The following is a 57,671-nucleotide window of genomic DNA, read 5'->3' on the forward strand; positions in this document are numbered from 1 at the left end:
ATTATCATCATTTCTTCCAAAAGAGAAATTAGATGAGTTGGTTCAAAACACAAAACAAGTTGCAGCAAAAGTCATAGAATTGAAAGGTGCAACAGTTCACGCACCAGGAAATGCAATCTCTGCAATGATTGAATCAGTGGTAAGAGATAGAAAACAAGTAATTCCAGTTGCAACATATCTTGACGGCGAATATGGTCATTCAGATGTAACAATCGGAGTTCCGGCAATTATTGGAAAGAAAGGAGTAGAAAAGATCATTGAGCTAGACCTAAATAATGAAGAAAGACAAGCATTTGATCGAGCCGTTAAGAATGTCAAAGACGCAATCTCGGGTATTGAGATCTAAGCATTTTTTTATCATAACAGAGAAAAAACATTATTGGAACTTCAAGAAATTTTAGAGTCATTAAAGGCAGGTAAGACCTCAGTTAGTAATGCAAAAAAGCTCCTTTCACTATACACAATTGAAGAAGTCGAAGAGTTTGCAAAAATCGATATTAACCGAAGAAAAAGAAGAGGTATTCCAGAAGTAATTTTTGCTGAAACAAAACAATTAGAGGAGACTAAAAAAATTATTGAAAAAACTCTAGAGAAAACAAATGTAGTAATCGTGTCAAGACTTAAGAAAAACGACTATCCAAAGATCATAGAGTTTGCAAAGAAATTAAAAGTCAAAATAGAGATTGGGAAAAATTCATCGTCGTTATTGCTATTCAAAAACCCAATTAAATTTCACGGGGGAAAAGTTGGAATTTTAACTGCAGGTACATCCGATATTGGAGTTGCAGAAGAATCAAGATTAATGTGCCAAGCAATGAATTGTAAATGTATTACAAGTTATGATGTAGGAGTTGCAGGCATACAAAGAATTTTTCCAGTTTTGAAAAAAATGATAAAAGAAGATGTAGATTGCATAATAGTTGCTGCAGGAATGGAAGGGGCTTTAGCTACTCTTGTATCCACTATGGTAGATATTCCAATAATAGGAATTCCAACATCTGTAGGATATGGATATGGCGGAAAAGGCATAGCAGCACTTGCTTCAATGCTTCAAAGTTGTTCGTTAGGATTATCAGTTGTAAATATCGATAATGGAATTGCAGCTGGAGGAATAGCTGCAAACATTGCAAATAGAGCATCTAAAAAACATCCGATTCATAATTTAAAAAAATAAGAGCATTTATTCTCGTAAATGATATATAAGATACTTTAACAAAGTCTGATAATTGGCTGGGAAACGTATTGTACTTACTGCGGATCGTAGTTTGATGACAAATTATAGAGGGAATTTTCTTTATGGATTTATTGCGTGTGGACCATATGAGGTCCTTCCAGAATGGGTTTTTGATAAAGTATTTTGTCCTTCTGTAGAAACAGATCCAGTTACAGGTGAAGTTAAGGTTGCTCAAGTAGGATTAAGAAGAATTGAGAGTTCATTAATTCAAGGAGGATACAAAAGAGAGGATGTATTTCTTGCACATCCTGAAATGTTACAGAAATCAATTGGTCCAGATACTAAAGTTGTCGGAATTAATGTAATGGACCCATTAGGAATGGCGCCAGTTACAACAACAATGTCTCCTGAAAAATTGTCATATGTTGCAATGAAATTCAAGAAAATGTGTGCAAGCATAATTCAACTCAAAAAGAAATATGATTTCAAAGTAGTAGTTGGAGGCAATGGCGCATGGGAGCTAGCTAAATCTGATAGGATGAAAATACATGGAATTGATACAGTTGTTGTTGGTGAGGCCGACGAGTTAGCTGTTGATTTGTTCCAAGATCTAGAAAAAAATGATGCTCCAGAAATGATGCATTGTTTTGTGAGAAATCTTGAGAACATACCAATAATTGAAGGTCCAACAATTAATTCACTAATTGAAGCAATGAGAGGCTGTGGTAGAGGTTGCGATTTTTGTGATGTAAACAAAAGATCAAAGAAGGATCTTCCACTAGAGAGATTACAACATGAAGCAAAAATTAATTTAGATTACGGATTTGATTCAATTTGGTTACATTCAGATGAAATGTTACTTTATGGATGTGACAATAGAGACTTTGTTCCAAACAGAGATGCAATAGTAGATTTATGGAAAGGACTCAAAGGTCTAGGAGCTAATTTTATTGGAACAACGCACATGACATTTTCAGCAGTAGCTGCTGATCCTACGTTGATGCAACAAATTTCACATATCAATGAGCAAGATAAGACAGGAAGATGGCTAGCAACTAATTTAGGAATTGAAACAGTTGCGCCGGCAATGGTAAAAAAACACCTAGGTGTAAAAACAAAACCATTTGCACCTGAAGAATGGGGAAGTGTCGTAAGAGAAGGTGCAAAGATTCTAAATGAGAATCACTGGTTCCCTGCTGCAACAATCATTATTGGTTGGCCAGATGAAACGCCAGATGATATTCAATATACTATTGATATGATGAGCGATTTCAGAGAGATGGATTTCAGAGGTCTAGTTGCACCATTACTTTATCAAGACTTTAGCGAGAAAAACTCAATGCACTTTGGAAACCTAAATGAGGCACAATTTACATTATTTTGGAAATGTTGGGAGAACAATTTACGCGTGATCAATGACATCATTCCAATTATTCTCAGAAACAAAACATATGGACCACCAATGAAAGTATTCATGTATGGAATTCTTAAAGCAGGTACTTGGGCAATTATGAGATACCTACGAGGACTATGTAAGGATCTCTTCAATGGAAGAACACCTGATGAGATTATTGATAAATATGCAAGAAGTAGATCAGTATCTGCACCAAAAATTCAAACAAAGAAATTATAGATTATTATCATAACAATAATAATATAAAAAAAATAATCATTATTTAGCAATAATCTTAATTTAATTAGACATAACATAAAATCACGCCTACAAATAGTGTGTGAGGTAAGAGATTCTATTTTTGCAGGGTTTCAATAGCTTTGTCTGCTATTGTATTTCGTTTTGGTGTTAGAGAAATAAAATAAACTTTATCAGCTCTCTCAATAGTTTCGACTTTTTTGTATGATTTTGATTTTACATCAAATTCATAGATTCCAGGGTCAAGTGAACCCTTTGCATAAAGCATAAGATATGTTTCTCCCGTTGATGGACTAAGTGGAATGAAAGACAACACATAGCCTTTGTAAGAGTTTATTGGCATAGTATTTTTCATCGGAGGAGCAGCTGATGTCATATACATTAGAAGATCGTCAACTGTATCAAATTCTTCATATTCTGTATGCATAAAATAGGTTAATTGGTTTCAATATAATAACCTATTAAGAAATTTGGATTATTTTCTGGACTTGATATGATTATGAACTTTGATTCCAATTAATGCAGGTGCTGCAATGTACATTCCCAAATTAAGAGCAATTACAGAGATTCCCAATCCTAACACTTCAACTTCTGAACCTTCATCAGCTAAAGCCATTATAGATAATGTTGAAATCATTGGAGTGATAAATGCTCTAACTGCCTCTTGGAACAATGGGTTTTCTCTTTCCATATCAGCTATTGATGGGGCAAATGAGTAGTATATTGAATTAAATCCACTCATGAATGCTGCACCAGAAGCAGTGCTAAGTACAGTGTTATCTCTAACCTCTCTGAGGAATTGTACTTGTGGTGCTAACTCAGTTCCATATGCTGCTGTTGCAATTAAACATCCACCTGTATCAGGTTTTTCAGTTTGAATCACTTGGCAAACACCATTTACTAATTCAGTACCAGCGCCACATATTGGTTCTTGAATAACTGGTGGTTCTTTATCAATACATTTACCATTTATCAAGTCTTGATCAGGAGTACATGTTACTGGTGCTGGTGGTTCTTTATCAATACATTTACCATTTATCAATTCTTGGTTAGAAGGACATGTTACGGGTACTGGTGGTTCAGTTACTACTGGTGGTTTTGGTTTAGAGATAACTGCTTCTCCACCAACATAATTTATTGTAGTTTCAGCCTCATTTGAGCCAAAATGTAATTCAAGTGTATAATCACCATTTATTTTCCATAGTGGTCCACCTGCAATGAATGTGCGCTCAAAAGTACCATCAGACTTTGGGGTAAATTGTCCAATTGTTACAAGATTATTCTCAGGGGATTTTAAAATGAAAGTAATTGCTTTTCCAGAATCAGTTGATGAATCATAATCTCGGATTTTTCCAGTAACAACTACAGTGCTACCATTTGCATATATTTTTGTATCAGTAGTTACTGAAAGCGGTGGAATATTATGACTGTCTGCAAATGCAACACCGCTCATGCCATAAGATAAAATTGTTGTAGATAATAATATGAATGCAAGTAACCCCATTAATCTCATTTTCAATTTGAATCAGGTTTGTGAGTATTTATATTTTCAATGAAATAAAAATTGACCAGATTATACTCTAATTATGCCTTTTTTGATCAGATATTGAATTGATTGAATAAAATCTTCATCAGATATTTTATCATCACCCCACCATTTGGCATTATTTTTTACCCAATCAGGAATCATCATCTTATCTCCAATATTATTTACATTTGAGGTAGATAATGAAATAATTCCTTGTTCAACTAAATATTCCAAGTCATTGATAAATTGTGAATCAGATATCGATGATAAAGACCATGACTTGGCATTATTTTTTATCCAACTAGGCATGTCAGGAGATGTTACAGTAAAAGAAGTGATTCCAACATCAGTTCCTGCATGTGAAAGCTTTATTGTGTATATTCCTGGAAGTGAGTTTTCATTTATTGTAAAGACTGTTTTGTATGCACCACTATTTGTTAAAGAAGCTCCAAAATTCTGAGTTTTACCATTGGGATCTGCTAATGTAATGACTAAAGGCATTCCTCTTTTGTAATTTTGGATACTACCAGAGAGAATTATGCTCTCTGTATTACCAGGTGAGGGTTTAGAGATATTATTTGTACTTAAATCTGGTTTAGAAGTATTAGTTGTACTTAAGTTGGGTTGAGTTGAAAAAGATGAAGTTAGTTTGTTTTTAGACATCGTAAAGATATTTGGATTGCCGGATTTATCACGAGAGTCATAATATTTTGCATCAAGGCTACCACCTGCAGTGGAGATTAATTTAGTGCCGGATTTATCACACATTTGAGATGGCATTTTAAATACACCTGTAAAGATTCCGGTGCTAGGACCAGTTTCTACCAGTGTGAAACCAGTATCAGCCAAACCTCCATATTCAATTCCATTAATTGTACAACGCTTATATCTAATATCCTTGATTAAAATTTCCAATAAAATATTTCCATCTTTGCCAACTGTATCTACGCTAGGGGAATTTGGATTATCGACAGTATAGTAAATGTCAATTATATCACTTTTTAGATTTAGATCAGGATCGTTTAGGGTAAATGTTACTGGCTGACCAAAACGATATGATGAAGAAGTCGTAGATACAACACCAGAATTTGTGAGAATGTCAGATTTTGAGGAAGTTATAGTGAAAACACCTACTTTATCTAAATCAGAATAAGAGAGTGCAATTCCTTTTTCGTCAATTAATCTGTTAGTGACAATAATTTTTATCTCATCTCCAATGGTCTTTATTGTTTTGATAAAATTAGGATCTAGTATGTTCAGTTGATTTGTAACTGCGTATTCAAAAGTACCATCAAAAGTAGAAGAATTATCCAAAGTCTCCTCTAGCTCAAAACGATAAATAGAATGGTTTATGCTTTTATCATTTTGCAATCCAAAAGAAAAGAAATCAAAAACAATAGGTTGTTTATTGATTTCATTAGAAACAGACAGCGCATCTGAAGAATTAAAATCAATTACAAGAAATACAGTCCCACTTTGATCAGAAATATTTGCTACATCAGATTTATCGATTTGGATAAACCCACGTGATGATGAGACATCTCCTGCATCAGCTATAGTTATTGTTGGACCTGTAAGAGATCCAAAATAAAGAGTGAAAGTGGTATTACTAAAGTTAGATATCTCTAAATCATTTTGAAAGGATCTCAAATCATAATTTATCCAATTTGTACCATATGTGTTAGGGTCAGAAACATCAAGCAAAACAGATGATAATGCAGATGCGGAGACTCCCAAGTTTATTGAAATCATTTCAAATGTGGTGTTATTTGGTATTCCAGATGTGTCAATAATCAATCGATCAGAATTAGAGTCAGGCACTGAAGAATTTACAGATTCAAAAATATTGAAAACATTAGAAGTTGGATAAAATAAGACGTTTTGAGCACGCTCCAAAGTAACTGGATTTCCAATAGTTATTGTTGGAATTATGGCTGTGCTTCTAAATACATCTAAGTGATCACGTGCACCAGTGTTTAGATTTTGATCAGGATCTATCAAAATTACAGGATACTTAGTACCAGGAGATAGAGTTTGAGAATTAGAACCAATTGTCAAAGTTGGTTTATTGATAGAAACAGACGCTGAAGAAGATCCACTTAAAACAGATAGAGATTTTTGATTATATTCAATTTGTCCTGTTTGTCCACGAGGTGCATTTACAAGTGTACCTATTACTGATTGATCACTAGAGTCAAAGCTTTCAAAGATTCCAGAATTTGGTCCTTTTTCAACTAATGTGACAATTTTAGAATATGTGTTTGAAACCCCATCAACGTCAACTGAAGAATAACGTTGCTCACTGTTAGTTTTTAGTTTCAAAACGTTTCCAAGTTTCAAAGAAAGTTCACCGTTATTATCAAACCCTAATCTTGAAAGATGCGGAAGTAAATTTACCAATCCTGCATTTCCGCTTGCAGCTTTATTTCCAGAACTATCAAATGCCTGGTAAAAAGTAGCTCTCGGAGATTCGATGTTAAATGTCCAAGAATCTTCATCGGTTGGATCCTGATTTAATTGAAAATCATTTACAGTTAGAAAGACTTCAGCATTGTTTGGATAAAGTGCCCTATCAATACTAAAAGAAATATTTGGAATTTCATCATATTTTAAATCAACTCGTTGTGGCGTACCAGATGGATTGTATTGAATAGTTACATCATTAAATGAAAATAATTGAATAAATGGCCATGTATCATTAACAATGCCTATTTGACCAGATAATCCTGCAGTATTAGGTATTGTAGGGTTGGGGGTTTTTGCTTTTCTAACAACATTGATGTTATCATTAAACACGCCATTACAACTATCATAGGGATATGCTACACCATCAGCATCATTAAGATCAACACCTATGACAGCACTAGCTTCTGCTGCGCTACAGATGGAGCCAAAGTCTAATCCTTGTTTTGTTATGCTATTAGGTAATGTAGAATCTGCAATCTTTGCTTTGTCTATATTTGCAAAATATGCATACCAGTTCCCATCAGTTGCCTGAACCATTCGTAGTATTTTGCCATTTATCGTAACGTCAGGTTCGCCCTTACCTTGATCCGTATCTCGTATATTGTTATCACGGATAACTACTTCAATTACCATAGAGCCTGAAAAATGATTGTTAAACTTGGAATTTTCTGCAGAAACAAACAAGTTAGCATTACCAGCAGCCTCTGCCTGAATAATTGGAATTAAAGAAATTATGAAAAATAGCATCAAAAATGCATGAATACTCTTTAACATATCGAATAATCTCATTCGTAACAGATAATCTTGTCGTATGATTTCTTTTTAGAACAGTTGTAATACATGATCAAACCAACAGTTAGAAGAAATGTTTGTTCAAAGATCACGAGTTTTAGGAATATCACTTATAGCCATATTTTCTGCATTTGTGGTAGAATTTGTCTTTGGATTATTATCAAATAGTTTAGGTCTTATCACAGACAGCATTCATGCGTTACTGGATAGTGTTGTAACAATCATACTTCTTTTAGCCGCAAGATTGGCAATCAAGCCACCAGATGAAGAGCATACATACGGACATGGGAAAGTTGAGTCATTAGGTGGCTTGATCGGAGGAATTGCAATTTTTATAATTGCAATATTTTTCATTTATGAATCAATCCATAGATTACAAAGTCCACCGCCAAACATTCTTCCAGGAATTTTTGCAATTATTGCAGGTGTGTACACTATTGGAATTGATATTTTTAGAATAATTTTATTGCGAAGGTCGATTAAAAAAATTGGAGGAAGTACTCTCAAAGCAGATTTTTACCATGCATTCATGGATTTGGGATCTACTCTTGTTGCAATTGGAGGAATCATTTTTGTAACATATGGATTTTATAATGGAGATTTTATTGCGGCATTAATCCTAGGAGTTCTCTTAGTAGCTCTAAGTATTAAATTAATTTACAAAACTGCACAAGATCTTACAGATATTATTTCTCCAGAAATTGTAAGAAATGTAAAGGAGATTATTAAAAATACAGAAGGAGTAATAGATGTACAAGCCATACTTATGCGAAGATCAGGAGATACGATATTTGCAGACATTACCATTTCACTTAGAGGGGATGCAAGTTTTGAAAATGCTCATAAAATTAGCAATGATGTTGAAAAAAATATCATAAATGAAATTCCAAATGCAGCAATTACGATTCATTTTGAACCAAATTGGGAGAATGTTCCATTAGATGCAAAAATTTTAGATATTGTAAAAAGTGTGGATGGGGTAAAAGGAGTACACAATGTCATAACACATAATTCTAAAGGTAAAATATTTGCCAACTTACATGTCATGGTAAATAGAGAAATTAACCTATATTCTGCGCATAAAATTTCTGAGATAGTAGAAGAAAAAATTCAAAAAAATGTTCCTAATATTGAGCATGTAACTATTCATTTAGAACCATTCCTAGATGTACCAGAAAATTTCAACATCAGAGATAGAGAGACTGAAAGAAAAATCAGAGGAATTTTAGAGAAATATGAACAAATCAAAAAGATTGGACGAATAGTTTCACTAAATTTTGAGAATATTTTGAAAATAGATATTGATTGCTCATTTGATAAAGAATTATCAATCGAGAAAGTACATGATTTGACATCAGAGATAGAGCATGTAATTAGAACAGAAATTCAAGATGCTGTAATTACAATACATCCAGAGCCAATTTAATTAAATTAGAATACTACTACTACTTGTAGCACACATAATCAACATGTCAATAGCAAATCTAGACATAATAAAACTACTAGACAATAGTGTATCATAAGAGAATTGTAGTCTGATCTAACTGTTGTGCAAAATAACATGAAATTTTGGAAAAAATTAGGTTTAAACTAAAGAAAGCAAAATTTAATCTGTGCAAAAACTAGGATTAGTCATTGTTGTTTTAGGATTATTCATAGTATCAGGATTAATAGTATCAATTTTTGAAAATCAAATTACACTAGAGGGAATAAAGCAAGAAAATGGAAGAGTAAGCACAACAGAAAAATTAATTATTTCAACTGATTTTGATATTGAAAAAACACCTATAGGAATTTTTGCAATTCAAATAATGGATTTTAAAAAAAACACATTTTCTTTTAAAGTGTTAGATCCATCAGATATTGAAATCATATCTCAACAGATAGATAGTGATACTATTGAGGAAGAATTTGATATTCGGGATACTGGAGTTTACAAATTACTAATTGAGAGTTCAAGTGATGACGGAATTTATGTAGCAGGTGCAATCGGACCACTTCCGGATCCCTACAAAAAATATATCATGTCTATTATATCTACATCTTTGATTATGATTGGCATGATAGGGTTAGTTGTAATTGGAATATATGGCATCAAGAATAGAAAAAAATCAGTTTAGATAGGTATCCATTTTTTCAAGACCATTAATTGTTGCATCAAAATTTTCACCATGTTCAACAATACTTTCAAGTTTATCAGAATTAGCAGTAAGTAAACATTTTCCGTTATCAGAGTTTTTTGAAACAAACCCATGAACAATTAGATAAGAAAGTCTTTCAAGAACCTCAGATTCAGATACAGAGGAATGTTGTGCCAAATAGGAGCATTCCTTTTCACCATCCTCCAAATCTGCTAAAATAGAGGATGTAACTGGATCAAACATACATTCTATAATTTTTTCGCGATCAAATGTTTCATCCATGTATATGAGATGTGGAATTGGAAGTTATAACTTTTTGAACATATTATTCCAATAAGATAATTAAGAAAATAGCATAAATTACATCATGCAGAAACTTTGTAGTCAAGATTCATCAGGTAAAGGTGAACACTGTTTTTGCATAGACATTGATGCTCAGAGAGGAGTTAAAAAATGCTGTAAATGCAATATATGGAATGTTCAAGGTAATGATTGGACTGAAGATGAAGATTTTAGATAATTTCCAATTAAAATTTGCATGAATTAGGCTGTAAGATAGAGGTCATAAAATTTTGTCATTTTAAAAATATCCAAATTTGGTACCTAGTATGGTTTTTATCGGGGTTTCTTAGAATTTTGGAATACTTGAGTACGCAAGAATATAGACATATTGTTAGGATTGTGGGAAACGACATTCCTGGAGAAAGAAAGATGATCGTGGGATTAACCCAGATCAAAGGAATAGGCAATAGTTTTGCAACTGCAATTTTAGATACTCTTAAAATTAATAGCAATGCTAACATCGGCGACCTTACCGAGTCTGATGTTCAAGCGATTGAAAAATTAATAACAGATCCAGTTGGCGGAAATTTTCCGGTATGGTTCCTCAATAGAAGAAAAGATATTGAGACAGGGGCAGATTTACATTTATTGACATCAGACATTCCATTTACATTAAGAAATGATATAGAAAGAGAAAGAATTACTGCAAGTTGGAGAGGTTATAGACATCTATCAGGTCTTAAAGTTAGAGGACAAAGAACAAGGACATCGGGTAGAAAAAGTGGTGCAGTTGGAGTTGCAAAAGGAGGATTGGCAGCACCAGCAAAGAAAGGTGGTGCAGGTGCACCAGCAGCAGAAGCTAAACCAGCAGCAGCTGCAACGGCAGAAGCTAAACCAGCAGCAGAAGCTAAACCAGCAGCAGCTGCAAAAGCTAAACCAGAGGAAAAAAAATAGGTGTATTAGATGGGAGATCCAAAATATCCACGTAAAGTTTGGAGAAAACCAAAAAGACCTTTTAATTATGAATTAAAAATGGAGGAGTTGAAAACTCTTGGTACATTTGGATTAAGAACTAAAAGAGAGTTATGGAAAGCACATACAGAATTATCACGTGTTAGACATCAAGCAAGATCATTACTTGCGTTAAGACAGGAAGTAAGAGAAGAAAAAGAACCAATTTTAATGAAATCACTTGCAAGAATAGGATTAGTAAGTAGTGATGCAACACTAGATGATGTACTAAATCTAAACGCAAACGATTTACTATCACGAAGATTACAGACTTTAGTTACAAAGAAATTTGGATTCAAATCACCATATCAAGCAAGGCAAGCAGTAATTCATGGCCATATTATGATTGGTGATAGAAAAGTAGACATTCCATCTTATACAGTCACAGTGGAAGAAGAAGATAGTGTCCATTTTACACCGGAATCTAAGATTCCAGAAATGTTAGAAAAGACAAAATCAAAAACTCCTTCTCCGGAGCCATCATCTGAAGAGACTGCAGAGGAATCTAAAGAGCAAAGTTCTTCTGCGGAACAATCAAAAGAGCAAAGTTCTTCTGCGGAACAATCAAAAGAGCAAAGTTCTTCTGCGGAACAATCAAAGTAATAGGTTATCAGTAAATACCCCCAATAATCATATAGAATTATCATGTGTTCAATAATAGGTTACTTTGGAAAAGAAAATGCAGCTCCAATAATAGTAAAGGGATTAAAAAGAATGGAATATCGTGGATACGATAGTGTAGGAGTTGCAACAGAATCAGACCATCAAATTGAACTAAAAAAAGGAATTGGGAAAGTAAGTGAAGTAAATTCAAAAATTCAATTAGATATACTTCCAGGAAAAGTAGGCATTGGTCATACCAGATGGGCAACTCATGGAAAAGTAACCGATGCCAATGCACATCCACATTCAAGTAATTCTGGAAGAATTGCAATAGTACATAATGGAATAATAGAGAATTTTGAAGAATTAAAAAAACAATTAGAAAGTGAAGGGTATTATTTCAAGAGCGATACAGATAGTGAAATTATTGCAAATCTAATTCAGAAATATTATGAGAAAACTCAGGATGTAAAAGAAACAATTTTGAAAACAGTTGCGAAAATTAAAGGACATTATGCATTTGTTGCAATGTTTGAAAATGGTCAACTTGCAGCAGCGAGATTTCATGAACCACTAATCATAGGAGTTGTTGGGCAAAATGATTTTTTTTTATCAAGCGATGTTTTGGGATTCATTGAGTATACTGATAATGTAATATATGTTGAAAATGGAAATTTTGTAATTTTAGATAAAGACAAATTTCAAATTATAGATTTTAATGGTGAACATGCAAAGTACGAAATAGTAAAAGTTTCTAAGGAATTTGGTGATGCATACAAAGGCGATTATGCACATTTTACATTAAAAGAGATTTATGAACAACATAAAACGGTTCTAAAAGCAGGAGAGAGAACTATCGATGCGATTGAAAAAGCTGCAGATCATATCAAACATGCAAAAAATATCTACATCACAGGAAGTGGTACAAGTTATAATTCAGCATTAATTGCAAAACAGATTTTATTAAAATACATTAAAATCAAGTCAGAACCGATCATGTCAAGCGAACTTCAATTTGCACCAAATAGTATCGAAGATAATTCCATCATGATTGCAATATCTCAAAGTGGTGAAAGTGCAGATGTTTTGGAAGCAGTCAAGATTGCAAAAAAAGCTAAATGTAAAACAATAGCAATTGTTAATTTGTTAACATCATCACTTGCACGTGAATCAGACATTGTAATAGGAATGAATTGTGGACCTGAAATAGGAGTTGCAGCAACAAAGAGTTTCACAACACAGCTTGTAATACTCTACAAAATTATTCAAAAATTAAGTGATAATAATAATAAGATAGATATTGATTTTGTGAAAATTTCTGAACTAATATCAGGAATATTAAAAAATCCTAAAAAAATTCAAAGAATTGCAAATGAAATAAAAGATATTTCAGATATCTATGTACTTGGAAGAGGAATGCATTATCCAATTGCAATAGAGGCAGCTTTGAAACTAAAAGAATTAACTTACATTCACGCAGAAGGAATTCCAGGAGGGGAGTTAAAGCATGGACCTCTTGCTTTAATGGATTCTAACGTATTTGTCATAATCATAAATCCAAATGATTCAACTTACTTGGATACACTAACAAGTGCAAGAGAGATCAAAGCACGAGGTGCAAAAATTATTGGTATATCCGATATAGAAAGTGATGTGTATGATTTTTGGATTGAACTTCCTAAATCAGATGAGGTAGGATATCCAATTTTAGAAATTATCCCTATTCAGCTATTAGCATATTACGCAGCGCTAGAAAAAAATACAGATCCTGATTATCCTAGAAATCTTGCAAAATCAGTTACAGTGAAGTAAATAATCTATGATATTCTTTTTCAGCTAGTTCTAAAAAATTTTTAGAATTATTTCCAGTTTTGAGCATCGATGCTATGATACTTCCACCAGCACCTACACCTTCTTTTGCAAACCCTTCTGAAAATGCTCTTAATCCAGGGTGTTTTGAATCTTTTAGGCCAGGATCTACAGAAATTATTGGTATATCAGCAATTTGTTTAACAACATCTACAAAATTTGCACTTTTATCATGTGTTATGTAAGAAGTTGTTCCAATCACAGTATTTTCTTCATTGAATCCAATTTTTGATGCAAATGCCAACACTGCAGACATCTGAGTTCCTCCAGCAAGCATTACTTTAGACATGTTTGAAACAGAGCTTAGCATTCCTGCTACAAAAGGAATCATAGGGTCACCAATTTTAGCAATTATACTATAAGGATGATCAGAATCAATTCTTTTAAGTGCAGAAGTAACAATTTGATTTTTCAATTCAACGGGATTGTTTGGGATGCTAGAACTTACTTTAGCATCAAACCCTAATGCACGTAATACAGCTAAAGCAGTAGTTGTTCCACCAGGAATACTTTCTCCTATTACCAGAAAATCAGTTAGAGAGGCCATGCTCCTTCCTACAATTCTACCATAGTCAACAGCATGTGATACTTGAGAATCAGTCATTGCGTCTTGGATTGAAATATTTTTTCCACTAGACATACATGTTTCAATAAAAGGTAATTTCGGTGAAACTTTACTTCCAGCATTTACGGTTAGATGAGGAATGCTTGCAGATTCTAAAGCTGTTTTTGTTAATAATGCAGGAGTTGGTTTTCCATCAGGAGTCATTGGGATTTTATCAATTGATTTACAATATCCATAGTGAAGATATTCAGCATCAGCTGGAGGAGTAAGTTTTATTGAATCTGTATCTGCACCTGCAAAAGTAATTCCTGGAATCTCACATGTTTCAGTATAAGATATGACAAGTGAAAAAAGAAATCTTCCTGAATTTACAGTTTGAATAAAATTTTGAGCCTGATCTATGTTACCAAATAATTCAAAATTTTCCAAAAAAAACTCACTGACCCATCATTTCAAGGAATTGTTGCTCTGGTCGTTTTTGCATAACAGGATTGGTGGTTTTTTCTTGGCCAAGAGAAGATATCTCTTTACTTCCATAATTATGTCCTGGATATAGGACTAGACTGTCATCTAATGAATAAAGTACGTCAAAGAGACTATGATAGAGTTCTTTTGCACTACCTCCAGGCAAATCAATTCGGCCACAATTTCCAACAAATAATGTATCACCTGAAAAAATCTTTCCATCTCCAACTAGACAGATACTGTCCTTAGAATGTCCAGGAGTATGAAATACTTTTAATTTTGACTTTCCAAATTCAATAAAATCTCCATCCTTTACTGCAATATCGTGTTTCAGTTCTGAATTTTCATGCTGGATTATAGGAGCTTTGGTAGATTCCACCATGGCTTCATTGCCCAATGTATGATCAAAATGATGATGAGTGTTTACAACATATTTAATTTTTAAATTATTTTTTTTAATGATCATCTCTAATTCGATCAAGTCCCACGAAGGATCAATGATGATTGCTTCGTTAGTACTCTCATCTTCAACAATATAGGAAAAATTTTGCATATTTCCAACTTGTATTTGATGGACTTTCATAGAATTCCCTCCTCTGCTTCTGGAGGAATTCCAATTTTTTCAGCAAACAGTTCCCCAGTCAAATCTTTTCTTTTAGGAATACCCTGTTTCATTTTATGAAATGTTACAGTCATATCACATTTTGAGTAAATATTTGCAGTCTCCCCTGTTTGTGGATCTAATCCAGATGGAACGTCAACTGCGAATTTGTAACAATTTGTTTGATTAATGTAATTTATTGCAGATGTATATGGTTCTCTAATATCTCCAGATATTCCGGTTCCAAATATTGCATCAACAATTATGTCAGGCTGAAAATCAAATTCAATAGAGTCACCATACAATAGTTTCACAGAAGGCATCTTCTGTAAGATAGACCAGTTCCAATTGCTTTCCTCAGTTTTGATCTTGTCAGGAGAACCAAGCAACATTACAGTAACTTTTGCTCCATAGCCAGACAGATGTCTAGCCATTACCAATCCATCACCTCCATTATTTCCCAAGCCTGCAAAGATTACAATATTTTTAGATTCGACACTGCCAAGTTTATCAACTAATCTTCTTACTGATGCAGCACCAGCATTTTCCATCATAAATTTTTTTAAAAATCCCATATCATGGCCTTTGTTTTCGATTTTATACATTTGATCAACAGTAATTTCCATAAAGATCCTAAAATCATATCCAAAATAAGAGCTTTGAAAATATGAAATATGTCTAAAATGGCACTAAATTAGCAGTTACAATTACTATTTTTATTCAATTTAAGATTACAAATTTTACAATCTAAGAGACAGGTATCCTCAGGACAATATCCACAAAATTGCTTCTTCATGCAGAATATAGAAAAAATAAAGAATTAAAGACATTGCCCAAATTTTGCTTTGAAAATGCAAATTATGCCTAAAATATGACTAAATTAATCGATTCTTTGAGATTCTGAAATCTTCCAGCAGTGATCATAAGTGAACAAATCAACACCACCAAGTCTATCAATCCATTTTGGAACAATTTCATCAGTACATTGTTGTGTTATAGAATCAGCATAGATTTGGAATACTAGCCAAGGATTTGAGAAACCGACTTCCTGTCCTATTGCCATAAAGGAGATTTCCTGGTTTGCTTTATCAGCACTTGTTTGAATATCTTCAAAGTATTCTTTTTGAATTTCTACATCTTCAGGGGTTCCTAGACGTGTAAGATGACCTCCAATAAATGTATCAAAATCATATTCTAGAACTTTGTCATGTGCTGCAAGAAATTCTGTTACATCTTGTGCCATTGCTAAATCCTTGAATGGAGTCCATCCAGGAAATATCACATCAACTAACATCAAAACTTTTTGATTTGGTGCATAGATGAAGATGTTTCCAGGTTCATGCATTGGCCCATAATATGCTAATTCTAATTTTTGATTTCCAACCTCTAGTGCGTATTTGTCTTCAAACGTTACAGTTGGTACTGGTCTGTTAGGATCATTTCTTTTTGATAGAGTATCAGTAATTTCTTGATGTGCAATGTATACTGCATCATCAGGGAACATACTGATTGAACCAACATGATCATTGTGAGTATGACTGTAAATTACATGGGTTACTGGTTCTTCAGTAACTTCTGCTATTGCTTTGAGATAGTTTTCTCCAATAGATGGAGGGGCGTCAACTACAATTACTCCTTGACCAGTTGTTAGAAACATTGCTTGATATGCGCCATCAGTTACCCAGTAAAGCCCGTCTTTAATTTCCTCAACCAAATATCCTTTAGAATAATCAATTTGAGGGCCCATTGAAGTTTCTGGAAGTGCTGCTGCAGTTCTCATTTTTTCAGGATGAACCGCAAACATGGATGCTATAACTTGCATGTTAGTAGAATCTTCTAGAATCGTTCCCCATCCACGTTCTACTAATGCGGATGCAGTAGATGGTGTAACACATGCAATTTTTCCTTTGTTGTTTTCTATCCAAACTTTGTCAATGCATATTTGATTATTTTCAACTGCAAATGCTTCTGTTGAAACTATACCCAATGACAAAACAAGAGGAATTAATACAAAAATTATCAGGTTCACGAGGAGTGACTATTTTAAATCAAATTTAAAGGATTGTGAAATTTGTATCTAAAAGTTCTACTTTGGGAATAGTTTCTATGATATTCCTAAGAGTTTAGCAAACGACTTTATCCTAGTTTTGAAACATCATCAAATATGACATTAAAGAACGTCAAATCATCGCTTAATAAAATTGCAAAAAGTTTAGGAGAGATTCAAGATTCAAGGGAATTTTTATTAAAAAATACAAGAGAGATAGTCATTTTATGTAGCAAATCAATCATTGCAGTACATAAAGGAGATTTAGTGAATGGAAAAAAGAATTTGAACAAAGCAGGGAAATTATTGAAGATGTATAAGAAAAAAGCAACTGGAGATCTGCGAAGGTATCTAATTACTCCAGAGCAAGAATTTGTAGAGGCTGCATGTCTTATTGCAATTGTAGAACAAAAAGAAATACCTTCAGATAAAATGTTATCAGTAATGCCAGAATCATATGTACTGGGATTATTAGATTGTGTAGGCGAATTAAAAAGACAAGTGTTTGATAAAATTAGAATTGGTGAAATAGATGAATCAATAAGGATTTTTGATACAATGGAAAATTTGTATCTTCAACTATACACATTTTCAATGTATGATAAAGTCGTTAAAGAAGCTCGAAGAAAGGTAGATGTTAATAGAATACTTGTAGATGATGTGAGATCGGTAATAACAGAAGAGAAGAGAAGAATGGAATTAATCAAAGTTTTAGAAAAATTACAAAAATAATCATCATCATCATCATTATAAAATGCGGGCGATGGGATTTGAACCCACGAACTCCTGAGAGACTAGCCCCTCAAGCTAGCGCCTTTGGCCAGGCTGGGCGACGCCCGCAATGAAAACTCTTTGCATGGTTTTTATAATCCTTGATTACTTTTTTGTTTGTGTTAATTCCTGTTAGATGTTTTACATGTGGGAATTTGGTTGCAGACAAATTTGACGATTATCAAAGTAAATTAAAGGCCGGAGAAGATGCAGTAAAGACTCTTGATTCCTTAGGAATCACAAGATATTGTTGCAGACGAATGCTTTTGACTACTGTTGAAACAATTCAACAAGTAATTCCATTCTACGAAGCAATTCAGAGAAGAAAACAAGAAGTTGAATTGGAACTAGAATAAATTGACCAAGATTTCTTCAATTGAAGGAAGGGTTATCTATAACAGTAGAGGAAGTAAAACAATCGAAGTAGACGTTAAATCTGATGGTAATTTTTTAGGAAGGGTTTGTGCTCCATCTGGAGCAAGTGTTGGAAAATATGAAGCAGTCAGTTTTCCAAATGGAAAACCTGAATCAAGTCTTAAAATTTTAAGAGAAAATGCTCAGAAATTCATAGGCATCGAATCTTCAGATCTCAAAGCAATTCAGGAGGTATTGAAAAATTTGGACAACTCTACAAATTACTCAGTCATTGGTGGCGCACTTGCTTTTGCAATAACAATTGCATCAATGGAATCAGCATCAAAAGCATTAGGAGAACCATTGTTTAAGACACTCTCATCTGAATCGTCGTTCAAATTTCCATTTCCATTGGGAAATATTTTAGGTGGCGGAGCACATGCAGGACCAGGAACACCTGACATTCAAGAGATTTTGATTTGTGCTACAGGTTCAAAAACAATAGAGGAAGCAATTGAAACTAATTTGCTTGTACATAGTGAATTACGTCGTGTTTTAGAAAAAGAGGATCCTACTTTTACAAATGGGAGAGGTGATGAAGGTGGATGGGCTCCAAAATTAGAAAACCAAAAAGCATTAGAAGTATCTGCAAAAGCATGTGAAAATTTAGGATTTACCTTAGGAAAAGAAGTATCGTTAGGAGTAGATTTTGCATCATCAACACAATGGAATGAAGAGAAAGGAAAATATATTTACGATAGGGCTGGGTTTGAAAATTCTACATCAGAGCAAATAGATTTTGCAGCAGACATCATTGAAAAATACAAGTTGATTTATGCAGAGGATGCAGTTCACGAAGAAGCATTTGAAGATATGGCCGAGCTTACATCTAAATTCCCAGATACATTAGTTACAGGAGATGATCTTACGGTTACAAATAAGAATATTCTAGCAAAGGCAATTAAAGCAAAATCATGTAATGCAGCAATTTTAAAAGTGAACCAAGCTGGTAGTCTTTTTGATGCATTGGAATTTGCTAATTTGGCAAATCAAAATAATATTCGATTAATAACATCACATAGATCTGGCGAATCCATAGATTCCCAAATATCTCACATAGGCATTGCAACAAAGTCAAAAATGCTCAAAGTTGGTGTAGTTGGAGGAGAAAGAATATCAAAACTAAACGAGTTATTGCGACTATCAGGGGATGATTTAATATGTGGCATGGCAGAGATTTAAAATCGCAATGAGTGAACTAACTGAGAAAACAGACATCAAAAAAAAGGTTCTAGCTACCGGAATTAGGGTAGGAACACAAGTAAAGACAAAATTCATGAAACCATTCATCACAAAAGCTAGTCCCGAAGGGCTCTACATGCTTGATTTAGACATCACACTAGAGCGCATTAAAACAGCAGCAAAATTCATCAATAGACTAGGAACAGATAATCTCATTGTATGTTCTGCAAGACAATACGCAGAAACACCCATTGAAAAGTTCTGTGAGATGCTAGATTCAAAGAATCTTTTAAGAAGATTCATGCCAGGCACATTAACAAATCCATCACTGCCATATTATATTGAACCAAAACTAGTTTTGATTTCAGATCCACAAGTTGATGAACAAGCAATTATTGAAGCAACTAATGCAGGAATTCCAATCATAGGCATTGCAAATACAGACAACATTACATCAAACCTAGATGTGATCATTCCAGCAAACAATAGAGGAAGAAAAGCTCTTGCAACTGTTTATTGGTTATTGGTTCGTCAAATTCTAATCGAACGTGGTGAATTAAAAGAGGATGAAGCAATGAAGTATGAAATTGATGATTTTGAGACAAAAGCTACTGAAGAGGAAATAGAATAAATCAATTATAATTTTAAAGTATTTAATTGAAATCTAAAGCTTCAGCTCCAGGAAAAGTGATTCTTTTTGGAGAGCATTTTGTAGTATATGGAATCAAAGCAGTTCTTTGTGCAATAAATAAAAGAATCACAGTAACGGCTGAAAAAGTTGATGGGGACAAGATATCAATAAAATCAAACATAGGGAATTTAGAATTAGGTCCAAATAAATCAATTTCAGAAATTAATTCACCATTAAAACCATTTTATTATTTAGCAGACAAAATGATAAAAAATCAAAGCACTGGAATTGACATTAAGATAGAATCAGATATTCCGTTAGGAGTTGGGTTGGGTTCTTCATCTGCATGCTGTGTTGCAGGTGCTGCTGCAATTTCTAGATTATTTAAAGATACAACCAAAAAGGAAATTTTAGAAATGGCAATTGAAGCTGAAAAGACAATTTTTGAAAATACATCTGGAGCTGACTGTACTGTATGCACATATGGAGGAATAATGGAGTATGATAAAAAAAATGGATTTACCAAAATAGAATCCCAACCTAATTTCCATCTTGTAATAGCAAATTCAAATACAGAACATTCCACAAAATCAATAGTTGCAAAAGTAAAAAAATTCAAAGATAGAAATGAAGAAGAGTTTTCCAGATTATGTGATAATGAATCAAGACTAGTTGAAGATGTTTTAAAACTATTAAAAATTAATAATGTTGAGGAATTGGGCAGTAAAATAACAGAGAATCAAAAGTATCTTGAAACAATAGGAGTCTCAAACAATAAATTAAAAGATATGATCCAGGTGGGTCAAAAAGTATCTTTTGGTGCAAAAATTACAGGTGCAGGAGGCGGTGGTTGTATTTTTGCCTTGACAGACACATCAAATTTAGATCAAACCATGAATGAATTTCAATCTAAAAACTATGATTGTTTTTCAGTAAAAATTGATTTTAAAGGACTGGATACTTTTTAATTGACTATATAATTGTGAACAGCATGATTCTGATAAAATTAGGCGGATCAATAATCACAAATAAAGAAAAACCACTATCAACACGAAGAAAAACAATAAACAATATTTCTAAAAGTTTAAGAAAAATTGATGAGCCCATAATTATTGTTCATGGAGGCGGCTCATATGGACACTATTGGTCTGTCAAATATAATATGCACACAAAAGAAAGAAAATATGATCTGAGAGGTGTTGCGATTGTTAAAAATTCAATGATTGAATTAAATAAAATTATTTTAGATTCATTGTTAAAAAATAATCTAAATCCATATTGTCTTCCACCGACTGATTTTATGTCAGGAAATAAACCAATTTTGAAAAAAATTAAAGAGATTGAAAAAATAGCTAAATCAGGTTTTATTCCAGTCACATATGGAGATGCACTATGGTATGGTCAGAAAAAGACATACATTTTATCAGGAGACAAAATAATGACTCATCTAGCAAAAATACTAAAACCAAGACTCTGTATTTTTGCATTAAATGAAGACGGGTTATACTCAGATCTAAAATCAAAAAAATTAATTTATGAATTAAAAAATGAACTTCCATCAATAACTAAAAATAAAATGGATGTAACAGGTGGAATGACAAGAAAATTAGAAGAAGCATTAAAGATTTCAAAGAGTGGGATAAACGTCTTCTTTGCAAATGGAAATAAACCCGAAAGAATTGTAAAAGCGATTAAAAATAGGACATTTGAGGGAACATTGTTTAGAGGTAAATAAAATGTCCGAAGAATTAGTAATTTTAGTTGATGAAAACGATAATCCAATAGGCAGTGAAGAAAAGGTGAAGTGTCATTTACCAAATGGAAAACTACACAGAGCATTTACTGCATTATTGTTTGATAATGATGGAAGATTAGTGCTTACAAAGAGAGCAAAGGAGAAAATGTTGTGGCCTAATGATTGGGATGGAACATTTGCTAGTCATCCAAGAGAATCAGAAACTTATGTGTCATCAGGAGAAAGAAGAATGCCAGAAGAATTAGGAATTAAGGGGACTTTAGATTATTTACATAAATTTGAATATCATGTTCCATACAGAGATATTGGTTCTGAAAATGAAATTTGCGGAACTCTAATTGGTGTGATTGACAAAGCCACAAAATTAAAAGAGATCGAATGCGAGATTGACGAAATTAAATGGATTTCGGCAAAAGAGTTACTTTTAGAATTAAAAGCAAATCCACAAATTTATTGCCCTTGGATGCTAATTGCGCTAAGATTATTAGACAAATCTGAGAAATCAATGCTAGAAAAATATGCAAGTGTTTTATCCACATGGATGGATAGTAAAATAAAAGATGAGTTACAAAAAGCGATTAAAAATCATCTACCAGATAATCAATGGAGAATAGTAAATGGAAAAAACTAAGCAGATTGAAGAAAATGCAATAATTATAAACAAATATCTAAATTCAAAACTAAAAGGTGATCCTAAGAAACTATATGATGCGGCAGGACATCTAATTGTAAACGGCGGGAAAAGACTCAGACCATATATGGTAATCAAGAGCTGTCAAATTCTAAAAGGAAAAATATCTAATGCAATGCCAGCTGCAAGTGCTGTGGAGATGGTTCATAACTTTACGTTAGTTCATGATGACATTATGGATAATGATGAAATGCGTCATGGTGTTCCAACAGTACATAAGAAATTTGGAATACCAATAGCAATTCTTGCAGGTGATGTTTTATTTTCAAAAGCATTTCAAATAGTCACAGATACAAAATTATCGACTAGTTCTACCGCTCAATTAGTTTCTAGACTTGCTAAAGCTTGTGTAGATGTATGTGAGGGACAATTACTAGATGTAGAAATGGCTGAAAAAAGGAAAATTCCATCACAAGCAGAATACATAACAATGATTGAAAAAAAAACTGCAGCATTATTTGATGTATCATGTGCAATGGGAGCAATTTGTGCAACGACCAAAATTAGTGATATTTCAAATCTCTCATCATTTGGAAGAAATTTAGGAATAGCATTTCAAATAACAGATGATCTCATAGGAGTAATGGGAGATCCAAAAATTACTAAAAAACCTGTAGGAAATGATCTTAGAGAGGGCAAAAAATCACTGCCAATTCTAATGGCAATAAAATTAGCAAAAGGTAATGATAAAAAAATAATTCTCAAAGCATTTGGAAATTCAAAAGCATCTAAAAAAGATCTTAACAAGGCAGTTGATGTTATTAGATCTTTAGGAATAGAAGAAAGTGTAAGAAAACAGGCTCTAAAATATTCATGTAAAGCCAAAAAATCATTATCAAAATATTCTGGTTCTGCTAAAGTTGAATTAATTTCATTACTAGATTTTGTTGTTAAAAGAAGTTTATAATTACAATATATGATGATCTAAATGGATGAAGAATTAAAGACAGAGATAAAAAAAATGGCTCTTCAAAATGCATATGAGCATAAAGGAGAGACTAGAGATAAAATAATTTTGGGAAAAATTCTTGGAACAAAACCAGAATTTAGAAACAAAGTAAAAGAAATCACAGATGATATTTCTGATATTGTTACACAAGTTAATCAAATGTCATTAGAAGAGCAAAAAAAAGAAATTGAGAAAAACTTTCCAGAAATTTTAATACCTAAAGAAAAAATTGAAGAAAGAGAAGGCTTTCCAGAATTAAAAGATGCAGTGTATGGTAAAATAATCACAAGATTTCCTCCAGAACCCAATGGTTATCCCCATATCGGTCACGCAAAAGCAGCTATCATTAATTCTGAATATGCAAAGATGTATGGTGGGAAATTTATTTTAAGAATGGATGATACAAATCCAGAAGCAGAACGCATGGAATATCATGCTGCCATCAAAGTTGGATTAGAATGGTTGGGAATAAAATTTGATGTGATTAAAAATACATCAGATGATATGGAGATATTTTACGAGAAGGGAACAGAATTAATTAATTCAGGAAAAGCTTACGTTTGTACTTGTAAAAGAGAAGACATTAGCAAAAATAGAAGAGAGCGAAAAGCATGCAAATGCAGTATGGGAGATGTTGATAAAAATTATAAAAATTGGGAAAAAATGAGTAATAAATTCAAACCAGGCGATGCAATTGTCAGATTTCGCGGAGATATGAAAGCAGATAATGCAGTTATGCGAGATCCAGTATTATTCAGAATCATTGAAGGTAAACATTACACATTAGGGGAAAAATACAGAATTTGGCCTAGTTATGATATGGCAGTTGCAATTGAAGATAGTATTGATGGTGTAACTCATGCATTTCGTTCAAAAGAATTTGAACTAAGAGAGGAGCTAATTAATGCAATTTTAGATGCGTTAAACATGAGAAAACCAGTGCAAGGATTCTTCTCCAGATTAGAATTCAAAGGAATGCCTATTTCAAAGAGAATTATTAAACCATTGATTGAAGAAGGTAAAATTTCATGGTATGACGATCCAAGGTTACCAACACTTGAAGCATTACGTAGAAGAGGAATCAAACCTGAAGCCATAAGGAAATTTATCATGTCATTAGGGTTGACCAAAGCAAATACCCTAGCACCATTTGACTCACTAGAAGCATTTAATCGTAAATTTGTAGATGCAAGTAGTATTAGATTATTCATGGTAAGTAATGCAAAAAAACTAACAGTAAAAAATTTACCAATTTCATCTATTGAGATTCCTAACCATCCAGTTAATAACATGGGAAAAAGAGAAATCAAGATTGATGGAGATTTTTACATTTCTGGAGATGATGCTCAAACAATCAAAACAGGAACACAAATTCGCCTTTTAGGTTTAGGGAATATATCCATAACAAAAGAAGGTAGTGAGTTAGAAGGTGAGTTTATTGAGAATGGTAAAACAGATGATATTTTAAAAATTCAATGGGTCTCTCAAAAAACAGCATATCAAATCAAGATGATTATTCCAAAAGCATTGTTTATCAATGATGAGTTTAACGAAGATAGTTTAGAAGAATTAGACGTTTATACAGAACCACATTACTTACAATTAAAAGAAGGTGAAGAAGTACAATTTGTTAGATTTGGATATTGCAGAAAAGATTCACAAAATCAAGCAATTTTCACACACAAGTGATCAATAATGAAAATTGCACGATTGTTACACAATAATAATGAGACATATGGTTTCATAAAAGGAGATAAAGTATCTACAAAAGATGAGATTACTTATTTAACAGGAGTTCCAATCCCTCAAACTGTAAAAGATTTCCTTTTTGATGGATGGTATGATGAAATTAAAAATAAAATAAACGATTTGCCCTATGGAGAAGATATTTCAAAATACAAATTATTAGCACCAATTGCAAATCCAAGTAAAATAATTTGCTTGGCATTTAATTATATGGATCATGCCAAAGAGCAGGGATTGAGCCCACCAGAAGATCCTGCGCTAGTAATGAAACCACGAACTGCACTAAACAACACTGAGTCAGATATCGTATGCCCTGATTTTGTAACACAATTAGATTATGAGATAGAGTTAGCCCTAATTATTGGAAAAAACTGTAAAAATGTTAGCATTGATGAGGCATCAAAAGTAATATTTGGATACATGATACTTAACGACGTTTCTGCAAGAGACATTCAATTCAAAGATAAACAGTTCACTAGAGGAAAAAGTTTTGACTCATTTGCTCCATGTGGTCCATGGATAACAACTACCGATGAGATCAAGGATGTTCAAAACCTAAAAATGACAACCAAGGTCAATGGTAATTTGAGACAAAATTCTTCTACAAACAACATGTTCATAAAAATTCCAGAAATTGTTTCAAAAATTTCACGAGTAATGACATTAGAAAAGGGAGACATTATTTCTACTGGAACACCAGCAGGTGTAATGCTAAACAAACCAAATGCTGTATTCTTAAAGGATGGAGATAAAATAGAAATGGAGATTGAGGGACTTGGGTTTTTAAAGAATACTGTACGATTTGCAAAATCTAATTAGAGTAAATATTTTTTCATTAGATGAAAAGAAATTTTATGTTCTAAAGTATCAAATTTAGGTAGTTTTTCAATTGTTAAAATTTGAATACGTTGATAATTTTTGTTTAAAGCATAATTTTGTAAAAATGAAAGTATTTGAATCACAGTAACATCATGAGCTGAAAATAATGTGACTATCATTGTCCTATCAAAATGCTCCGAATCAGTAATGATTGCCAAAGATGTATTTCCATCTACACTAGATTTAATAATTTTATTTTGTTGAGAAAACAAGGACACCAGTTCATCATACAATGGAATCCATCTCCAAGACTTTACATAATGTGTGTATAATTTACAATCAAGGGATTTTTCAAAATCAATATTGTTATGATTTGAATTTGTTTTAGGATCAAGTGAATAAAAATTCCAAGTTTGAAAAATATCATAATTTAATGAATTTGCCATGGAAAGAGAATTAGTATTTTGTGTATCAATGAGCATATAAGAAAATGAGATGTTTTTTTCTTTTCCAGTAGATTCTACATGTTTTACTAATTTAGATGCTATTTTCTTTCTACGAAAATTTGGATCAACCCTTATACCTTCAATCCAAATTTGATCTTTTGAATAAAATGCATGACATATTCCAATTGGAAATTGATTTTCACATACAAACAAATTTCCTTCTGATAACCAATAATCCCATACTTGAGGTATATAATCACCCCAAGAAAAAGTGTCAGTACAAAATTTTAAAACATGAATTTTATCTTCAATATTTGCTTCTCTTATAATCAAATCCATAACATACAAAAAAATATTAAGAATAATAAGATAAAACTACAATGGGAAAAATAATAGTTGGTAAAACATCAGATATTCCAGCTGGAAAGATGATTAAGGTATCTGTTGACGGAAGAGACATTTTAGTTGCAAATATCAATGGTGAGTACTGTGCTACAGATGATTCATGTACACATTCAGGCTCCAGTTTATCTGAAGGAAAATTAGATGGATGCATAATCACATGTGGATGGCATGCAGCTGAATTTGATTGTAAGACTGGAAAACTAGTTAAATTTCCCGCAAAAATTAGAGATTTAACATCATACAATATTGTTGTAGATTCAGATAATGTATTTGTGGAGATGTAACTATATACCTCTAATTTTTAACAAAAGGTGTAAGAAATGGCAGATAAGAATCAAAATAAAGAAGCAATGAAAGAAGCAATTGAAACATTAAATCAAATTGTTTCAAGTAATTCTACGCCAAAAACAATTAAAAAATCTATTACAGATTTGATTGTAGATCTAAATAATCAAGAGTATTCATTGTCAGTAAGAGCAGCAAACACAATTAGCTTATTAGATGACGTTACACAAGATCCCAATATGCCTTCATATGTTAGAACCCAATTATGGCAAGCAGTTTCAAAATTAGAAAGTATAAGAGAATAAATTCACGCTTGCTTTAAAAATAATAATGAAAATTGAAGAGTATTTAGAGAAACTTCCAAAGAATGTACTAAGCGGGGAAGATATTCAATTACCTGAAAAATCTTTTAGAGAGATTTTTGAATTTGTGAATTTAGGCAAAAATGATAATTTTTATCATTTGGGTTGTGGCGATGGAAGAGGAATTGAGATTGCAGTTAAGGAGTTTAAAGTGAAAAAGGCTGTAGGCATTGATAATAATCCTAAAAAAATAAGTGATGGAAAAAAAAATCTAGACGAAAAAAAGATTCAAGGAGAAATGATATGTCAAAATATAGAGAACTCAGATTTTTCAGATGCCTCAGTAATTTTGTTCTGGTTTACAGATGAAAAGATAATAAGTCAAATGCTAGAAAAATTTGAAAAATTAAAACCAGGAACAAAAGTAATCACAATTTGGGGACCGTTACAAGATTGTCTTCCTGATAAAGTAAGGTTTCCATATATTATCAATAAAACGCCATTCAAGAAAGCGCCTAGCCTACAAGATCAATTACTAGCAATTTTTGGTGTGAAATGTGTAGATTTTGTAACGGCGTGGGAATTTGCAGAAAGATACACCAAATCTATAGGGTCTCCTGAAATTAAAAATGATCGTTTTTTAACAATTATACAAACATTAGTTATTTGGATTAACGCTAAAAAATTAGGTGTTGCGTGTGGTGAAGAAATTCCTGAATCGATCCAAACATACATGAATATCATGAAAATGCATTTTGATATAGATTTTGAATATATGTTAAAGGAGTAAAACTGTGTAATCCTTTTATTTTGTTTTCATATATCAATACCATGGAAAACAGGATTAATATCAACGTCTCTACAGTAGATTATGACAAAACAAGTAAGGCACTAACTCATCAACTACTGCTTTTAGAAGAGATGGTTCATAGTAATGAAGATTTTGTAATGACAGATTCAGAATTTGCTTTTGGTTGGCACTTTTTTGTATTGAGTGTAAATAAGTCGCTAGTAGAAAAATTAACAGATGTTATGGGATCAGACTTTGAAAAATTAAAGGGAAAAGGAATTGAGAAAAAATTTCTTACATGGCTTACAAAAAATATAGAAAGCAAATCTCCTAGATTCAAACTTGCGATCAAAGAAGAGATGGAATCTAGTAAATTTGGTATATTTTAAAATAATAAAAAACAATATGCACTTGTCTAATTTAAAGTCCTTTAATTTTAGATATTAAAGTAAGTACAGATAGAGAGGTGAATAATTTATTCTTGCTTTACTTTACCATGATAAAAAAATTGTTTATATGGGAAAAGTTATGATATAGTACATTGTCAGATTTTCTATTACCTAAACTACCATATGCATATGATGCATTAGAACCTCACATTGATGCACAGACTATGGAGATACATCATTCAAAACACCATCAAGCATATACCAATGGATTAAATGATGCATGGGAAGATATGTCAAAAGAAAATCAAGACCAAGGATTACTCATGATACTTGCAGACTTGGATCAACTTAAACCTGAAGTTAGAGATAGAATCAACTTTCATGGCGGTGGGTACAACAATCATGAACTATTTTGGGAGAGTATGAAACCAAATGGTGGTGGAGAGCCTAGCGGCGCACTAAAAGATGAAATAGTTAAGGAATTCGGAAGTTTTGAGAAATTCAAAGAGACATTCTCTGTAAACACAGCAGCCATTCAAGGTAGTGGTTGGGGATGGCTAGTTTATGAACCAAAATCAAAGAAAATTAAATTTAAAACAACAGCAAATCAAGACAGTCCAATCACAGAAGAGATAGTACCACTCTTAGGATTAGATGTATGGGAGCATGCCTATTATCTAAAATATGAAAACAAAAGACCAGATTACATATCGGCTTGGTGGAATGTGGTAAACTGGGAAGAAGTAGAATCTAGATTTTCAAGAGCAGCAAATACTGCAAAAGCATTATTTACGAAATATAGATAGAATAGTTCCTGCATCAAATAAGGAATTATTGATAAGAGTTACAAAATTAATAATAAAGAAGAGTTTCTAGAATTAAGATTATTATTGTTTATCATCATAGATCTTAATTCTATTCGTATACGGCTAAATCATTTTTGAGATAAGTGCTTATTATTAAAGAGAAATGTGGACTATCAGAGTTCTAAACATAAAAATGAAGGGCCCTCGAGGGGAATCGAACTCCTGTCCGAGGATCCACAATCCTCTATACTAACCACTGTACTACGAAGGCCACAAAGAATTGAATTTGTTTATCCTGTAATAATCTTTAAGTTCTAACTGAAAATTAGGCTGTAGATTTATTATTAACTAGATAGAATTTCTAATATGCGATTATGGTGGATTGCAATGGCAGTAACAATTGGAATAACTTGGGTTGGAGTGAATTATTTACTTCCTTTCAAATAGTCTCAAGTCTCAATATTTTCTAATTTTGTTGATAATCCAAAATGAATATACCAATTATAGCGATCGCTTTAAATTTGTTATATTAAGATATTTTTCAACTTGAGAAAAGGATTCCTTGCCAACAGATTGCGTTCTAATAAAAAATTAGAAGAGGTTATTGAAAGTAAGATTGAGATCATAGAGAGTAAAAATTTTGTTTGGGTTGATTTACAAAATCCCGATAGAAATGATGTGGAAGAATTAGCTAAAAAATATAATTTTAATACGCTAAACATCGAAGACTGCATGACAAAGTTTGAATTGCCAAAACTAGATAGTTATGATGATCACTTCTTTGTGATTCTACATTTTCCACCACTATCAAAAAAAATTGGGGTATCAAGGAATAGTCAATTATCAATATTTATTGGAAAGGATTTTCTGGTTACAGTACATCAAGGGGATCTTAAACCATTAATAGAATTAGTAGACATATGTAAAAATAATTCAGAACCGCAAAGAAAGAATCGATTATTAGGAAAATCATCAGGACTATTACTTTATGAAATCATAGATGTTTTAGTAGATGACCTTTTACACACATCTAGAAAAATAATTGCAAATCTAGATGAAATAGAAGATAGAGTGTTTGATGAAACAAAACCAGTGGCAAGAAACATATCTTTGCTGAGAAGAGAGATCAATAAATTAAGAAGAATTGCCAATCCATTGAAAAAATTTGTGTTAGAAATTGCAAAACAAGTAAAAAGATTTTCCGAAGAAGACGAACAACTTGGGTTTTACTATGATGATGTAATTGATCACATTGAGAAAGTAATAGAAACATTAGAAGAATCAAGAGAAACTATGGAAATTTACAAAGATACTGATTTTGTGTTAAGTACAGAAAAAACAAATAAAGTACTTGGAATGTTAACTATTATCTTTACATTAGCCATTCCATCTACAGTAATTGGAACATTTTATGGAATGAATGTTAATTTGCCAGGTGGTATTGGAGATCAGATAATGTTCCTAGGTCCATTTACAACTTTTATAGTAATCATTATTGCGTCTGCTATACCAGCAATTCTAATGTTTGTATATTTCAGAAAATTAGGATGGATTAGTAATTAAGATTAGAATAATTTAGAACATATCATGAAGATTTATTTTTATCATAGCTAATGAATTATCTAGAATCAGTAATGAGAATCAAAAGATCAGAATTATTTCCAACATCAGGATGGATTTCAGTAATACTTTAGTAACTATTTGCAAAATAGCAAGCACAAAAAACCATTAGATGAAATTAATACAAATTCACCAATAGGAATTATAAAATAAAATGTATGTTTCAATAAATAAATAGTCTAAATTATATTAGAACCAATACAAATTTGTCTAAAAAATTATATTCGTAAATAGTAAAAAAGTATGAAAATTCAATATTTCTTATTAAAAAATAAAATTGGATAAATATAAGCAACATTAACTTAAACCATGGGTAAAATAAGAATTAGAACTGGAAGAGGTACAGGTACTATTGAAGTTGATGATGATCCTACAAAGTGGTCAGGAGATGAATTTAGAAAAATTCAACATGCACGTAAAAAAGCGGCAGCAAATAGAATGGTTCACACAGGTAGAGGAACAGGTTCTAAACGACTAGGCGATATGCCTGATCCAAGAGCAAGACCTTCAACAGAAGGAATGACAAGAAGCACAGGTAGAGGCACTAGTTCAAGAAAGAGTAAAAACAAAGGCTCTGTATAGAAGTAGGGCCTTATTTTTTAAAATTTTATTTTACTATGTTTTTAATAGGTTAGAATCTACTAAATTTTGATATCAGCATTACTTGATTTTAGTTTGTTCCAGTCTGCAAGGAAATTCTCTAAACCAATTTTTGTCAATGGGTGTTCTAGCATTTTATCTAAAACTGCGGGTGGTAATGTTACTACATCTGCTCCTATTTTTGCAGCATCAATTACATGTAAAGGATGACGAATACTTGCAACAAGAATTTGTGTTCCAAAATTATAATGTGAAAAAATTTCTTTAATTTCTTTAATTAGATGCATCCCATCTTGACCGATGTCATCTAGTCTACCAATAAATGGACTAACATACTTTGCCCCTGATTTTGCAGCAAGTAAAGCTTGATTTGGAGAAAAGATCAATGTAACATTGACAGGTATTCCCTCAGATGAAAGGGATTTGCATGCTTTTAGACCATCAGGTGTCATAGGAACTTTGACAACAACATTATTACCATATTCACGAAGACGTTTTCCTTCTTCCATCATTCCAGAATATTCTGTACTAACAACTTCCAAACTAACATCACCTTTAATGATGTTTGTAATCTCTTTCATTGCATCTTTTGGATTGCCACCTTCCTTTGACATAAGAGAGGGATTGGTTGTAATACCATCTAGTAATCCCATATCATTGAATTTTCTAATAGATTCAAGATTAGCGGTATCAAGAAAAATTTTCATAGTTTTTTACTCCTAATTTCTTGGACTTGTTTTACCATATTAAAAGATGTTATTCCATGTCTTTCTAGAAGTAAGTGAATTTCATCATCTCTAGCAGATTCTCCAAACATATCTTGTACTCCAATTCTCCTAATAGGTACAGGATACGATTCAGAAACAGATTCTGCTACAGCAGATCCCATTCCACCAATAATATTATGCTCTTCAGTAGTGACAATACAGCCAGTTTCCCTTGCTGCTTTTTCCAAAATGCCATGATCAAGGGGTTTTATTGAAAAAATATCTAAAACCCTACAAGAAATTCCTTCTTGTTGTAATGATTCAGCTGCTTCCAAAGCCATCCTAACGGTAATTCCACATGCTGCAATAGTGCAATCAGAGCCATCTCTTAGAGTAATTCCCTTGCCAATTTGAAAATCTTGAGATTCAGAATGAATCAAAGGGGTTTTTGATCTTGCCATTCTCATATAAAATGGACCGTATTCTCTTGCCATCAACTGAATTAATTTTGAAACTGCAACAGTATCAGCAGGAATAAAAACGTGAAAATTTGGAATTACTCTCATTATTGCAATATCTTCAATTTGTTGATGTGAGCCACCGTCAGGACCAACAGACAAACCACCATGAGATACAACTAATTTAACATTAAGACCTTTTCTGCCACCAGGGAGAGATGGGTAAGCAACATTATTTCGAATTTGATCAACTGCTCTTCCAGGCAGAAATATAGCATAAGTGCTAGCAAATGGAATCTTTCCAGAAATTGCCAATCCAGATGAAATTGTAACGAGATTTCCTTCGGCAATTCCTACATTAAAAAATCTTTCTGGAAATATTTTACCAAATTCAGAAGTTTTTAGTGAATCAGTTGTATCTGCACCTAAAACAACGATATTTGGATCTTCTTTTCCAGCTTGAATCAAAGATTTTGAATATGCTGAACGCATGTCAGTCATTATTGGTTCATTCAAAGGTATCCTCCATCTAGCGCAATTTTTTTAATTTGTTCTTGTTTTTCTCCTATGACATGTAACTCAATCCATTTGTTTACCAAGTCCTTTCCTCCTAACTCATGACATTTATCAAGTAGAAGACATCTTCTAGAATGTACAACTTCATTCCTAAAATCCCTGATTGCAGCATGTACGTCCTGCTGTCCAATTATAGCTCCACCACCAACAAATACACGCGCTCCATCTCTAAAAATAGAACCAATATTTCCAAGATTTACTCCACCGTCAGCTTCAATATAACCCGAAAAATTGTGTTCTTTTAAGATAGAACTCAACCTTGCCATTTTTGCATGTGTTTCTTCAATGTATTTTTGACCAGATTTTCCAGGCACCACTGACATGACAATAAGTTGATCAATAGAATGTAGAAAGTTGTATGACCATTCAGGCAATTCAGTATCAGGATTAATTGCAAGTCCGACACCAACTTGATCTTGTTTCAATAGATCATGAATCTCTCCAAAACTGGATTCGTCAGTAACTTCTGCATGAACTGTTATAATATCACTTCCAGCATCGATGTAATCTCTAACATGTTTTACGGGTTCGCTAATCATTAAATGAGAATCAAATGGAATAACAGTGAGAGGTCGTAGTTCTTTGATTTTATTATGGTCAAAAGTTTTTGTAGGGACAAATTTGCCATCCATCACATCAAGATGAATATAATCAGATCTGCCAGATACACATCTTTTAATTTCATTTTGTAAATTTGACATATCTCCTGCAATAATAGAGGGCGCAATCATAAATTGAGAATCTAACTCAAGATTAATCACAGGAACAATATCAGAATCAGGGGATTTACCATGCCATTGTGGATTATTTTCCATATGTTCAATTGATTTTCCCTTTAGGGTTCTAGAGACAATAATTGTGGGTACACCTTGTGTTGCATTAGCTTTTGCAAGTGCTGCATCAATTTGTTCAATTCTATGTCCATCAATTTCAATTACATTCCAACCAAATGATCTCCATTTATCACCAGTCTTCCAACGTGATGCATCTCTCCACATTTCAGAAAAATTATCACCTTCTAATTGTTCATCAAGAGGCATTATTTTTTCAGTGTAGGAATCTTGTTGAATAAAATTCCTATCAAGAAAAACAGTGAGGTTATCAACTTTGTATTTTGCAGCCGTCATAGCAGCTTCCCAAATCTGACCTTCATCAGATTCGCCATCACCAATAATTGTATAAACACGATATTGTTTGGAATCAATTTTTGCTGCAAGCGCCATTCCAATAGAATAAGATAGTCCAGTACCTAAAGAACCTCCACAAAACTCTACACCAGGACATTTTAGATCTGGATGCCCCTGTAACCTACTTCCAAACTTTCGCAGTGTTCTGACTTCAGATTCTGAAAAATATCCTGCAACAGCCAGATTGGAATACAAACCTGGAGCAGCATGACCTTTAGATAGAACTAAACGATCGCGATCTTCCCATTGAGGGTTTTTAGGATTAAAGTTAAGATATTTGTTATATAGGCACCCAAGAATTTCTGCCATAGAAAAAGAACCTCCAGGATGACCAGAACCAGCCGAATCAATTGACTCTATTACCAGTTTTCTTGCTCTAAGAACATTCTTTTTAGTGAGATAGTAATTAAGACCCATCTAAAATATTGTTAAGATGAAGTAAATATCTACTTTTGTAAAATTTTAGTTTGATCGTAATTAAGTGAGAACGCGGAAATTAAAGAAAATACTCCAACATGTTATATTAATAGTCAGGTTATTTGTGTACAAAATTTGCAAAATTAATTATTTTTTTGCCAGAAGTAAAATTTCAAGAATGGAAAAGCAAAATTAATTCCAGTCATGAAATCAATTTCACCGAAATAAAGAATCACCAGTTTTTGTAAGATCATCTAGTTTACTAACAATTAACAGCAGTCCTTTAAAGTAAATCTAAATAATACTTGAAAAAGTAGGCATTCATATGAGAATTAGAATTGAGAGTTCAAAAAAGAAAACTAGCCTTCTTTGTGGATTTGTGTTAGAAAATTCAACCACAGTTTTAGGATTGGAAAAGTTCGATGCTAAAAAATCCTCAATCATAGATCAAACTGTAAAAGATATGAAAGGAAAATTAGGAGCATTAAGCATAATTCCTTGTTCAGAAAAAGATTCAATTCAAAGAATTCTGCTTGCAGGGTTGGGTGAAAAGGGCAATATGACAAAAGATACCATCAGATCAGTGTCTGGAAAAATTGCTCAAAAAGCAAGAGAGTTAAAATTAAAAGAGTTTACTATAATTGCACCTCCAAGTTTTGTGGAAGATACAATTTTGTCAGTTTCTCAGATTGTAGAAGGATCAAAAATGGGATTATACAAATTTGATAATTTCAAATCAGAAAAATTAGATGATTCTCCAGATTTGACAATTATTGTTTCTAAATCAGATAAAATTTCAAAGGCTATCAAAAATGCCGAGATTATTGCAGATGGTGCAATATTTACAAAAAGTATTGCAAATTTACCTCCAAACAAATGTACACCTACTACACTAGCAAATTTTGCAAAAACAATTTCTAAAAATAATAAGTTAAAATGCAAAGTTATTTCTGAACCCGAACTAAAAAAGAGAGGTTTTTGTGGAATATCCGCAGTTGGTCAAGGAAGTAAAAACCAACCAAAACTAATTGTTTTAGAATATAATAACGGATCAAGAAATGAAAGACCCATAGTTCTAGTAGGAAAGGCAGTAACATTTGACACAGGTGGTATATCATTAAAACCAGGAGACAAAATGGATGAAATGAAATTTGATAAATGTGGTGGATGTACAGTTCTTGGAATTATGAAAGCAGTATCAGAGTTAAAACTACCAATCAATGTTGTAGGAATTATTCCTTCTGTTGAAAATATGCCTGGTGGTGAATCATACAGACCTGGCGATATTATAAAATTGTATAGTGGAAAAACTGCAGAAATTCTAAATACAGATGCAGAAGGTAGATTGATTTTAGCTGATGCATTATCATATGGAGAAAAAACTTATTCACCAAAAACAATAATTGATTTTGCTACATTGACAGGTGCATGTATAGTTGCATTAGGTACCAATGTGGCCGGAATGGTATCAAATAACGAAAAACTAACAAAGAAGATCTATGACGCTTCCAGCAGAACCACAGAAGAGGTTTGGGAACTTCCATTAAATCAAGATTACATGGATATGATAAAATCAGAAGTCGCAGATATGAAAAATGTCGGAATAGGCAGAGCTGCTGGAACCATCACGGCTGCAGCTTTTTTGAGGAATGCCATTAAAGATACACCGTGGGTTCACTTAGATATTGCAGGAGTTGCGTGGACACAGACAGGTACAAAAGAAAAATCGTATAATCCAAAGGGTGCAACAGGTTTTGGAGTAAGATTGATTTTAGATTATTTACAAAATCTGTAAAATCAGTATCCTCTACTATTTCTATCAGGTGTACCGACATTTGGATTTCTAAAACCATGCTTCTCCATCATATGGTTAAGAAATCTAATATCATCAGAAAAAGATTCTCCACATACAGAACAATTTGCCATTGAAATCACATCAATTTGGTTTACTGGATATTAAAAGATTGATTGAAAAGTAGAAGATGCCAGCACTGCTGCTTCCCAAGAGCTCTCGCATCTTAGTAGCACAACAGCGACGTCAGGTTTGACTTCCAAGTTCGGAAAGGGATTGGGTCGCACCCTAACGCTATGGCCGGCTTGATAGATCTTCACAAATTCTCATCTATTAACGTAACGCCAGATTTGAAAGTGTTCAAAATAGGTATAAAGCAAAGGAAATGCCGGATTACAACATGACACATAGAGTTGCAGTTTTGGATCAGGATCTTTGTCAACCAAAGAAATGTGGTTTAGAGTGCATAAAATATTGTCCAGTTAATAAATCGGGAGCTGAATGTATTATTCTAAACGAAGAGTCAAAAAAGGCTCAGATTGATGAAGATATCTGTAATGGGTGTGGAATATGTGTCAAAGTATGTCCATTTGATGCAATCACAATTGTGAATCTAGCTAGCGAGTTAGCTACAGATAAAATTCATCAATATGGAGTAAACTCATTTCGATTATACAAGTTACCAACTCCAAAAAAAGGAGAGGTTGTAGGATTACTAGGAAGGAATGGAATGGGTAAAAGTACAGTAGTCAACATATTATCAGGTAATTTAAAACCGAATCTAGGCAGATATGAAAATCCTCCAGAATGGGATGAGATTTTAAAACATTATAGTGGTACAGAACTAAAACAGCATTTTGATAAAATTCAACAAAAACAAATTCGTGCATCGATTAAACCTCAACAAGTACATCATATTGCAGAAGCATTTGAAGGAACAGGAAAAGAACTTCTTGACAGGTATGATGAAAGAGGAGTTTCAAGAGAGCTAATCAAAGAATTAGGATTAGAAAATTCATTAGAACACAGTTTAAAGGAATTAAGTGGAGGAGAGTTACAAAGAATTGCAGTTGCTGCTGCTGCATCTAAAGATGCAGAATTTTACTTTTTTGATGAACCATCTTCATATAATGATGTTTTTCAAAGAACTGGAGTTGCTCGTGTAATTCAAAATCTGGCAAGTATTGGAAAAAGCGTAATGGTGGTAGAGCATGATCTAACATTACTTGATTTTCTTAGTGACTATATCGAAGTATTATATGGAGAACCAGCAGCATATGGAATTGTTTCAACTATTCTATCTACAAAGATTGGGATTAATGTATTTCTTGACGGTTATTTACCAAATGAAAATGTTAGATTTAGAGACAAAAAATTTTCTTTTGATGTATCATCATCAACTACCGATATATTTGAAGAAGGAAGTACAATTGTCACATATCCAAAATTAGTAAAAGAATATCCCACATTTTCAGTTACAATTGAGCCTGGTCAAGTAAGAAAAGGCGAAGTTGTAGGAATAATGGGTGCAAATGCTCTAGGTAAAACAACAATGATGAAAATGATTGCAGGAGTTGAAAAACCAAATGTGGGGAGTATCGATAAAAAAATAAAGATAGCATACAAACCACAATATCTTCAAAACGATATTGATGTAGAAGTCATATCAGTATTAGACAAAGCAAATGGCAATCAAGTTGAAGGGAGTATGGAAGAAGAACAAATACTTGAACCATTAAAAATTAAAAAATTATACAACAAATCTATTAAGAATCTTTCAGGAGGTGAATTGCAAAAGATTGCAGTTGCATCATGTCTTTTGCAAAAAGTAGATTTGTATGCATTAGATGAGCCATCAGCATTTTTAGATGTAGAAGATAGAATTGCAGTTGCAAAATTTATACAGAAATTTGTTCGTTCCTTTGGAAAATCTGCAATTATTATTGATCATGATTTACAGTTAATGGATTTAGTATCAGATACAATGGTGATTTTTGAGGGGGAATCAGGAGTGACAGGTAAAGCTACATCACCAATGCGAAAAGCTGATGCCATGAACAGATTCCTAAAATCTCTGGACATTTCATTTAGAAGAGATGAGAGAAGTCTAAGACCACGTGTAAATAAATTAAAAAGTAGATTAGATAAGGATCAAAAAACATCTGGTAACTTCTATTACAAGCATTGACTAGAATGTTAAAAAAAGCACTAGAAAATGTGCTTACAGCAAAAGAAAGTGATGAGTTAATTTCATCATTTGATCAGATCGGAGATATAATCATCTTAAGAATTCCAGATGCTCTATCTTCAAAGAAAAAAATCATTGGAGAGACATTGTTAAATGAAGTAAAAATAGCTAGGAGTGTATTTTATCAGGCGTCTGCTGTAGAAGGTGATTTTAGAACCAGAGATCTAGAAATTCTTGCAGGAGAAGACAATACAGAGACAGAATACAAAGAATTTGGCTGTAAATTCATAGTAGATGTAGAAAATGCATTTTTTTCACCTAGGCTGTCAACAGAGAGAGAAAGAATTGCAAATTTAATTCAAGATGGGGAGGTGGTAACCAACATGTTTGCAGGAATTGGAATGTTTTCCATCATGGCTGCTAAAAAGAAAAAATGTACAGTTTACAGCCTAGATATCAATCCAGTTGCCTCAAAGCTATGTGAGAAAAATATTGCAATAAACAAACTTACTGGAAAAGTAATTTCCATAAATGGTGATGCATCTAAAATAATTAATGAACAATTAATTAATAAATCAGATAGAACGTTAATGTTGTTACCTGAAAAATCTGATGAGTTTTTAGAATCAGCAATCAATGCAACCAAAGATAATGGAACCATTCATTATTATTCACATATTCATGCAGATAAAAAATCAGATGCAGGAAAACTTTCAGAAGAACATTATCTTCAGGTTACACCAGTAAAATCAGAAATTCTAGATTCAAAAATAGTCAGACCTGTAGGTCCAAGATATTATCAAACTGTTGTAGATGTAAGAATTTCTAAATAATTAATCTTCTGATGTAATTGATGCAGAGGATGGTTTTGTTGTTGCCATAACATATCCAATCCATGCTATAACACCTAAAATACCTCCAGCAATCATCAATATTGATAATTGTAAAACAATTGGACTCCACTCAGATAACATTAACAAATATGCATAGAGAAAGAAACCTCCAATACAGAACACAAAAATGGTAATACCAATTCCTTTTCGCTTGTCCACAAAAAATAATTTTTTGTGAGTTATTTATTGGTTTGAATTAATTTAATTCAATTGCCATAAGATATGCATCTTCACCATCACGGTAGTATGCGTTTAATTGTTGCCTTATTACAAATCCTAATTTCTCATACAATCTTACAGCATCATTATTACTACATCTAACTTCCAAGTAAAATTCATCACATTTTTTTAATTTGACACCTTTGATTGATTCTTCAACAAGTGCTTGTCCAATACCTTTTCTTCTGTATTCATCAAGAACAGCTATTGAAACAACATGACCTTTTTTGACAAAACCCAATTTCTTAAAATTTGAAAAACCGTATTCGGTTTTACACATAATATATCCAACAAGTTTTCCTCCAATCTCTGCTACTATAAAGGCCTCAGGAAGTTCTGTCAATAAACTCTCATAGAAATAATCAGAATAGTGTTCAGGAAGAGTTTTCAGATTGATCTCCATTACAGAAATCAGATCGCTTGGTCCTGCTCTACTAATACTACAGTCACCTAATTGTCTGAGAATAACTTGCATGATTTTCTATAGAATTATTAATATTTAATTTTAAACCAAAAGACCATTTAATGGAAAGACGATAATCCAAAACAATGGTAGAGTATACGCAGGAAGAAGTTATTTCATTAGTAAATTCCATTTTTGAAGTAAGTGATATTAATAAAACAGAATTTTCACTAGAGTTTAAAATAGAAAATTTAGAATTTAAGTCAAAATTTGAAGATTTGGCAAGAAAGTTAGAAAATATGAGTTACGCATGTAAATTAGAAGAAGGTAATGATGGCATCAAACACGTAATTATTCAGAAATTTTCTCCAAAAGTGCAAAGAAAATGGATGAGCACAGCGTGGACTCCCAGAATTTTGTTTGCAGTTGTAGTCTCATTTGTAATGATTGATGGATACTATAGAACATCTGGAACAAATTCAATAGTTCAGATCGGGGATCCTTTAGAAATGGCAGGAGTCTACACGTTATCATTATTAGGAATTTTAGGAATTCATGAACTTGGCCACATTGTTGCTGCCAAATTACATGGATTAAAAACAACTTGGCCATACTTTATTCCAGGATTGCCAGTAATAGGAATCCCAACATTTGGTGCATTTATTCAATCAAAAGGATTAACCATTAATCGAGAAATTTTATTTGATGTTGCCATTGCAGGACCTATTGCTGGATTAGCAATTGCAATAATAGTTTCGATTTACGGAGCATATACAGCACCAGTTTTAGATCAAGATATTGCAGCAGGATTATTTGCAGATTCAAGACTGATAGAATGGGAGCAGGGAGAACCATTGTTAATGTCTGCCAGTTTAGCCCTGTTTGGGAAAGGTGGAACAGGAAACGAGGTGATTATGACTCCGGTAATGTTTGCAGCATGGATTGGATTTTTAATTACATTTTTGAATTTACTTCCAGCTTGGCAATTAGATGGTGGACATATGGCAAGAACACTTCTTGGAGTAAAGCTTCACAGATATGCAACTTTTGGAAGTATGGCGATTCTTGTTTTGTTAAATTATTGGTTAATGGCGTTTTTAATTTTGATCCTGAGTTCAAGAAATCCCGGTGCAACACCATTAGATGATGTATCACCACTTACAAGAAATAGAAAAATAGCATATATTGGAATCATAGGATTAGCAATTTTGTGTGCCCCGTTACCATCAGACTTTTTACCTGGTCTTTTACCTTAACAAAATCCGGGCACCGTCTGAAACCACTATAACTTTTTGTTTTCCACCTTGTGTTTTTAAAATATAATCCATCGAATATTTAATTCCGGGTAAAGAAATCAAATTAAGTTTCTTTACATAAAATTCAGGGATAATTGAAACTAATCCAATCTGGAAGTTCTTTTGAATTTCTGAAAGAAATAGTAAATCTTCCATTCCATCAACATATTTAGTAGGATTGTATAGTTGTTCCAAAGTTAATCTATCTTCAATGTATTGTTGAAGCGCATCAGAACCCAATCCACCTTTACATTCAGCAACCAATATTGCAAGGCCATCTTTTTTAATTGCATTAGAACAATTCCAAAGTGAAGATAGTGAATTTCCAAGATTATCATTACTGGCATCTTTACCGGTACTAAGTATCATCGTTTTGTGCTGACCTATATCTTTGATAGAATTAGATTCTAAAATTTTTGTAGATGAAATAGTTTTAGAGGGATGACCTATAGAGAAATCCATTATTCCTTCAGAGTTTGCGATTATTTCTATTCCTTGAATTTCAAAGTTATCAGTGAATTTTTTTGCTTCAGTTAGACTTTCAGGGTATTGACCAGGTGTAGGAAGATTTCCTTGTCTTTTAGCATATGCTGATAACATAGAGTCTAAACCAAATTTTTTGATAAGACGCGTAGATATAGTTTCATATCCAAATAACCCATCAAACTCCATTTCACCCAGAAATATGAGATTTGAATTTGAAATTCCAACATCAGCAAATTCATTGATTGAACTTCCTTCAGGCAATCCTGCTTTGACCAAATTTAGGATTTTTTTCTCGGCGAAGATTTTTGGAAATGGTTTTGATTTTTGCTCACAAATAGTAAAAAGAGAAGATATTATTTTTTGAATAGATTTAGAATTATGTAAAACTACAAGTTCGATGGGCTTGGATAGATCAAGCGCATTTAGTTTTTCATTGATCGCTGAATCATCTAGAACTTTACCTTCAGAATCAATTTTTTGCTCTAAATTTTCTGCCTTTATATCCAAAACTACGTCTGTAATACCATAATTTAACCAGATTTCAGGCATAATTAATTCACAATACAAACCAAAATAAATCCAGTGTAGTGAATTTGAGTATGGAGTTTGTGAATGAGTTTGGAACCTTTTTGCACCAAAAGGGCATTATAAAATTTGGAGATTTTACACTTGCAAGTGGAAAAAAGAGTTCATACTATGTAGATTTAAGATTGGTTCCGAGCTACCCTCATGAATTTAGAAAGATGGTAATACATCTTAAAAACGACATTGCCCAAAACATTGGATTAGATAAATTCGATTCAATTGTTTCAGTCCCTACAGGAGGTTTGATAATTGCATCAGCATTAGCGATGGAAACTGTCAAGCCACTAATCTATGTAAGAAGTAAACCAAAAGACTATGGTACATCAAAATCAATAGAAGGTAAAATTCATGACGGGATGAAAGTGCTAATGATAGACGATGTTGCAACTACTGGTGGTTCAGTGGTTAATGCAATAAAATCTCTAAAAGAATCTAATATTTTCATTAAGGATGTATATGTAATAGTAGATAGGATGGAAGGAGCTGGAGATGCATTCGCAGAATTAGGAATAAAGATTCATTCAATTTTAAAAATCTTAGAAATTACAGAATCACTGTATGAGCAAAATCTCATAGATCAAACTGTTTTAGAAAAAGTGAAGAAGCAGATAAACAAATGAGTAATTGGCAGCTCAGACAAATGCCTTCCAATCACCATTTCAGATATAACTCTGATTCTTCATTGCGGCCAGTTGATTTTAAATTGGCTCATTTTAAAACTAATTGAAAACAATGGGCAACCTCAATTTTATCAAAATATTGTTTTTCAGTTAAACTACATGTTCCAAAAACATCTTGTATTGAAGGTAGATATCTGGAGTAGAGATCAGAGTAGTTTTAAAAGATCAGAGGCATGACAGATTCTAGTTTTTGAATTATTTTCAAGGGATTGTCTTTCATAACCCCACAAATTGATTTTTTTGGAGATATACAGTGTACTAAACTCAAGGATTTTCCGGTGTTGCAATCCAAAACGGTGTGTTTCCAGTTTTTATAGAGTTGATAATTTCAAGTTTCATAGTATCTATCACTACAATTTCATTTGTTTGTGTTACTCCAACATATAGAATATTGCCATCCAAATTTGTCCTTATTCCGTGAGGACCTTTTCCTACTTTTATTTGAACAATCATTTCCTGTAACTCTGCATCAATAACACTTATCACATCACCTCCAATTCCAGAAACATAGACTCTATTTCCATCAGGGGAAACATCTATTCCATGATGACCATTACTGACTGGAATTCTTGCTATGATTTGTTGGCTTTCCAAGTTGATTACTACAACGTCATTTTTTGCAATACTTGTGACATAGAGAAGTTTTCCGTCTGGAGATACGTCCAAATTATGTGGTAGTCCTTCTAACGGAATTGAGGAAATCATTTCGAATCTCTTTGTATCTATAATTGCCACCTTGTCTTCACCTTGAAGTGTGACAAAAGCCAGATCTTTTGTGGGATGAAAAATTATATTGTGTGGGTTTTTGCCAACTGAAATTTCCGTATGGATCTTTCCCAATACAAGATCAATTACAGTAAGTGAATTTGAGGCCTCATTTGCCACAAATGCAAAATTTGCATCAGGACGAATTTTTACTCCCTTTGGTGTTTTCCCTACATGAAACTTGGCTATTTCTTCTCCTGTTTGACCATTAAATGCAAAAGCAGTATCACTTGCACTACTTGTTGCAATCACCAAAAGTCCGCTCTTTACTGTGGATACATAAGTCATTTGTTCTCCTGCAATCCAGTTGTAATTGATTGGGAAAGAAGAGACGGTATCATCCCCTTGTAATGTAAAAAATATCATTTCATTGCTTTCATCTAAATCATTTTGTAAAAATAATATTCCAATGGTACTGACTAAAATAATTCCAATTACCACACTAATGATGATTTTCATCTTTTCTGCTTTTATAGTAATTTTAAGTACATAAAATTCAATTGAATAATTTATCGTTTTCAGACATTAATCGAGAATACTTTACAATTACAAATCATAGTTAATAAATACGCTAATTAAAAATCATAGGATAGTGATTATCAGTGGAAAATGAGAATTCAATTAACAATGTCAATAACGTGGTAATGAAAAAAGTAACATTTGTTACATTACTTGTGGGACTAGTTATAATATCTTCAGTATCATCTTTTTTTGTAGGATCATACATTGCAGATTTAGATTCAGATAAAAACATGCAGTTTGATTTTAATCCTGAAATTTCAAAATTAGAATCACAGATTGAGGACAATCCAGTTGTAGCAGAGGTAAATGGTCAAGAGATAAGATTGGATGAAGTAAATGACGTCATCAAGGTAGGATTCTCTCAAGGACAAAGACTTAACAGTGCATCTGCATTGGATATGATTATTACAAAAATTTTGCTTCTTGAAGAGGCACAAAACCGTGATGTTGTAATAACTATTATAGATGCAGAAGAGAAATTGATTGCCACATACACCCAAGCCGGATTATCCAAGGAACAATTTGAAGAGAAACTAGTGGAAGCAGGAACTACATATGAGCAGGCTCTGAATGGATTTAGAGAGGAATTTATCATAAATGAAGTGCTGATTGATGAGATCTCAAAAACAGAGATTCAGGTAAGTGACGAAGAAGTAAAGATTTTCTTTGAAGAAAATAAGGATATGATTAAGGCACAAGTTGGTAACAATACTGTTTTTAACGATGTATCATCTCAAGTAAAGGTAAATCTGTTGGAGCAAAAACAGCAACAAATAGTATTAGATCTTATAAAACATCTCGAGCAAAAAATGATGATCATAATATATGAAGACATGTTACAATAAATTCAGAATTTTGCATCAATCTGGAAGAAAACAGATCATATGAAGCAAACTTGTCAATAGTCAATAAGGACATGATGTGTTAACCCCATTTACCGGATTCCATTGAAACTTGCTTGCATTCAAGACAATTAATTTCCAATTATATGTTGTAATAGCATGAGCAATAATTTTCAAAACTCATGTTAACGACTCTAGATTTTACATCCATGTAATTTTAAATCTCTACTTTCATGTCTGATAATATGATGCCAATCAAATGTCTTTTGGATATTCCCGTTTACTCTAGCATACGAAACCCCTAATTTAATTAACTTTTTCAAGATTTCAAGTCTGTTGCTTTGTTATATTTTATAATATTTTAGTTAGAAGGAAAACTGCGAAGCAAAGAAAGGAGTCTAGACAAAGAACATGAAACATACCGTTCAAACAGCATAGAATCATTTTCTTGAGAGTATATCAGAGATTGTATCTGCGGCCACATATGTTGAGATTTGTGCTAATGCAGATATTAAAATAACTAGGTGTGGTATTTTCTCAATATGAATTGTTTCACGACTTCTTTTCTATAGTCTATCCCGTGTTCTTCATTGTTATGTTGCATAAATTGTGCTACGACTTGGTCTTCATCACCATCTACTTCAAAATCACACTCAAATCCGTAATCACTACATCTTAGTTTTACTATGATGTCTCACCTAACATTGTCCCTTTATCCCAATCAAGGTTGTAGTTGAACGTATGTTATCAATTCTTCTAATCTTTGAAATAATTGTCTGTCTTAGCTCTTCAAGTCTGTCGCATTCCAAGTCTGCTAAAATATCATAAGTACCAAATACCCCGTTAACTTTTTTTACACAATCAACTATTTTTAGATCAGATATTACTTGTTTTTCAGAACCTAATTCACAGTTTATCAGAACAAATGCTTTTGACATAGTGTTCTCCTAGTTTTATCCCTCTGTTGCCATGAGGCTAAGAGTAGATCTAATTGATGGCAACGTACGAATCTTCCAAGTTATGGTTTCACGTAATGATTCAGTATCATATGAGTTTACTTCTGCTACAATATTGTAAGCCCCACAAGTTCCATGAGTTTCTTTTACCTGATTCATGGTTCTTAATGCAATGAGAGTGTCTTCTTCCTTTCCTAGATCACAACTAATCAACACAAATGCCTTTTTCACAGTATCACCAAAACCTCTTTAATCATTATTACTACAACACATCTAAGAGAAAATCATATTTTAGTGAATTCAATAGAAATAGTTACAAATTTAAGATAAATACATGAAAATTCAAACAAATTTTAATAAAAACAATTAATCTCTTTAATTTCTAGTTAGATCTAATTACACTTGAAGAAAGATGAAAGAAGATTATGCTGAATATACAAAGTGCATTGGATGTGGATCATCATTGTTACTTTGTGATTGTAATTGTCCTAAATGCGGCAGAAGAGTAAATTGCGAATGTGAGTTAATGCAAGTTCATTGGCATCCTTTAGATTATTAATTTACTATGAAATTAAAATTTCACAAAAAATGAATTTTGATTATTTTACTTTTATGCTAAAAAAACTACTAGTCAAATAGAATTAATTCTTATGAATATAGCAAGTTGATAATATACAATAAAACTTTTGATGTGTATTATGTAATAACTGGCATTACAGAAATGAATTCAAACTAGATTTTATCTTGGCATTTATCTCATTGTTAAATTGATTATGTATCAAATTTTATCCAATGTCATGCGACATTATTTTAAATGATACTTTAGAGTGTTTACTGTAGATTTAACAATTCTTGCAAGTATTTCATACATGTTCAAAGTATTTTGATCTATGAGCATGTCCTTTTGGAGTTTCCATGTTGACTCTATTTTGATTTTTGAGTTTGTGGATTTTGCTGTAACTTCCTCAGGTATTGTTGGAGAATATCTTGAGACAATAATTGTTCTTTCTTTTAGTAAACATTTCATCATTAACTGTTTCAATTTTTGATCTGAATGCAATGCATCAGATACATTATCTCGCACCAATCCCGGCGGCAGGGTAGTTAGTTTCTGATAACCATTCCAGGCAAAACTTTCAACTTCTGAATGCAATAATCCTTTTTTAATTGTTGTAAGCGTTCCCATATCAAATGGTCCTAATTTTATTGATTCTGGAAATGAAAGAAAGAATCGCATCTTATACCAAGAATGAATGTGAACCCCCATTCCGACATGGCCGCCTACAGCAAAATCACATTTTGCATATTCTTGCTTCTTGATGATATGTAGATAATCGATAGGGAAATTCTCTAGTTTCAATGTTCCTGCAGTACCTATTCCATTTTTTCCATCCATGAAATGCACGTCTTTGTAGTCTAGCTCAAAATCTAGTTTCTCATCAACTATTGATGATTTTAATCCCAAACTTTCAAAATGCTTCTGAATTTTTTCCAATATTGGATCAGTCATTAGCAATAAAGTCATCAATTATTATTACAATTAGATGAATATAACATGGATTATAGAAATACTTTATATCCATAAAGACTTTTATAATTTTCTTAAATATTTATTTAGTTAATTAGTAACATGGATTTGGATGAAACAAATACAAACTCTAAAACATTTGTTTGTGGATGCATGACAATTTCTAAAGAACCAGTAGTATTGACAGTCTTAGTGTTATTGTAACTTGCATGTTAGACATGAATTAGAATTGTTTACATCAAAAGATCAATTACTGTTATTTCAATTATTATTGCACTTTGGTCACATGAGGAATATCCTTCTTTGTCTGTGATATATTTTTGAGCCACAGTTATACTAACAATACAAAAATTATGAGTAATCATCTGAAAACCCAACACAAGATCCACTGACCTTGTCCATTGATCATTTTTCCCCGTACCAACGTTTTCGTTCAGTTGACTACTACCGTCGTTAGATGTAACAACATGAAATAAAAATTATATTGTAGCAAAAATGAATATTCGTTTACTTTTTTTACAAAAAATAAATCAATTTGATAATTTCTTTAATTTATTAATTGAAGTATCTTGGCAATTATTTTATCATGATCTACTTCAACTTCTACACTCACTACAAGTATGTAGTGAGTATTTAATGGAAAAGTAATCCTTTTGACTTTTTTATATTCTGTAATAGAATATTTCCCAGGACCAAAGAAAGGATAAAGCGATGCTCGGGTTTTCCAGCGTGAAATGGTATTGTGGATGGACTTTGTTATTTCTTCAAGAGGAAGATATGCTTTAATGCCATTGCGCATTCCTCCGGCCAATAATTCACCATTATGATGATAAACAAAAACTCCTCTAATTTGTGGCTCTATACCTAAAATCAAAGAACATAATTTAGAATAATCCAATAGTATGTAGTAAGTCGTCATAGATTGTAAATTTTTTGTTGACTATAAACAAAGTCAAGATCTAGCGAGAGATCAGGTAAGGCATTTTATCTTTGATATCAGGAGTAGGATTTGAGCACTGACCGCACTTTGGACGAATGATCTCTGCATCATAATCAACTTCACCAATTGCTTTTCCACAGCCTACACATGAAATTGATCTTGTATCGTATATGTTTAATCTAAAACTAGTATTGGTTATATCCTCAATAAAGTAGAGCAATACAATAATGAAAACTTGTCAGATTTTGTAACATTAAATCAAACAAGTTTTTTGTTTTGATACAGTCATGTTTATTGTTGATTCTGTCTCTAAGAAATTATGAAATTTTTTAGAATCTGTAAATTGCCTAAATTTTGACATTTACCTTCTTTGAAAACATATTCCTGTGAAAAAGATATACATCATTTGTTGTAGGATAGCCCAATTTCTTGGTTAATCTCATCATATGCACTTATCATACAATGGTACACCTTCATGATTCTTCGATTAAAATCCTCATCTGTCACGTTTTCCTTAACCATGTGCTCACCCATCATCTGCACATATTTTTTATGAAGTGACTTTGCCTCGTTTATTTTTCTGTGCAATTCTCCATCCATCAATAATTATGATGTCTCTTTTGGTAAATAACAATTTCAGAACAATTTAAAAAACAAATGATTACCATCTTGGATTTGGAAAATTACTACGTATTATTTTTCTACTCTTAGTGTAATTATGATTCAGAAATTAATTTCCGAAATTAATGAACAATGAAATCTCGGAATAATTATTTATGATGACGTGCATACTTTGTTATGGATCAAGAATCATCAAAGAAAATTGATGAAATAATATTTGAAACTAACGACAAAATTAATGCCATTGTAGAAGAAATAAGATTGATTAGGTTTTCAAAGATGAAAGAGAAAGAGAGTAAATATGATGAATTACGAAAAGAATTTGAAAAGATTATGTCTTTAGAAGAAAAAAAGGTTAATGAAGTAATGAAAAACTCTTCTCCATCAGTGTCATGAAAGCTTCAGGGATTAGAGCCAAAGATTGCCATACCTTGATCAATTTCTGCAAGAATTGACAATACTCACACCTTGACGCATGATATCAATAATAGAATTTAATATAGACGGAATCAATCCTGAACGTTTGTTTGAAAGAAATGAATCGTTGAACAGGCTATTTCATCAGAAAAGTATCAGAGTGAGACCAAACAATGTTTGGCCAATATCACAATACTGGCATTGCTCACTCTGTAACGTTTACTGCACAATGGAATTTAACATCTATGGAGAAGATTCCGTAAATTTGTTTGGTGATATTGGCATTTTCTTAAATTCTGCAATGTCACATAAGAAGATGATCTGGATTTTCATGATTTTAGAATAATCAATAGAAGAGAGAGATTTTTCAACTACGGATAATGAAGACTACACCGATACTTGTTGTTCAAAAACTTTATTATCTTTTCATCAAGTCAGTTTATCAGTGAAAATAACGAAAACAATGACATTCTTTTCAATAATACTTACAGTGACTATTGCAAGCTTAATTATGGCAGTCCCATTTGCTTCTGCAGAAACCATGGTAAGCGTACCTCTAGGATCTTCACTTAGAGGATGTGAGGTTATAAACACATGTTACATTCCTTACGAAGTAAAAGTAGCAGTTGGCGAGACAGTAACCTGGTCAAATAATGACAATGAACCACATACAGTGACTGCAGGTAGTGCAGCTGGTGGGCCTTCTGGTGAATTTGATTCCAGTTTGTTTATGACTAGAACAACATTTTCTCATACATTTGAGAAAGAAGGAAAATTCAACTACTTTTGCATGGTTCATCCATGGATGGATGGAGTTGTAACAGTGGTAGCAGCAGGAGCAACAGTAAATCAAGGAGAACCCATAGTAGAACCTACAGTAAATCAAGGAGAAGCAATGATGGGAGAATCCACAGTAACAGGAATGCTCTCTGATGGTACAAAGATTTTAGCTTGGACTACAACACCAACAGTAGGTGAAAAGATGGAGATTGGTATTGAGTTTGAAGGTGCAGATCATGTTAATTATGATATTAAGGTGACACAGAATGGCAATACAGTATTAGAAAATATTGGCACATATCACCAGGATGGCAAAGGCAAGCACAGTACAACACCATTAGATTCTTCTGATCCAGTAGATATTACAATTGTCTTTCAGGGTTTTGGCATAGATGAGAAAGCAGGACCAATAGGTGAAAACGTGATATTCTCAAATGTTGTTCCAGAGTTTGGAGCCATTGCAATGATGATTCTAGCTGTTGCAATCATATCTATAATTGCAATGTCTGCAAAGTCAAGACTATCTATAATGCCAAGAGTGTAGTAACAAATCAATTTTTTCTTTGTATTTTTGTATAATTTTAATTGGTTTCTTGTTATAATGATACGCAGCAAAATGTAAAACAGAAATGATCCCTGCAATAACCGAACTGGCGGAAATATCCAATCATATAATTAATTCTTTCAAACAGAAACGGCATCAACAATACAAAAGATGTTTCAATAGATAGTTGAATAAGGACAGATAATTTAGTGCTAAATTTATCATAGAGATTTCTAAGTATCAGATTGGACTTAAGATTTACAATTAGATGTCTGTTTTGTATGACAGCATATTCTAGATTATTTTCTAATAATTTCATCGAAGGATATGACCCAAATTGTAGTGATTCAGTAACTTGACCTCATTCTGAATTTAGCTTCAATAATTGAGGCTCATCTGAGTGCTTGAAAATCGAAAATAGTGTATTCTGAATAGACACCGTATTTTACGGTGTCAGGATGTATGTAGACCTGATTTTATATCAAAATTATCTGAATTTACATGAAATACCTAATATCTTATGAAATGGTCTTAAATGTTACTTATTGACGCCTGTACGACCCACATATTTCCATTCATTTGATTCTCATCAGAACTTAACAGATTTACAAAATCTAACTTTATGATATAATACAGACTGGAATTGTGATCTTTACCTTGCGTAAAATATTGATATCATTCTGGAGAATAATTAATTACACTTGTAGGATCACAGATTTTGTAAGTGCACAAGTTACCAATAGATAGATTCTTTCCAAGATTCCGCATGTTGTCTTTAAATTGCAGACACCTGTTGTACTTCTTCCCAAGATTGTGAGTTGTTGGATTGAGTCATGTTAGTGTAATTACAAATTTTGTATAAAAAATTCAGAAATGATTTGTTCAGAAAAATAATCAATGTAATTGTATTAAAATCAAAACGATATCGAAACGTAGGTTATTGTGATATAAGAAACTAAACTATAACAAAACGATTAGGTTATTGTGATATAAGAAACCATACCGCAAATGTTTGAACATGTTACAATAATAATAGCATAGGAATTGGGCCAAAGTTTGTCCAATCCCATATGTCATGGTCTGTCTGTCGGTTGGTCGGTTAAACGGTTAGATAATGACTCTTCCCGTATGAATTCCATTGTTAATTTATAATCACATTATTTAGATCTCACTGCTAATTTGTACCAGTAATTGATTCATCAACCTTTTATACTAATTATGTAATCATTACAAAATGCAAAAAAGAAAAAAATATCAAGTAGTTGAAATGCAAGACGATAGAGTAGTTCTGATGGAAGTTGGTGCATGGGAAACTGACTTTACAAAAAGGAAGATTATTGATTTATAGAATTAGATTTTGTTTTATAGTGATAAATTGTCAGCATTATCTAAATACAATTATTTTAAAATAATGTTGCACTAGTCTTCACAGGATCTGTCACCAAAATTACTAGCGCTAGTTTTTGGTCTTAAGATCCAAAATTACAATTTTCTATCATCGATCTTTTTTACGGATATTGTGATTTTGTTTTCAGTGCTACATGATGTTTTTAATATTTCAGATTTTTTTATTTTCTTTTACTTTGTATTGTCATCTAGATGGATTATGCCAAACATATTTTCTTCAATATCTGAGCATATTGCCAAATAACCTACTTGTGGGATTTTCTCTTTTGGCATAATTATCTTTCCGCCTTCGGATTTTATTTTATTTGAGAACTCATCAACTGATGACACTTCCATATAGTTTATGATGCCATATGCCTGACCAGGCATCTTTTTCATCAATCCACCATTAATTCCAGGCTGCTTGTCATCTCCAGTCTTTGTCATCCAGTATTCCATCGGTCCACCCCATTTGTCAAATTTTCATCCAAACACATTACTGTAAAATTTCTGTGTTTTTGCAGGATCATTTGTTGCAATCTCAAAATGAGTTACTCTTGGCATAAAATTGCTATTTTATACAAACTATTTAAAATGAAATAAATGAAACAAATTTAGTCTTGTTTTGTGCCTGCAAAAGGTAGGTCAGCATCCTTGGCAGGTAGTCTTTGCAATAATATCTCCCATTAATATTTGGGTATTTTACAGGATCAAAAAAACTCCAAAGATATGTTTTGTATGTCATTATTCCTTCAGTTTTGATTGTTTTAAGACTGTCATTAATTGGATATTATGAAATGACATTGATTGATCCTTTTGGTGGGCAGATGAGTTCAGATACAGTCATGCCTACACCTCCTTACATGACTCCAATTAAACCACAAGTGACAAAGTCTGACACCATACCATACAATGTTATTGGCATTACATCATCAGTGACATTGACTATATTCTCAATTTACTTGATGATTAAATGGGCAAGAGATTGGAACAAGAAATTTACAAATAATTAATTCACTAGTTCTCTCTGTACTTTCTATACACTACATATTCAATTAAAATAATTAAAGACAATCCCAACAACACTAATCTATTCTATGAATAGACCTTCAGATAACAAATTTTCAGCTTTACTATTTGGTGGATTAATTGTATGATCATCTATTTCAGGTAATGTGGTTTTTGTAGTTCCATCCTAAATGTTTTCACCAGAAATTACTAATTTACCAGTAAGATACTCTTGTGGAACTGGAATGACACATGTATCATGAGATATAATTTTAAAACATTCAGGTAAATCACCAAAACTAATTGTAATGTCATTAATTTTTAGTGAATTGATTATTCCAAAATTAGGATCATGGTTATACAATAATACTTTAAGATTTGCGGAGTTCTACTTGTAGGAGTTTTTCCCAAAGAATTAATGTATAATTGATTTGGAATGATGAGTTTGAGAAATGTATACAGCGCGTTTTTGTATTTTCTTGCAGTCACTTGACTTCTAATTGAATCTAAAAATAATTGATATGGTTCGTTACGTATGTTTATCTTCTCAAAAGGTATCTCCATTTGCATAATAATATTATTACTACAAGTGGATCCTATTTTAGGACTGTAGATGGTAGTGGGCCCGAAGGTTCCCGTTTTCTCCAGTATTCGAAACCCCTAATCTAATTAACTTTTTCAAGATTTCAAGTCTGTTACGTTGTTATATTTTATAATGTTTTAGTTAGAAAGAAAACTGTGGAGCAGAGAAAGAAGACCTAACAAAAGACCTAGGACATATCATACAAACAACATGAAGAATTATGTACAGTTTAAGGAAAGGCCTGAAAAGTTTGCAAAATACCTCAAAGATGAGAAAGGAGTCGACATTACTGGAAACTCTAGAATTGGGAATGCATTCTTGATTTTTGGTGTAGTGATGATTGCAATCTTTGGTGGATTGTGGTTGTATAACTATTACAAAAATGGAAACGACAATAACACAGTAAACAGATACTGATGTTGGAAAAGCAGTTAGAACTAGCTGCTTTTCTGATATTTTTTATCAATTCGGTGGAATGAACTATCAATTCGGAGACAGCGATTATCAATTCGGTATCAATTCGGAGATTTTGTTGAAACTTTTCCGAAACTACCGATAAATTGCCGATAGAAAGTCTGATCGTAGTTGATAATTTTGAAAAGTTTTTTCACATTTAGACAATAATCTTCAAAAAAAATCATAAAAAGTAACGAAAAACACTTTATGAGACATTACGCCCCTTTATATGACAGACTGATCCATCTAAGGTAGAATGATTTTTGGAATACTGTTCAATTCACAGCCGTACGGCTTCATCTCTCTGGGCTCAATTAATGAATGATTATACGTGTACATGTGATTGCGGTTGCAAGAATACGTCCGGCGAATATCTCTGTCATGATTGTTTAATTGGCCTGTGCAAGACTGCTGAAATTAAAAAAATGGTGATTGCATAGATGAGGCCAAGGTACAGGCGAACGTACTATTCGTTTTATCTTTCCAGCGCGGTTTCAATAATTGCCCTCACATGGGGATTTTCATTATGACCATAAAAGAAGAAATTGTATTTGAGGACAATTTTTCAGTGTTAGATGACAGTATTGATAATTCTAATAGAGCCATGAATCCCTCAGATTATCTAGTTGCATTTTCTGGACAAACCAAAAGTTATTGTGTTGGACTAGTTGACATGGTAGGATCTACAAAGATTGCAGCCACTATTGGAAATGAAAAGATCCCAAGGTACTACCAAATATTTCTAAACTCCATGGCAAAGATTCTGACCAGGTTTGGCGGTTTTGTGATAAAAAATGTTGGGGATTGCCTGATATACTATTTTCCAGAGTCATCAAAATCAACTAGAAAATATGGATTCATGTCATGTATAGAGTGCAGTCTTGCAATGCTTGAATACCATGATAAAATATGCGAAAGACTGGCCAGAGAAGGATTACCTCCTGTGAATTATAGAATCAGTGCTGATTACGGATCTGTAGTTTTGATGAAGTCAAACACTTCTGAATCCTTAGATATGATTGGATCGCCTGTAAACATGTGCTCAAAGATAAACTATGCTGCCACAAAAAATTGTTCCGTGATAGGAGGGGATCTTTATCGCATGGTAAAAAAATTTGATGATTACAAATTCAAGGAAGTAAAAGGATTCTCAATTGGATTGAAGTATTCATACCCTGTATATGAGATTCAAAGGAAATGATTTTGATATCAGACATATTTCAACTTGGACAATATATGATGTGATAAGGATGGAAACTTTGACAGATGCTCAATTAACGACAGATAGAGTTTATCTTAAATTAATGGGTGTTTATTATTGATAATAGATACCGAGAACAAGGATGTGGGAAATGGTGATACTGTCTCATCATTTCATTCTGAAGAGATTAAAAGGTATTTAGATAATGGGAACATGGAATCTTGGTATTACACACATGAAAATTATGCAAATCCGATTCTGCAAAGGAAAGTTTAGTTATTAATTTTTTGTATAATTTCTTTTGTATTGATTATTCTTTACTTTGTTTTGCTAAAAAATCCATAAACAATTCCCCTCCCGGATTGATAAATCCAGATACCGGAATGATAGAAAATTCTACCGGAATGTTGGAAGAGAATACCGGAATGATAAATGAAACTAATGATGCAAAATACACTATAAATTGAAGAAGAAAGCGGAGCAAGGAAAGGGGACCTGACAAAAACCCTAGGGTGTATCGTGCAAGCAGTATGAGAAATTTGAGTCAGTTTAATGCAAGACCCGAAGAGTTCACAAAATATCTTAAGGATGAAAAAGGTCTTGACCTTACTGGAAATTTTAACATTGTAAAGTTGATGGCAGTATTTACAGGATTAGTATTTGCAGGACTTGGCGGATGGTGGTTACACAATTATTTTAAAATCAAAAAGAGTGTAAACTACAGACACTGACATTAGAAAAATAGTTAGAAATGACTACTCCAATATTTTTTTATTTATTTGACTTAAACAACTATCAATTCGGTGATGTAACTTATCAATTCGGTTTCGGAGATTATCAATTAGGAGTAATAATTTATCAATTCGGTAAAATGTTCCGAAAGTTTGAACGATTATGCCTATCTTTTCGGTATCAATTTGGTGTTAATTTATCAATTCGATATATCAAGAAAGAATCTACCAAACTTGAAGAGTACAGTATTGTCGGCATAGATGATAGAGGTATATGAAATATCTCGATCTTAGAGAAGGGATTTAGAGATAACGATACTCCATTTCAAAAAAGGAGATTCTAGATAATATATTAAAGAAGAAAAACATAAAATTGTATCAAATGAAATCATTGCTTCTATTATCGCTACTTATCTTAGGAATACTTTCAATTTCACAAAGTTCATTTTTCATCAATGATGTATTTGCCCAATCGGACCAAGTTATTCCTCCACACCACCAAATGCGTATGATCAATAATCCCAGCCAGGTAATGTGCAGCCCAGACATGGTCTTAATGATGCAAGACTCTAATGGAATGCCCACTTGTGTCACTCCCCAGAGTTATCTTAGATTGGCAGATAGAGGATGGGGCAATTTTGATTGGGATTTGCTTTCACAACATCCACACCAAATGCAAGGAGTAATGACTAACATGATGAATAATCC

At 32.6% G+C, this 57,671-nt stretch carries 66 protein-coding genes, 2 tRNA genes and 1 rRNA gene (2 of these 69 cut by a window edge); 39 read left to right on the forward strand and 30 right to left on the reverse strand.

The window, feature by feature from the left end; genetic code table 11:
• The 3 genes in view from OEM44_05880 to OEM44_05890 are tightly spaced (at most 52 nt apart) and all read left to right on the forward strand, a layout consistent with a single transcriptional unit that may run on beyond the window.
• Positions 1–346, forward strand: partial view of a malate dehydrogenase gene (locus tag OEM44_05880; GenBank protein MDH3516329.1) — the 3' portion only. The gene continues 569 nt to the left of window position 1, outside the view; only the last 346 of its 915 coding nucleotides appear in the window; its start codon lies off the left edge, out of view; the stop codon is at positions 344–346.
• Positions 347–379: 33 nt separating this feature from the next.
• Positions 380–1,174 carry a nickel pincer cofactor biosynthesis protein LarB gene (larB, locus tag OEM44_05885; GenBank protein ID MDH3516330.1) on the forward strand — a complete coding sequence of 265 codons (795 nt, stop codon included), beginning with the start codon at positions 380–382 and terminating at the stop codon, positions 1,172–1,174.
• Positions 1,175–1,226: 52 nt separating this feature from the next.
• Entirely contained in the window at positions 1,227–2,807 is a 1,581-nt protein-coding gene (locus tag OEM44_05890) for a B12-binding domain-containing radical SAM protein (protein MDH3516331.1), read from the forward strand.
• Positions 2,808–2,922: 115 nt separating this feature from the next.
• Here the strand turns inward: OEM44_05890 and OEM44_05895 are convergent, their stop codons facing one another.
• The 3 genes from OEM44_05895 to OEM44_05905 are packed head-to-tail and all read right to left on the reverse strand — an operon-like array spanning position 2,923 to position 7,593.
• The gene (locus tag OEM44_05895; GenBank protein ID MDH3516332.1) at positions 2,923–3,252 is read right to left on the reverse strand and encodes a hypothetical protein; all 330 of its coding nucleotides are present in this window, start codon (positions 3,250–3,252) and stop codon (positions 2,923–2,925) included.
• A 48-nt stretch (positions 3,253–3,300) separates the two neighbouring features.
• A complete protein-coding gene (locus tag OEM44_05900) occupies positions 3,301–4,344 on the reverse strand; it encodes an EB domain-containing protein (protein MDH3516333.1) in 1,044 nt (347 codons plus the stop codon).
• 54 nt (positions 4,345–4,398) lie between these two features.
• Positions 4,399–7,593: a peptidase gene (locus tag OEM44_05905; protein MDH3516334.1), complete on the reverse strand. Its 3,195-nt coding sequence runs from the start codon at positions 7,591–7,593 to the stop codon at positions 4,399–4,401.
• 91 nt (positions 7,594–7,684) lie between these two features.
• Here OEM44_05905 and OEM44_05910 point away from each other — a divergent pair, with 91 nt between their 5' ends.
• Positions 7,685–9,037: a cation-efflux pump gene (locus OEM44_05910; GenBank protein MDH3516335.1), complete on the forward strand. Its 1,353-nt coding sequence runs from the start codon at positions 7,685–7,687 to the stop codon at positions 9,035–9,037.
• A gap of 187 nt (positions 9,038–9,224) precedes the next feature.
• Positions 9,225–9,731, forward strand: coding sequence for a hypothetical protein (locus OEM44_05915; protein MDH3516336.1), 507 nt, complete (start codon positions 9,225–9,227; stop codon positions 9,729–9,731).
• Here OEM44_05915 and OEM44_05920 read toward each other — a convergent pair.
• Entirely contained in the window at positions 9,723–10,034 is a 312-nt protein-coding gene (locus OEM44_05920; protein MDH3516337.1) for a hypothetical protein, read from the reverse strand. The two genes, OEM44_05915 and OEM44_05920, sit on opposite strands and share 9 nt — an antisense overlap.
• 85 nt (positions 10,035–10,119) lie before the next feature.
• Between OEM44_05920 and OEM44_05925 the strand changes: the two genes are divergently transcribed.
• The 4 genes from OEM44_05925 to glmS all read left to right on the forward strand — a co-directional run bounded on the left by OEM44_05925 (position 10,120) and on the right by glmS (position 13,460).
• Positions 10,120–10,272: a hypothetical protein gene (locus OEM44_05925; GenBank protein MDH3516338.1), complete on the forward strand. Its 153-nt coding sequence runs from the start codon at positions 10,120–10,122 to the stop codon at positions 10,270–10,272.
• 125 nt (positions 10,273–10,397) lie between these two features.
• On the forward strand, positions 10,398–10,988 hold the full coding sequence (locus OEM44_05930) for a 30S ribosomal protein S13 (protein MDH3516339.1): 591 nt from the start codon (positions 10,398–10,400) through the stop codon (positions 10,986–10,988).
• A gap of 9 nt (positions 10,989–10,997) precedes the next feature.
• The gene (locus tag OEM44_05935; protein MDH3516340.1) at positions 10,998–11,648 is read left to right on the forward strand and encodes a 30S ribosomal protein S4; all 651 of its coding nucleotides are present in this window, start codon (positions 10,998–11,000) and stop codon (positions 11,646–11,648) included.
• A gap of 42 nt (positions 11,649–11,690) precedes the next feature.
• A complete protein-coding gene (gene glmS / locus OEM44_05940; GenBank protein ID MDH3516341.1) occupies positions 11,691–13,460 on the forward strand; it encodes a glutamine--fructose-6-phosphate transaminase (isomerizing) in 1,770 nt (589 codons plus the stop codon).
• Here the strand turns inward: glmS and OEM44_05945 are convergent.
• From OEM44_05945 to OEM44_05960, 4 genes are all read right to left on the reverse strand, one after another.
• A complete protein-coding gene (locus tag OEM44_05945) occupies positions 13,447–14,511 on the reverse strand; it encodes a TIGR00303 family protein (protein MDH3516342.1) in 1,065 nt (354 codons plus the stop codon). The two genes, glmS and OEM44_05945, sit on opposite strands and share 14 nt — an antisense overlap.
• A 7-nt stretch (positions 14,512–14,518) precedes the next feature.
• Positions 14,519–15,130, reverse strand: a complete 612-nt coding sequence (locus OEM44_05950; protein MDH3516343.1) for an MBL fold metallo-hydrolase — start codon at positions 15,128–15,130, stop codon at positions 14,519–14,521.
• The gene (locus OEM44_05955) at positions 15,127–15,774 is read right to left on the reverse strand and encodes an NAD(P)H-hydrate epimerase (protein ID MDH3516344.1); all 648 of its coding nucleotides are present in this window, start codon (positions 15,772–15,774) and stop codon (positions 15,127–15,129) included. The genes OEM44_05950 and OEM44_05955 overlap by 4 nt, the downstream gene beginning before the upstream one ends.
• A gap of 254 nt (positions 15,775–16,028) precedes the next feature.
• Positions 16,029–17,177 (reverse strand): MBL fold metallo-hydrolase, encoded by a 1,149-nt coding sequence (locus OEM44_05960; GenBank protein ID MDH3516345.1) that lies wholly within the window; start codon positions 17,175–17,177, stop codon positions 16,029–16,031.
• A 135-nt stretch (positions 17,178–17,312) separates the two neighbouring features.
• Here OEM44_05960 and OEM44_05965 point away from each other — a divergent pair, with 135 nt between their 5' ends.
• Positions 17,313–17,927, forward strand: a complete 615-nt coding sequence (locus OEM44_05965; GenBank protein MDH3516346.1) for an RNA-binding protein — start codon at positions 17,313–17,315, stop codon at positions 17,925–17,927.
• Positions 17,928–17,950: 23 nt separating this feature from the next.
• Here the strand turns inward: OEM44_05965 and OEM44_05970 are convergent.
• A tRNA-Leu gene (locus OEM44_05970) sits at positions 17,951–18,035 on the reverse strand.
• A gap of 50 nt (positions 18,036–18,085) precedes the next feature.
• On the opposite strand from OEM44_05970, the gene OEM44_05975 reads away from it, so the two are divergent.
• The 9 genes from OEM44_05975 to OEM44_06015 are packed head-to-tail and all read left to right on the forward strand — an operon-like array spanning position 18,086 to position 26,154.
• Positions 18,086–18,322 (forward strand): DNA-directed RNA polymerase subunit N, encoded by a 237-nt coding sequence (locus OEM44_05975; GenBank protein MDH3516347.1) that lies wholly within the window; start codon positions 18,086–18,088, stop codon positions 18,320–18,322.
• A 1-nt stretch (position 18,323) separates the two neighbouring features.
• A complete protein-coding gene (locus OEM44_05980) occupies positions 18,324–19,562 on the forward strand; it encodes an enolase (protein ID MDH3516348.1) in 1,239 nt (412 codons plus the stop codon).
• A gap of 7 nt (positions 19,563–19,569) precedes the next feature.
• On the forward strand, positions 19,570–20,193 hold the full coding sequence (gene rpsB, locus OEM44_05985; protein MDH3516349.1) for a 30S ribosomal protein S2: 624 nt from the start codon (positions 19,570–19,572) through the stop codon (positions 20,191–20,193).
• A 26-nt stretch (positions 20,194–20,219) separates the two neighbouring features.
• Positions 20,220–21,161, forward strand: coding sequence for a mevalonate kinase (gene mvk, locus OEM44_05990; protein ID MDH3516350.1), 942 nt, complete (start codon positions 20,220–20,222; stop codon positions 21,159–21,161).
• Between the two features lie 23 nt (positions 21,162–21,184).
• Complete coding sequence (locus OEM44_05995; protein ID MDH3516351.1) at positions 21,185–21,928, forward strand: isopentenyl phosphate kinase; 744 nt, start codon at positions 21,185–21,187, stop codon at positions 21,926–21,928.
• A gap of 1 nt (position 21,929) precedes the next feature.
• Complete coding sequence (gene idi, locus OEM44_06000) at positions 21,930–22,580, forward strand: isopentenyl-diphosphate Delta-isomerase (protein ID MDH3516352.1); 651 nt, start codon at positions 21,930–21,932, stop codon at positions 22,578–22,580.
• Positions 22,567–23,547: a polyprenyl synthetase family protein gene (locus OEM44_06005; GenBank protein ID MDH3516353.1), complete on the forward strand. Its 981-nt coding sequence runs from the start codon at positions 22,567–22,569 to the stop codon at positions 23,545–23,547. The genes idi and OEM44_06005 overlap by 14 nt, the downstream gene beginning before the upstream one ends.
• A 21-nt stretch (positions 23,548–23,568) precedes the next feature.
• On the forward strand, positions 23,569–25,278 hold the full coding sequence (gene gltX, locus OEM44_06010; GenBank protein MDH3516354.1) for a glutamate--tRNA ligase: 1,710 nt from the start codon (positions 23,569–23,571) through the stop codon (positions 25,276–25,278).
• Between the two features lie 6 nt (positions 25,279–25,284).
• The gene (locus tag OEM44_06015; GenBank protein ID MDH3516355.1) at positions 25,285–26,154 is read left to right on the forward strand and encodes a fumarylacetoacetate hydrolase family protein; all 870 of its coding nucleotides are present in this window, start codon (positions 25,285–25,287) and stop codon (positions 26,152–26,154) included.
• On the opposite strand, the gene OEM44_06020 is transcribed toward OEM44_06015, so the two are convergent.
• Positions 26,151–26,930, reverse strand: coding sequence for a GNAT family N-acetyltransferase (locus tag OEM44_06020; protein ID MDH3516356.1), 780 nt, complete (start codon positions 26,928–26,930; stop codon positions 26,151–26,153). The genes OEM44_06015 and OEM44_06020 overlap by 4 nt on opposite strands.
• Positions 26,931–26,980: 50 nt before the next feature.
• Here OEM44_06020 and OEM44_06025 point away from each other — a divergent pair, with 50 nt between their 5' ends.
• The 5 genes from OEM44_06025 (at position 26,981) to OEM44_06045 (ending at position 29,577) form a co-directional block, all read left to right on the forward strand.
• Positions 26,981–27,289 (forward strand): non-heme iron oxygenase ferredoxin subunit, encoded by a 309-nt coding sequence (locus tag OEM44_06025; GenBank protein ID MDH3516357.1) that lies wholly within the window; start codon positions 26,981–26,983, stop codon positions 27,287–27,289.
• Positions 27,290–27,325: 36 nt separating this feature from the next.
• Positions 27,326–27,595: a UPF0147 family protein gene (locus OEM44_06030; protein ID MDH3516358.1), complete on the forward strand. Its 270-nt coding sequence runs from the start codon at positions 27,326–27,328 to the stop codon at positions 27,593–27,595.
• A 25-nt stretch (positions 27,596–27,620) separates the two neighbouring features.
• Complete coding sequence (locus tag OEM44_06035) at positions 27,621–28,382, forward strand: class I SAM-dependent methyltransferase (GenBank protein ID MDH3516359.1); 762 nt, start codon at positions 27,621–27,623, stop codon at positions 28,380–28,382.
• 41 nt (positions 28,383–28,423) lie between these two features.
• Entirely contained in the window at positions 28,424–28,771 is a 348-nt protein-coding gene (locus OEM44_06040) for a hypothetical protein (GenBank protein MDH3516360.1), read from the forward strand.
• Positions 28,772–28,923: 152 nt separating this feature from the next.
• The gene (locus OEM44_06045; GenBank protein MDH3516361.1) at positions 28,924–29,577 is read left to right on the forward strand and encodes a superoxide dismutase; all 654 of its coding nucleotides are present in this window, start codon (positions 28,924–28,926) and stop codon (positions 29,575–29,577) included.
• Positions 29,578–29,776: 199 nt separating this feature from the next.
• Here OEM44_06045 and OEM44_06050 read toward each other — a convergent pair.
• Positions 29,777–29,848: transfer RNA gene (locus OEM44_06050), tRNA-His, on the reverse strand.
• A gap of 275 nt (positions 29,849–30,123) precedes the next feature.
• Between OEM44_06050 and OEM44_06055 the strand changes: the two genes are divergently transcribed.
• Together OEM44_06055 and OEM44_06060 are read left to right on the forward strand one after the other, a co-directional pair.
• Positions 30,124–31,140 (forward strand): magnesium transporter CorA family protein, encoded by a 1,017-nt coding sequence (locus tag OEM44_06055; GenBank protein MDH3516362.1) that lies wholly within the window; start codon positions 30,124–30,126, stop codon positions 31,138–31,140.
• Positions 31,141–31,506: 366 nt separating this feature from the next.
• Positions 31,507–31,779: a hypothetical protein gene (locus OEM44_06060; protein MDH3516363.1), complete on the forward strand. Its 273-nt coding sequence runs from the start codon at positions 31,507–31,509 to the stop codon at positions 31,777–31,779.
• 59 nt (positions 31,780–31,838) lie between these two features.
• Here the strand turns inward: OEM44_06060 and fsa are convergent, their stop codons facing one another.
• Genes fsa through OEM44_06075 form a run of 3 tightly spaced genes read right to left on the reverse strand, consistent with a single transcriptional unit; the run spans position 31,839 to position 35,142 of the window.
• Positions 31,839–32,504, reverse strand: coding sequence for a fructose-6-phosphate aldolase (gene fsa, locus OEM44_06065; GenBank protein MDH3516364.1), 666 nt, complete (start codon positions 32,502–32,504; stop codon positions 31,839–31,841).
• Positions 32,501–33,478, reverse strand: a complete 978-nt coding sequence (locus OEM44_06070; protein ID MDH3516365.1) for a transketolase family protein — start codon at positions 33,476–33,478, stop codon at positions 32,501–32,503. Before OEM44_06070 ends, fsa begins: the two co-directional genes overlap by 4 nt.
• Positions 33,475–35,142, reverse strand: a complete 1,668-nt coding sequence (locus tag OEM44_06075) for a ribulose-phosphate 3-epimerase (protein MDH3516366.1) — start codon at positions 35,140–35,142, stop codon at positions 33,475–33,477. The genes OEM44_06070 and OEM44_06075 overlap by 4 nt, the downstream gene beginning before the upstream one ends.
• Positions 35,143–35,467: 325 nt before the next feature.
• Here OEM44_06075 and OEM44_06080 point away from each other — a divergent pair, with 325 nt between their 5' ends.
• The gene (locus OEM44_06080; GenBank protein ID MDH3516367.1) at positions 35,468–36,937 is read left to right on the forward strand and encodes a leucyl aminopeptidase; all 1,470 of its coding nucleotides are present in this window, start codon (positions 35,468–35,470) and stop codon (positions 36,935–36,937) included.
• A gap of 2 nt (positions 36,938–36,939) precedes the next feature.
• Here OEM44_06080 and OEM44_06085 read toward each other — a convergent pair whose 3' ends face one another.
• Positions 36,940–37,068, reverse strand: a complete 129-nt coding sequence (locus OEM44_06085) for a hypothetical protein (GenBank protein MDH3516368.1) — start codon at positions 37,066–37,068, stop codon at positions 36,940–36,942.
• Between the two features lie 54 nt (positions 37,069–37,122).
• A 5S ribosomal RNA gene (gene rrf, locus OEM44_06090) occupies positions 37,123–37,242 on the reverse strand.
• Positions 37,243–37,334: 92 nt separating this feature from the next.
• Between rrf and OEM44_06095 the strand changes: the two genes are divergently transcribed.
• Positions 37,335–39,122, forward strand: coding sequence for a ribosome biogenesis/translation initiation ATPase RLI (locus tag OEM44_06095; protein MDH3516369.1), 1,788 nt, complete (start codon positions 37,335–37,337; stop codon positions 39,120–39,122).
• 5 nt (positions 39,123–39,127) lie between these two features.
• Entirely contained in the window at positions 39,128–39,955 is an 828-nt protein-coding gene (locus OEM44_06100; protein ID MDH3516370.1) for a class I SAM-dependent methyltransferase family protein, read from the forward strand.
• Here the strand turns inward: OEM44_06100 and OEM44_06105 are convergent, their stop codons facing one another.
• Positions 39,956–40,174, reverse strand: a complete 219-nt coding sequence (locus OEM44_06105; protein MDH3516371.1) for a transcriptional regulator — start codon at positions 40,172–40,174, stop codon at positions 39,956–39,958.
• A gap of 37 nt (positions 40,175–40,211) precedes the next feature.
• Positions 40,212–40,709 carry a ribosomal protein S18-alanine N-acetyltransferase gene (gene rimI, locus OEM44_06110; GenBank protein MDH3516372.1) on the reverse strand — a complete coding sequence of 166 codons (498 nt, stop codon included), beginning with the start codon at positions 40,707–40,709 and terminating at the stop codon, positions 40,212–40,214.
• Positions 40,710–40,783: 74 nt separating this feature from the next.
• On the opposite strand from rimI, the gene OEM44_06115 reads away from it, so the two are divergent.
• On the forward strand, positions 40,784–41,893 hold the full coding sequence (locus OEM44_06115; GenBank protein MDH3516373.1) for a site-2 protease family protein: 1,110 nt from the start codon (positions 40,784–40,786) through the stop codon (positions 41,891–41,893).
• On the opposite strand, the gene OEM44_06120 is transcribed toward OEM44_06115, so the two are convergent.
• A complete protein-coding gene (locus OEM44_06120) occupies positions 41,885–42,967 on the reverse strand; it encodes a transcriptional regulator (protein MDH3516374.1) in 1,083 nt (360 codons plus the stop codon). The two genes, OEM44_06115 and OEM44_06120, sit on opposite strands and share 9 nt — an antisense overlap.
• A 50-nt stretch (positions 42,968–43,017) precedes the next feature.
• On the opposite strand from OEM44_06120, the gene pyrE reads away from it, so the two are divergent.
• A complete protein-coding gene (gene pyrE / locus OEM44_06125; GenBank protein ID MDH3516375.1) occupies positions 43,018–43,623 on the forward strand; it encodes an orotate phosphoribosyltransferase in 606 nt (201 codons plus the stop codon).
• Positions 43,624–43,947: 324 nt separating this feature from the next.
• Here the strand turns inward: pyrE and OEM44_06130 are convergent, their stop codons facing one another.
• On the reverse strand, positions 43,948–44,907 hold the full coding sequence (locus OEM44_06130) for a beta-propeller fold lactonase family protein (protein ID MDH3516376.1): 960 nt from the start codon (positions 44,905–44,907) through the stop codon (positions 43,948–43,950).
• A 143-nt stretch (positions 44,908–45,050) separates the two neighbouring features.
• On the opposite strand from OEM44_06130, the gene OEM44_06135 reads away from it, so the two are divergent.
• Positions 45,051–45,815 carry a hypothetical protein gene (locus tag OEM44_06135; protein MDH3516377.1) on the forward strand — a complete coding sequence of 255 codons (765 nt, stop codon included), beginning with the start codon at positions 45,051–45,053 and terminating at the stop codon, positions 45,813–45,815.
• A 517-nt stretch (positions 45,816–46,332) separates the two neighbouring features.
• On the opposite strand, the gene OEM44_06140 is transcribed toward OEM44_06135, so the two are convergent.
• The 8 genes from OEM44_06140 to OEM44_06175 all read right to left on the reverse strand — a co-directional run bounded on the left by OEM44_06140 (position 46,333) and on the right by OEM44_06175 (position 49,836).
• Positions 46,333–46,500 carry a DUF1059 domain-containing protein gene (locus tag OEM44_06140; GenBank protein ID MDH3516378.1) on the reverse strand — a complete coding sequence of 56 codons (168 nt, stop codon included), beginning with the start codon at positions 46,498–46,500 and terminating at the stop codon, positions 46,333–46,335.
• Between the two features lie 10 nt (positions 46,501–46,510).
• Positions 46,511–46,750 carry an Lrp/AsnC ligand binding domain-containing protein gene (locus OEM44_06145; protein ID MDH3516379.1) on the reverse strand — a complete coding sequence of 80 codons (240 nt, stop codon included), beginning with the start codon at positions 46,748–46,750 and terminating at the stop codon, positions 46,511–46,513.
• A gap of 15 nt (positions 46,751–46,765) precedes the next feature.
• Entirely contained in the window at positions 46,766–46,999 is a 234-nt protein-coding gene (locus OEM44_06150; protein MDH3516380.1) for an Lrp/AsnC ligand binding domain-containing protein, read from the reverse strand.
• A gap of 574 nt (positions 47,000–47,573) precedes the next feature.
• Positions 47,574–48,293, reverse strand: coding sequence for a hypothetical protein (locus OEM44_06155; protein MDH3516381.1), 720 nt, complete (start codon positions 48,291–48,293; stop codon positions 47,574–47,576).
• Positions 48,294–48,529: 236 nt separating this feature from the next.
• Positions 48,530–48,676, reverse strand: coding sequence for a hypothetical protein (locus tag OEM44_06160; GenBank protein ID MDH3516382.1), 147 nt, complete (start codon positions 48,674–48,676; stop codon positions 48,530–48,532).
• Positions 48,677–48,843: 167 nt separating this feature from the next.
• Positions 48,844–49,215, reverse strand: coding sequence for a hypothetical protein (locus OEM44_06165; protein ID MDH3516383.1), 372 nt, complete (start codon positions 49,213–49,215; stop codon positions 48,844–48,846).
• A gap of 40 nt (positions 49,216–49,255) precedes the next feature.
• Entirely contained in the window at positions 49,256–49,456 is a 201-nt protein-coding gene (locus OEM44_06170; protein ID MDH3516384.1) for a hypothetical protein, read from the reverse strand.
• A 182-nt stretch (positions 49,457–49,638) separates the two neighbouring features.
• Complete coding sequence (locus OEM44_06175; protein ID MDH3516385.1) at positions 49,639–49,836, reverse strand: hypothetical protein; 198 nt, start codon at positions 49,834–49,836, stop codon at positions 49,639–49,641.
• Between the two features lie 198 nt (positions 49,837–50,034).
• Here OEM44_06175 and OEM44_06180 point away from each other — a divergent pair, with 198 nt between their 5' ends.
• Together OEM44_06180 and OEM44_06185 are read left to right on the forward strand one after the other, a co-directional pair.
• Positions 50,035–50,253 (forward strand): hypothetical protein, encoded by a 219-nt coding sequence (locus OEM44_06180; protein ID MDH3516386.1) that lies wholly within the window; start codon positions 50,035–50,037, stop codon positions 50,251–50,253.
• A gap of 466 nt (positions 50,254–50,719) precedes the next feature.
• On the forward strand, positions 50,720–51,598 hold the full coding sequence (locus OEM44_06185) for a PEFG-CTERM sorting domain-containing protein (protein MDH3516387.1): 879 nt from the start codon (positions 50,720–50,722) through the stop codon (positions 51,596–51,598).
• 1,578 nt (positions 51,599–53,176) lie between these two features.
• Here the strand turns inward: OEM44_06185 and OEM44_06190 are convergent.
• Positions 53,177–53,443 carry a VOC family protein gene (locus OEM44_06190; GenBank protein MDH3516388.1) on the reverse strand — a complete coding sequence of 89 codons (267 nt, stop codon included), beginning with the start codon at positions 53,441–53,443 and terminating at the stop codon, positions 53,177–53,179.
• Between the two features lie 338 nt (positions 53,444–53,781).
• Between OEM44_06190 and OEM44_06195 the strand changes: the two genes are divergently transcribed.
• The gene (locus OEM44_06195) at positions 53,782–53,997 is read left to right on the forward strand and encodes a hypothetical protein (protein MDH3516389.1); all 216 of its coding nucleotides are present in this window, start codon (positions 53,782–53,784) and stop codon (positions 53,995–53,997) included.
• Between the two features lie 182 nt (positions 53,998–54,179).
• Here the strand turns inward: OEM44_06195 and OEM44_06200 are convergent, their stop codons facing one another.
• Positions 54,180–54,356: a hypothetical protein gene (locus OEM44_06200; protein ID MDH3516390.1), complete on the reverse strand. Its 177-nt coding sequence runs from the start codon at positions 54,354–54,356 to the stop codon at positions 54,180–54,182.
• A gap of 429 nt (positions 54,357–54,785) precedes the next feature.
• On the opposite strand from OEM44_06200, the gene OEM44_06205 reads away from it, so the two are divergent.
• From OEM44_06205 to OEM44_06220, 4 genes are all read left to right on the forward strand, one after another.
• The gene (locus tag OEM44_06205; protein MDH3516391.1) at positions 54,786–54,992 is read left to right on the forward strand and encodes a hypothetical protein; all 207 of its coding nucleotides are present in this window, start codon (positions 54,786–54,788) and stop codon (positions 54,990–54,992) included.
• A gap of 565 nt (positions 54,993–55,557) precedes the next feature.
• Complete coding sequence (locus tag OEM44_06210; protein ID MDH3516392.1) at positions 55,558–56,232, forward strand: adenylate/guanylate cyclase domain-containing protein; 675 nt, start codon at positions 55,558–55,560, stop codon at positions 56,230–56,232.
• Positions 56,233–56,771: 539 nt separating this feature from the next.
• A complete protein-coding gene (locus OEM44_06215; protein ID MDH3516393.1) occupies positions 56,772–56,963 on the forward strand; it encodes a hypothetical protein in 192 nt (63 codons plus the stop codon).
• Positions 56,964–57,345: 382 nt separating this feature from the next.
• Positions 57,346–57,671 carry the start of an ethylbenzene dehydrogenase-related protein gene (locus tag OEM44_06220; protein MDH3516394.1) on the forward strand. 1,348 nt of this gene lie beyond the right edge of the window, so 326 of the gene's 1,674 nt are visible here — the first part of the coding sequence; it begins with the start codon at positions 57,346–57,348; its stop codon lies beyond the right edge, outside the window.

This window comes from Nitrosopumilus sp., from assembly GCA_029862745.1.
Taxonomy (GTDB): Archaea; Thermoproteota; Nitrososphaeria; order Nitrososphaerales; family Nitrosopumilaceae; genus Nitrosopumilus.

Bases quoted from the DNA above. Each gene is read 5' to 3' on its own strand.
- OEM44_05950 (MDH3516343.1), bottom strand. From the start codon at position 15,130: ATGAAAGTCCATCAAATACAAGTTGGAAATATGCAAAATTTTTCCTAT.
- OEM44_06130 (MDH3516376.1), bottom strand. From the start codon at position 44,907: ATGAAAATCATCATTAGTGTGGTAATTGGAATTATTTTAGTCAGTACC.
- OEM44_05935 (MDH3516340.1), top strand. From the start codon at position 10,998: ATGGGAGATCCAAAATATCCACGTAAAGTTTGGAGAAAACCAAAAAGA.
- OEM44_06015 (MDH3516355.1), top strand. From the start codon at position 25,285: ATGAAAATTGCACGATTGTTACACAATAATAATGAGACATATGGTTTC.
- OEM44_06030 (MDH3516358.1), top strand. From the start codon at position 27,326: ATGGCAGATAAGAATCAAAATAAAGAAGCAATGAAAGAAGCAATTGAA.
- OEM44_06180 (MDH3516386.1), top strand. From the start codon at position 50,035: ATGGATCAAGAATCATCAAAGAAAATTGATGAAATAATATTTGAAACT.
- OEM44_06175 (MDH3516385.1), bottom strand. From the start codon at position 49,836: ATGGATGGAGAATTGCACAGAAAAATAAACGAGGCAAAGTCACTTCAT.
- OEM44_06040 (MDH3516360.1), top strand. From the start codon at position 28,424: ATGGAAAACAGGATTAATATCAACGTCTCTACAGTAGATTATGACAAA.
- OEM44_06075 (MDH3516366.1), bottom strand. From the start codon at position 35,142: ATGGGTCTTAATTACTATCTCACTAAAAAGAATGTTCTTAGAGCAAGA.
- OEM44_06080 (MDH3516367.1), top strand. From the start codon at position 35,468: ATGAGAATTAGAATTGAGAGTTCAAAAAAGAAAACTAGCCTTCTTTGT.
- OEM44_05955 (MDH3516344.1), bottom strand. From the start codon at position 15,774: ATGGAAATTACTGTTGATCAAATGTATAAAATCGAAAACAAAGGCCAT.
- pyrE (MDH3516375.1), top strand. From the start codon at position 43,018: ATGGAGTTTGTGAATGAGTTTGGAACCTTTTTGCACCAAAAGGGCATT.
- OEM44_06210 (MDH3516392.1), top strand. From the start codon at position 55,558: ATGACCATAAAAGAAGAAATTGTATTTGAGGACAATTTTTCAGTGTTA.
- OEM44_06095 (MDH3516369.1), top strand. From the start codon at position 37,335: ATGACACATAGAGTTGCAGTTTTGGATCAGGATCTTTGTCAACCAAAG.
- OEM44_06145 (MDH3516379.1), bottom strand. From the start codon at position 46,750: ATGTCAAAAGCATTTGTTCTGATAAACTGTGAATTAGGTTCTGAAAAA.
- OEM44_06115 (MDH3516373.1), top strand. From the start codon at position 40,784: ATGGTAGAGTATACGCAGGAAGAAGTTATTTCATTAGTAAATTCCATT.
- OEM44_05995 (MDH3516351.1), top strand. From the start codon at position 21,185: ATGATTCTGATAAAATTAGGCGGATCAATAATCACAAATAAAGAAAAA.
- idi (MDH3516352.1), top strand. From the start codon at position 21,930: ATGTCCGAAGAATTAGTAATTTTAGTTGATGAAAACGATAATCCAATA.
- OEM44_06190 (MDH3516388.1), bottom strand. From the start codon at position 53,443: ATGGAATACTGGATGACAAAGACTGGAGATGACAAGCAGCCTGGAATT.
- OEM44_06195 (MDH3516389.1), top strand. From the start codon at position 53,782: ATGACATTGATTGATCCTTTTGGTGGGCAGATGAGTTCAGATACAGTC.
- glmS (MDH3516341.1), top strand. From the start codon at position 11,691: ATGTGTTCAATAATAGGTTACTTTGGAAAAGAAAATGCAGCTCCAATA.
- OEM44_05910 (MDH3516335.1), top strand. From the start codon at position 7,685: ATGTTTGTTCAAAGATCACGAGTTTTAGGAATATCACTTATAGCCATA.
- OEM44_06005 (MDH3516353.1), top strand. From the start codon at position 22,567: ATGGAAAAAACTAAGCAGATTGAAGAAAATGCAATAATTATAAACAAA.
- OEM44_06205 (MDH3516391.1), top strand. From the start codon at position 54,786: ATGAAGAATTATGTACAGTTTAAGGAAAGGCCTGAAAAGTTTGCAAAA.
- OEM44_06165 (MDH3516383.1), bottom strand. From the start codon at position 49,215: ATGACGACTTACTACATACTATTGGATTATTCTAAATTATGTTCTTTG.
- OEM44_06060 (MDH3516363.1), top strand. From the start codon at position 31,507: ATGGGTAAAATAAGAATTAGAACTGGAAGAGGTACAGGTACTATTGAA.
- OEM44_05965 (MDH3516346.1), top strand. From the start codon at position 17,313: ATGACATTAAAGAACGTCAAATCATCGCTTAATAAAATTGCAAAAAGT.
- OEM44_06155 (MDH3516381.1), bottom strand. From the start codon at position 48,293: ATGACTTTATTGCTAATGACTGATCCAATATTGGAAAAAATTCAGAAG.
- OEM44_06100 (MDH3516370.1), top strand. From the start codon at position 39,128: ATGTTAAAAAAAGCACTAGAAAATGTGCTTACAGCAAAAGAAAGTGAT.
- OEM44_05895 (MDH3516332.1), bottom strand. From the start codon at position 3,252: ATGCATACAGAATATGAAGAATTTGATACAGTTGACGATCTTCTAATG.
- OEM44_05925 (MDH3516338.1), top strand. From the start codon at position 10,120: ATGCAGAAACTTTGTAGTCAAGATTCATCAGGTAAAGGTGAACACTGT.
- gltX (MDH3516354.1), top strand. From the start codon at position 23,569: ATGGATGAAGAATTAAAGACAGAGATAAAAAAAATGGCTCTTCAAAAT.
- OEM44_06025 (MDH3516357.1), top strand. From the start codon at position 26,981: ATGGGAAAAATAATAGTTGGTAAAACATCAGATATTCCAGCTGGAAAG.
- OEM44_05920 (MDH3516337.1), bottom strand. From the start codon at position 10,034: ATGGATGAAACATTTGATCGCGAAAAAATTATAGAATGTATGTTTGAT.
- OEM44_05905 (MDH3516334.1), bottom strand. From the start codon at position 7,593: ATGTTAAAGAGTATTCATGCATTTTTGATGCTATTTTTCATAATTTCT.
- fsa (MDH3516364.1), bottom strand. From the start codon at position 32,504: ATGAAAATTTTTCTTGATACCGCTAATCTTGAATCTATTAGAAAATTC.
- rimI (MDH3516372.1), bottom strand. From the start codon at position 40,709: ATGCAAGTTATTCTCAGACAATTAGGTGACTGTAGTATTAGTAGAGCA.
- rpsB (MDH3516349.1), top strand. From the start codon at position 19,570: ATGAGTGAACTAACTGAGAAAACAGACATCAAAAAAAAGGTTCTAGCT.
- OEM44_06085 (MDH3516368.1), bottom strand. From the start codon at position 37,068: ATGGCAAATTGTTCTGTATGTGGAGAATCTTTTTCTGATGATATTAGA.
- OEM44_06120 (MDH3516374.1), bottom strand. From the start codon at position 42,967: ATGCCTGAAATCTGGTTAAATTATGGTATTACAGACGTAGTTTTGGAT.
- OEM44_06035 (MDH3516359.1), top strand. From the start codon at position 27,621: ATGAAAATTGAAGAGTATTTAGAGAAACTTCCAAAGAATGTACTAAGC.